Source organism: Mycobacterium sp. NTMscope_Eco_3 (assembly GCF_976985685.1).
Map to the genome: position 1 here is coordinate 5535027 of NZ_CDRJYZ010000001.1, position 57671 is coordinate 5592697.

A 57671-nucleotide genomic window follows, 5' to 3' on the forward strand; every position below is an offset into this window, starting at 1 on the left:
AGTCGGGGTCGCGGGCGCCGTGGCGGCTCAAGCAGAACTACTTCGTCGACATGCGCACGATCCGGCGCGGCAAGGTCGACGACGAGGGTCTGGAGTTCGCGAAAAAGCGTGCGCCGGTAGCGGTTTAGCGGTCCGCGGCGACGACGACGATCCCGTCGTCGTCGCTGTAGGCGATCTCGCCCGGCACGAACGTCACACCGCCCAGGGCGACTTCGACGTCGCGTTCCCCGGCGCCGGTCTTGGTGCTCTTGCGGGGATTGGTGCCCAACGCCTTGATGCCGATGTCCATCCCCCGCAGCGCGGCGGAGTCCCGCACCGCGCCGTTGACGATGAGCCCGGCCCAGCCGTTGGAGCGGGCGAGCTCGGCGATGACGTCGCCGACCAGCGCGGTGTGCAGCGAGCCGCCGCCGTCGATCACCAAGATGCCGCCGTCACCCGGCTCCGAGAGCACCGACTTGAGCAGCGCGTTGTCTTGAAAGCAGCGCACGGTGCTGATCGGCCCCGCGAAGTCGGCCCGCCCGCCGAGCTGGCGGAACTGGGTATCGCAGCTGCGCACGTCGGGACCGATGCTGTCGACGAGGTCGGCGGTCGGTTGGAACGACACCGTCACTTCTGACACGTTAGCCGCCCGCGCACTCAGCGCCGGCGCAGCTGGCGGATGAGCAGGATGGCCAGCAGGCTGACGGCCAGCGCCACGATCAGCGGCACCGGGGATTGCGCCACCGCGGGGCCCGCGGCGGCGGGCGAGACCGGGTTGTTGGCGGCTTCCACGGTGGACTTCGCCTGTGCCGCAGCGTCTTTGGCGGCGGCCGTGAGGTCGCCGTTGGTTTCCGCTCGCTGCTGCACGCCGGATGGCGACTCGGGCGGTTTCGGGGGTGTGGGTTCGGCTTTCTGAACCGGCGCCTTCTTCGCGGGCGCTTTCTTGGCGGGCGCCTTTTTCGCAGGTGCCTTCTTGGCCGGCGCCTTCGCGGTCTTTTTCGCCGCCTTGGCGGGCGGTTTCTTTTCCGGCGGATTGCCGGCGCCGTCGGGCGCGCTGTCGGTGGGGTCCTGCGGGTCTGCCATGCGGCCGCTCCTTGAGCTTCCTCTGTCGTCGCTTCCCTAGCTCAGGGATCTCGACCCCATCATGCCAGCACCCGTCCCGGCGGCTCGATCACCGCCTGTGCCGCACCGCCCACCACGCGCCGCCCGCAACGAGCGCCACCGCGGCCGCCACGAACGGCCAGACGGGGACGACACCGCCGTCACCGCCGCCGGCGGCGGGCGGCCCGGGCGTACCGGTTCCGGACACCGTGAGCTGAAACGACCAGGACCCCGACACCACGTGGCCGTCCGCGGAGGTCACCCGGTAGTTCACCGTGTACGTCCCGGACGGTCCCAGCGGCCGCAGGGCGACGCTGACCACCGCACCCGCCACGGTGGGCTCTCCGGAGGACCACACATTGCCGTCCGGCCCGACCACCGTCATCGCGGCGAACGTGGGCTGCAACTGCTCGTTGAAGGTCGCGCTGACCCGCTGCGGGCCGGACGCCAGCACCGCATTGGCCGCGGGGTCGGTGGCCACCCGCGTGGCGTGCGCCGACGCCACCGGGGCGGTGAGCAGGGCAACCGCCAACAGGGCGCTGACGCTCGCGCCGACCGCCAGCCGTTTCATGGGCGTCGGCGGATCACGGCGATCGCGACACCCAGCGCCGCGACCACCAGCGCGGCGCCACCCAGCCACCGCGCGGTGTTGTCGGCCGCGTGGGGCCGCGCGGGTTCGGTCACCGGGTTGGGCGTCGCGTGATGGTGGTGGGGTGCCGCCGCGGCCAGGGTGAGCATGGGCGCCGGGTGTTCCGGCTCGCCGCCGTCGGGCACCGGCGCCTGATCCCATTTCACGACGGTCCCGTCGGCGTAGGACTGGGTGGCCGGGAAGCTGACGGTGTCGGTGTCCGGCAGCTTCACCGACAACCGGAACAGCGCGAATTGGTCGGGGGCGATTCCCCCGCCGGGCGCGGCCGTCCAGGTCACCGAGCGGACGGCACCGGATGCCGCGTCACGGTCGAGCCTGGCGGTCCAGCCCGGCATGCTTTCGGTGCGCGCCGATGCGACGTCGGGGAGGGCGACGCTCAGGGCGGTGGTGGCGGCCCCGGTGTTCGACTCGTTGGGCACCTGGAAGGTCACGAGGGCCATGGCACCGCGCACCGCGTTGTCGCTGCTGGCGTGGACGTGCGCCCACGCGGTCGGGGTCTGCAGGGCCGACCCGAAAGCCAGGACGACGACGGCGCCGACCGCGATCAGGATGCGCGAGATCCACCTGCCGTGGATGGACATGGGAGGAGGTTGCCTTTCGTGCGGTCGGTCAGCTCAACCCGAGGCGGGCCATCAGGTCGGCCTCGATGCCTTCGAGCTGCGACGAGATCGCGGCGTGGGCCGCCCGACGACGGGCGGCGGGCAGATTCTCCGCGGCGGTGATCGCCGCCGGCAGATCGGCGAGCCGCTCGGAGATGGCCGCCACGAACGCCTTGGTCTCGGCGTCCTTGGGTTTCTTGTCCTGCACCGTCCGCAGCGACTTTTCCGCCCCGGCGATTCGAGCCGACAGCTGGGCTCCGGGTCCGGAGAACTGGCCGATCTGTGCCAGCGGGATCCCGAGCTGGTCCGCGCGGCGCTGATCGATCAGCGCGCGCGCCGAGACGGCCAACCGGTAGATCACCGGGGTGAGGATCGGCGCGAGCAGCCGCGCCACCGTGAGCACACGGCGGATCCGTGCCGGAGAGAAGATCTTGCCCTCCCGGGCCGCCTTGAGTTGGGCCTCAGCGACTTTCAGCGCATTGCGGTCGCTGTCGCGTTGCGCCTTGATCTGAGCCCGCAGCGCCTTGTTCTCGGCCCGCTGCGCGGATTTGGCGCGCCGCACCTCGTTCTTGGCGGCCAGCTTGGCCTCGAGCTTCGCGCGGGCCTTGATCGCGCGGGCTTCGGCGCGACGCGTCGCGCGGCTCTTTCGCTTGCCGAACAGGCCCATTCCCGGCCGCCTCCCGGTATCTCGCTGGCAATCGTCGTCTCACGCTGTCGCGTTCGCGATCCGTTTGCCAACCCTAATCGGAACGGGCGGGCGTCAGCTCCCCAGGGCTGGCCGCCGGGCCCCGGCCGGTCGATGTGAGGCCCGGGCGGCGGCTAGGCGTCCAGGTGCTCCGCGCGGCGCAGCTCGTTGACCCGCTCCATGACCTCGCGCTGCGCCTCCGGGGACAACTCCGCCGTGCGCATCGCGATGCGACGCACATTGTCGTCGCGCGCCGTGGCCAGCCACGACAATTCCTTGTCGAGCTTCTCGTAGTACTCGTCGTCGGTAAAGTAGGCCGGCTTGATGCGGAAGAAGTTGGCCAGGGCGGCCATCGTCGCCGAGGACGGGTTGGTGCGGTTGCCGGAACGCAGCTGGGACAGGTACGGAGCCGACATCGTTATGCCCTCCGCCTTGAGCGCCGCGATCACTTCCGCGGAGGTGTGCGCACCGCGTCCAGGCGGATACACCGTGTCGAACAGGCGGTTCAGGCGAGCAGCGAACGTCGTGCTCATTGATATGACCTCCACTGGGCTGTAGAAGCTAACGATTACCTAGGTGTATTTGCTGATCATGGTAGCGAGGCTTGGTAAGGCTAACCAGGTGCAAACCCCGAAGGATTCCCGAACGGCACAGCTGACGCTCACCAACTCCCCACTTGACGAGCGTCTAACTGATTCGCTGGGGTGTCCACAAAATCTACGGAACTCACAGGTTATCCGCAGAATCGGACACCCGTCCCGAAGTGGCGGGCGGGCCGCCTCGCGGGAGTCACGGTGAACACCCGAGCTGTGCTGGGCGATCGCACCGCAACGGGCCCACGCGCCGGCCCGATCTGGCACGTCATTTGCTGCCGGGCGCGAAACGAGACCGTCGAGGACGCGCCGAAACCCGTCGGTCGCCTGGCGGACACCGATGGTCGAGGGGTCGTTAACTTAGCCGGCGCCGCCAAGGTGGCGGTCATCCGGGGCCCGTCCACCGGTGACCGCGGCCCGACGTGACGGTCGAGAGGCCGGGGTGGTCGCGCATCGCCGCGAGCGCGAAGGACGACGCCCCCACCGGAAGGGTGAATCGCGATTCGCGCCGCCGCGGTGTGCCCGGCGTTGGCGCTATGCGGCGAGAAGCATCGCCAGGATTGCCGTGTCGGGATGGCTGATCGGGTCGATGCCGACCCGGCTCACCATCGAGGTGATGGTGCCGTCGGCTTCTGCTTCCACCCAAGCCGCCCGGTGTTCCAGGCCGAGGTAGGGCAATCCGGGCAGCAATACGCATCCCGATGCCGCGCCCGTGCATTCGGGCAGCGACGGCGTGGTTTCCGACGGCGGGTGCAGCATGAGCAGCGCGGGGGGTTGATGGTCGGCGAAATAGCCCGGCTGGATAGCTGATTCACCAAAAACCGTGCCCTCGGCCAGCACCAGGCCGACCGTGTCCGGCTCGGGTTCGTCGGGCAATTCCTCGCGGGCGCCGAACACCGTTGTGGTGGACAGCAATCCGGGCAAGGACGCGATCCTGACTGCGACCATGAGGAGTTGGGCCCACTCTTTCGTCGAGTCCGGCCAACGTCCGGAGATCAGGAACCCCTTCAGGGCGCCGCGGGAATGGAACGGGGAAACCCCGATAGGTCGGTCCGACCCAGTTTCCATCTCGACCTCCGCGCGACGCCTCCGTTGGGAATAACCACACTGGTAGTCCGAATAATTAAGAATGCCTGCGGATTAGGCGCCGTGCAACACGACACGGTCTCTTCACACCCGGCCGATTCGGGCCGGACAAACGACTGGGGCGCCGCGCAATCCGCGCGACGCCCCCGCCGATCGAAATGAAAGTCAGCCGAAGATCAGGCCCTGGGTTTTCGAGGTCGCGGCGGCGTACCGCTTCTGCACGTCGGCCCAGTTGACCACGTTCCAGAACGCCTTGACGTAGTCCGCCTTGACGTTCTTGTACTGCAGGTAGAAGGCGTGCTCCCACATGTCGACCTGCAGCAGCGGAATGATGCCCAGCGGAACGTTGGCCTGCTGGTCGTAGAGCTGGAAGGTCAGCAGCCGGCTGCCGAGGGTGTCGTAGCCCAGCACCGCCCAGCCCGACCCCTGCAGGCCGTTGGCCGCCGCGCTGAACTGCGCGCGGAACCGGTCGAAGGATCCGAAGGCGTCGTCGATCGCGGCGGCCAATTCGCCGGTCGGCTTGTCCCCACCGTCCGGCGACAGGTTCTTCCACCAGATGGAGTGGTTGACGTGGCCGCCCAGGTGAAAGGCCAGGTTCTTTTCGTTCAGGAAGATCGCAGCGTGATCCTCGTTGGCACGGGCCTCTTCGAGCTTGGACAGAGCGTCGTTCACGCCTTTGACGTAGGTGGCGTGGTGCTTACTGTGGTGGATCTCGTTGATCTGACCTGAGATGTGCGGTTCCAACGCTGCATAGTCCCAGTCCAAGTCGGGCAGGGTGTATTCAGCCACGGCGTTCCTTTCTTCGATTATCGTCTTGACGCTCAGTCGCGCGGGCCGCCTCACGGCGGCCGGCCGTTATCAACCCTGCTCCATGAGCGCGCGCACCGCAAGAATGACCCTTGTTGAGCCGCAAGGCGAATACCCGCTCGGATCAGTTCAGAACAAGACGATGACCGCGAGCACCGCCAGTAGCGCCAACGCGATCAATCCGGCGCGCAGCGCCGCGATGGTGTAGCTGTGATTCCACGCGGGCGAGCCGCAATACGACTTCGACGCGGCCGGTGAGCCCGGACCGAACGAATGCGTGGCCATCAATCGCCTTCCACCCCCCGGTTCACCTCGCTGTGAGTGAGGTGAGTCACAAACACTTTCGCGAACGCGATCATAGCGCTTTGTGACGGTGTTGCGAAAATAAGGCTCTGAGCTGCGGGTTATCGATAGTCGGGAGGTCTGTGGCCGCAATAGGCGGGGCTGCGCGCCGATGCTTAGCGAGGCAATCCATTTCGCTCGGCGGCGGATTTGAGCCGTCTGTGACATGCGTAGAACACCGCGACGTTATCCACAGTGGCTGCGCGGCTCGGCGCCAGAGGCAGTAGCGATGGTTTCCTGTACCCCCTGGGTGTATGTGGATAAACCTGTGGAAACTGTGGATAGCCAGCGGCGGCCGATGACGTTGCCCACGCGGCGGCGGGGCTGGATTGCGCCGCTCCTCAACGGCCCGCGTTCCGCGGCCCGCATCGTCGCGGCGCTAGTCTGGTCCGGTGATCCAGGTGTGCTCCCAGTGCGGCACCCGCTGGAACGTGCGCGACCGGCAACGCGAGTGGTGCCCCCGCTGCCACGGCGCCCTCATGGCGCCCCTGCCGCAGTCCGCGCCCACCGACCCGCGATGGGGCTCGGCGGGCGCCCCGCCCCCGGCCGGACAACCGCAACGGTCTCCCGGGTGGCAGCGCACCCCGCCGCGGCTGCCGCCCGGCTATCGCTGGATAGCGGTGCGTCCCGGCGCCGCGCCACCGGCCAGACACGGCCGGCGCCCCCCCGGGCCCACGCCGCGCTATGCGGTGATACCGCGTTGGGGCTTGGCGGACCGCGTGGAACAGGCGCCCGCCGTCGCCGAAGCCGGCGCGCCGCCGGGCCCGTCGGGGCAGATCATCCGCACCACCTCATTCGTGAGCGTGCTGGTCCTCAGCATCGCCGCCCTGGTTTACGTCGTCCGCTACGTGCTGCTGGTCATCAACCGGAACACCTTGCTGAACTCGTGGGTGGCCCTCGCCGCCGACTGGCTCGGCGTGCTCGCCAGCGTGGGCGCGGGCGCGGCGGTGATCGCGTCGGGCGTGCTGTTGATCCGTTGGATGATCGCGCGGCGTGCCGCCGTGTTCGCCCATCACGGGCTGCCCGAACCGCGCTCCACGCGGGCACTGTGGGCCGGCTGCGTCGTGCCGCTGGCCAATCTGCTGTGGGCCCCGGTGTACGTGATCGAGCTGGCCCTGCTCGAGGACCACTGGGCCCGGCTACGCCGGCCCGTCCTGCAGTGGTGGCTCGCGTGGATCTGCAGCTACGCCGTCTCGATCGCCGCCATCGTGACCAGCTTCGCCACCGACGCCCAGGGCATCGCCAACAACACCGTCCTGATGGTCGTCGCCTACCTGCTCGCGGCCGCCACCCTGGCCGCCGCCGCCCGCATTTTCGAAGGCTTCCATCGCAAACCCGTGGCGCGGCCCGCGCATCGCTGGGTCATGGTTCCCGACGACGGTGCCGCCGCACCGGCTTCGGCCGACCCAGTTGAGTTCAAGGGGCAGGAACCGGCAGCATAGGGATATGACGTGGGCCGACGAGGTGCTCGCCGGGCATCCGTATGTCGTCGCCCACCGCGGCGCTTCGGCCGCGCTCCCCGAACACACGCTGGCCGCCTACGACCTCGCGCTCAAAGAGGGCGCCGACGGCGTCGAATGTGACGTGCGGTTGACCCGCGACGGGCATCTGGTGTGTGTGCACGACCGCCGGCTGGATCGCACCTCGACCGGAGCCGGCCTGGTCAGCACGATGACACTGGCTCAGTTGCGCGAGCTCGAGTACGGGGCGTGGCACGACAGCTGGCGCGAGGACGGCGCCCACGGCGACACCAGTTTGCTGACGCTCGACGCGCTGGTCTCGCTGGTGCTGGATTGGCATCGGCCGGTGAAGCTCTTCATCGAAACCAAGCACCCCGTCCGGTACGGCTCGCTGGTGGAGACCAAGCTGCTGGCCCTGCTGCACCGTTTCGGCATCGCCGCGCCCGCCTCCGCCGATCGGTCCCGCGCCGTGGTGATGTCGTTCTCGGCGTCCGCGATCTGGCGGATCCGGCGGGCCGCGCCGCTACTGCCCACCGTGCTGCTGGGCAAAACCGCGCGCTACCTGACCAGCGGCGCGCCCACCGCCGTCGGCGCCACCGCCGTCGGGCCGTCGCTGCCGACGTTGAAGGAATATCCGCAACTGGCCGACCGCGCCATCGCCCAGGGCAGGGCCGTCTACTGCTGGAACGTCGACGACTACGACGACATCGATTTCTGCCGCGACGTCGGCGTGGCCTGGCTGGCCACCCACCACCCGGGCCGCACCAAGGCGTGGCTGCGGGGCGATTCGGCGGGGCAGGTCAGCATCTAGTTCGACCGCTGCTACTGGCCATCCGCCGTGGGGGGCGGCAACGGCGCGTCGGCGGCCAACGCGTCGAACAACCGGCCGGCCTCCCCGTGATTCCACACCACCACCGCGCCGGCGTCACCGGTGGTGAACTCCCCGATCGGGACGGTCATGGTGGCGGTGGGCCCGTGCAACGCCCACCCCAGCCGGGCCAGATCCCACGCGTGGTCGTCCTGGTCGACGGTCAGGGCGCCGGCGGCCGCGCGCGGCACCGAATACCAACGCCAAGGGTTGAGCCACACCGCCGGGCTGGCGGCGCGATGCAGCAGTTCGGCCATGAACTGGCGCTGATTGACCATCCGGTCCAGATCCGCCCTCGGGGTGTCGCGCGTCCTGACGTATCCGAGGGCGTGCCGGCCGTCGAGCGTCTGGCAGCCGGCCGGCAGGTCGATGCCGGCCAACGGGTCATCGATCGGGGTCGTCGGGCACACCGTCACCCCGCCGAGCGCGTCCACCAGCGCGGCGAACCCGCCGAATCCGATCTCGGCGTAGTGATCGAGGCGCAACCCGGTCGCCTGTTCCACGGTGCGCACCAGCAACCGCGCGCCACCCATCGAGAACGCCGCGTTGATCTTGTCCTTGCCGTGGTCCGGGATCGGCACCAAGGAATCGCGGGGTATCGACACCATCGTCGTCGGCACCCCGGACCCGACGCCCGGCACGTGAACCAGCAGGATCGTGTCGGTGCGGCCGTCACCGATGTCGCCGCCCGTGGCCAAATCCTGTTGTTGCGCGGCGCTCAGGCTCTGGCGGCTGTCCGAGCCGACGATGAGCCAGTTGGTGCCGCGGCCGGGCCCGGGACGTTCGGCATAGTCGGCGAGCACCCGCTCGCGGTGCAGCTTGGTGTCGAACCAGACGGCGCCGGCGACGACGCCCGCGCCGATCAGCAGCACGCCCACCAGCAGCGCCGACAGCACCGTCCGGATCCAGCGGCGCCGCTTCCGGGGCGCGCTCGGCGCGCGTGGTCGTGGCGGGGGTGGGGGCACCGCCCGGCGCAGCGGCTGGGTCTGCGTGGTCGGCGACGGCGGCGGGGCACCGTCGCGGCGCATCACCTGCGGCGGCTCGGGGCGCGGTGGGACCGGCGGCCCCGGCCGTGCGGGCCACCGACGCTGCGGTGAGCGGTCGCCGTTCACCCGGTTAACGTACGTGGCCGGCGACCCGCCGCGCCGCTACGCCGCGGTCGGGCTAGGTCAGGACGGCTAGCCGCGCGCCCGCAGCCCGTTGATGAACGGGCACCCCATCAGCACCCGAATCGCCTGGCGCAGGCCGATCATGTCGTCCACCGGTTTGTGGAACGGCAGCCGGACGTCGTGGTCTCGGTCGTTGCCCTCGACGCGGAACCGCACGCCGTAGCGGTCGAGCCCCAGCGGTCGCACGTGCCCGCGGCGCAGGGGCGCCGGCAGCCGGGACACCAGCCGCGCCATGACGTCGCTGTGGGCGGCGTCGAGGTGCCGCAGCAGGCCCGACTCGAGCTCGCAGAACGGGTCGGGCCGGGCCGCAAGGAGGTCGTCCACGGCCACCGGCTCCGCGCCGGTCGCGTCGGTGACCACGACCGAGGCGATCTCGAGCCGCAGCAGCGTGTACCGCTGCTCTTGCCCGCCGGCGGGCGCACACCTCGGGGTGTCGACGCCCAGCAACGCCGGATTCGGGCATTCGGCGGCGATCGCGTCGAGCGTGGTGAGGATCTCCCCCGGGGGCACCTCCTGCAGGCGCCCGCGCACCCACACCAGCGAACGGACCGGTTCGCGCAGCGGAAGCGGCGCGTAATCGGTCAGCTCCAGCAGAGCCTGCGATCCCGCGGCGGGCCGCCCGCGCTCCCGGTCGACGGGCAGCGCCAGCGCGAAGAAGCCATCGTCCATCAGGTGATGCACGGGCGTGGGGACCGGGTCGTCGTGCTCGATCGCCAGGAGCGCGCCGCCGGCGCGCACGCACGCGCTGCGAATCCGTTCGGCGGTGGTCGGGGCGTGGCAGCTCTGCGGTAACACCATTCTCATCCTTATGCTTAGGTAAGCCTAAGTTAACTTACGTCGGTTGGCGTCGCAAGGGTTTTCTGTCGGGCGCGCCGCTAGGGTTGGGACGTGGCCCGCATCGCTTACCTCGGTCCGGAAGGGACCTTCACCGAGGCGGCGCTGCGACAGATCACCGCCGCCGGGCTGGTTCCCGCGCCGGGGTCCGGCGGGGTGCAGCCGTTGCCGGTCGACAGCACCTCCGCGGCCCTGGACGCGGTGCGCGGCGGCGCCGCGGACTACGCGTGCGTCCCGATCGAGAACTCGATCGACGGATCGGTGACGCCGACGCTGGACAGCCTGGCCATGGGCTCGCGGCTGCAGGTTTTCGCCGAGACGACGCTGGACGTCGCGTTCAGCATCGTCGTCAAACGGGGATGCCGCGCCGCCGACGTGCGCACCTTGGCCGCCTTCGGAGTCGCGGCCGCCCAGGTGCGGCAGTGGCTGGCCGCCCACCTGGCCGATGCCGAACTGCGGCCGGCCTACTCCAACGCCGACGCCGCCCAGCAGGTGGCCGAGGGTCGGGTCGACGCCGCGGTGACCTCGCCGCTGGCCGCCGCCCACTGGGGGCTGGACACCCTGGCCGACGGCGTGATCGACGAACCCAACGCCCGCACCCGCTTCGTGCTGGTCGGGCTGCCGGGGCCCCCGCCGGCCCGCACTGGAGCCGATCGGACGTCGGTGGTCTTGCGCATCGACAACGCGCCGGGCGCATTGCTGGCCGCGCTCGCCGAGTTCGCCGTCCGTGGCATCGACCTGACCCGAATCGAATCCCGGCCGACCAGAACCGGACTCGGCACCTACCGGTTTTTCGCCGATTGCGTGGGGCACATCGACGACGACGCCGTCGCCGAGGCACTCAAGGCGCTGCACCGTCGTTGTGCCGATGTGCGATACCTGGGATCTTGGCCGACCGGTTCACCCGCCGGGGCGCTGCCGCCATCCGCCGACGAGGCGTTGCGCTGGCTGGAGCGGGTCCGGGACGGAAAGCCCGAACAGCCCGCCGGGGGGTCGCAACGGTGAGCGGTCGCCTGATCTTGGTGCGTCACGGCCAGTCCTACGGAAACGTCGAGCGCCGGCTCGACACACGCCCGCCCGGGGCGGAGCTGACTCCGTTGGGCCGCGACCAGGCCCGGGCGTTCGCCCGCGGGTCGGCCCGGCCGGCGATGCTCGCGCACTCGGTGGCCACCCGGGCCTCGCAGACCGCGGCGGTGATCGCGGGCCAGCTCGCGATGTCCGCCGTCGAAGTCCCCGGCATCCACGAGGTGCAGGTCGGCCGGCTGGAAGACCGCAACGACGACGAGGCGGTCGCGGAGTTCAACGCGATCTACGACCGCTGGCATCGCGGCGAGCTTGACGTGCCGCTACCCGGCGGCGAGACCGGCAACGACGTGTTGGACCGCTACGTGCCGGTGCTCACCGACCTGCGCCTGCGCTACCTCGACGACCACGACTTCCACGGCGACATCGTCGTCGTCAGCCACGGCGCGGCGATCCGGCTGGCCGCCGCGGTGCTGGCGGGCGTGGAGGCCGACTTCGCGCTCGACAATCACCTCGACAACGCCCAGTCGGTGGCCTTGACCCCGATCACCGACGGCCGGTGGAGTTGCGTGCGCTGGGGAACGTTGACTCCGCCCTTTTATCCGGAGGCCGAGGCGACCCCGGTCGCGGACGCGGTGCGGTCAAGCACCGACCCGATGGGCTGAGGCGTCGATCAGACGGCCAGCGCGATCACTTCGGTGCAGGCGCAGCCGACGGCGTCGCAGTCGATGACGAAGGCGTGCGGCAACAATTCGGGGCTGAAGCAGTCCGGCTCCGTGCACTCCGACCGGTGCAGCGCGTGGTGAATGATGGTGCCGTGACAGTGATCTAAGCCTGCCCGGCAGTCGCGGCAGTCAGTGCTCATACGCCGTTCATAGCACCCGGCGCCGACAAATCCGGGACGCCGCGCCCGTCAGGCCCAGCCCAGTTCGTGCAGCCGGTCGTCGTCGATGCCGAAGTGGTGGGCGATTTCGTGGATCACCGTGATCGCCACCTCCTCGACCACCTCGGCCTCGGACTCGCACGCGTCCAGCAGCGCCCCGCGGTAGATGGTGATGGTGTCCGGAAGCGCGCCGGCGTAGTCGGAGTCGCGCTCGGTCAGCGCCACCCCCTCGTAGAGCCCGAGCAGTTCGGCGTCCTCGGGATGGCGGTCTTCGACCAGCACCACGACGTTGTCCATCGCCGCGGCCAGCCCGGGCGGTATCAGGTCGAGGGCATCGGAGACCAGTTCGTCGAAGCGCCGCGGGTCCATCCGCACGGGCACCGGCTAGCCCCCCGGCGGGGGCTCGGCAGGCGCGGCGGGCGGGGGCGGCGGTGGTGGCGCCTCGGGCGCCGGGTTGGCGGGCGGTGCCCCGTTGTCCGCCGGCGGCGGCGGGGCTTGCTGCGCGGGAGGCTGCTGCTGGGGTTGCGGCGCTTGCTGGGGTTGCGTCACCACGGGTTGCTGCCCGGGCAGGTGCTGATTGTTCGGCGGGATCTCCGGCGCGGTCGTGGACTGGTTGGACGGCGCCTGCGCCGGGACCTGCAGCGGAATCGGCGGCATCGTGAGCCGCTCTTCGGGGATGTCGGGGGGCGGCACCGGCGGCTGACCGTTGATCAGCAGCTGACCCTTGGCGCTGTTCAGCAGCGTCGCCCAGCCCCCGTTGCCCAGCGTCGCACCGATGCTGCAGGCCACCTCGCGGCTGCCGGCCGTCCAGCTGGACAGCGGCACCGTGGGGTAGATCAGCGTCAGCGTGGTGGTGCGCAGCTTCACCGGCGCCAGGTACGCGTCGGTCATCTTGGTGCACGAATCCTTGATGAAGCCGTCCTGATCCGGCTCGGCGGGCAGGGCGTCGGGGAACTTCTCGGCGAGGTTGACCGTGCCGGTGACCTCCATCGCATGCGGGGCCGCGCAGTCGACCGGCACATCGGTCGGCTGATTGGTCGCCGGATCGATACCCAGACAGGTGCCGGCCGGCCAGACCTTGGACTGGTCGACGTCGGCGACCTTGCCCTTGAACGCCTGCTGCTGGTTGTTCGTGGCGGGCAGTTGCAGGCCGCACAGCATGCGGCGATCGCCGGACTGGCGCCACGCCCGGTCGCCGGGCCACAGCAGGCTGACGGTGAACTTGCTGTTCGGATCGAACTTGAGCCCGAGGTAGTTACGGACGGAAGCCTCGCACTGCTCCTGGGTGATCTGCTGGATGCGGGCCGGCGTCGGAGGTGCGGCGTTGGGCCCGTACTCGGAGCCCGGGAACGTCCGCATATCGATGGAATCGGCCACCTCGAACTTGTGGTCGTCGCCGCAGTTGACGATCTTCGCCGACTCCGGCGTGGCGTCGGGCCACATCAGGCATTCCCCGCGGGAGGCGCGGTTGAGGGCCGCGTCGCTCTTGGCCCCGGTGCTGCGCACGGGGCTGCTGTCGAGGAGCCGTCCCGATTCGGTGCTCACCGGGATCGCGGTGACCAGCCCGGCGATCAACAGGCCGCCGAGCGCGGTCAGCAGCAGCGCCCGCCTGGTCGCCCGGGCCTGCAGGCTGCGCGGCCACAAGAAGGCGGACGCCTGGTCGGACGGCTCACCGGTCGAGGCGGCGGGCGTCTCGACTGCGGGGGCTTCCGAAAGGTCCTTCTCGGGCGCTTGCGACATCGGGTCCATTCTGACAGGACCACCTGTGGTGCGTGACAAAAGTTACGGATGTGAGTCCTGAGCCGACCGGTGCGGATGCTGCGCCCGTCGACCGGTGCCGGTGAAAGTAGTCTCAGGGCCGTGATCGACCTGAAGCTGCTCCGGGAAGACCCCGACGCCGTGCGCCGCTCCCAGCTCAGCCGCGGTGAAGACCCGGCGCTGGTGGACGCGCTGCTGTCGGCCGACGCCGCGCGCCGGGCCGCCATCTCCTCCGCCGACGCGCTGCGGGCCGACCAGAAGTCCGCCAGCAAGAGCGTGGGCGCCGCGTCGCCCGACGAGCGGCCCGCGCTGCTGGCGCGCGCGAAGGAGCTGGCCGAGCAGGTGAAGGCCGCCGAGACCGCCCAGACCGAGGCCGAGACGGCGTTCACCGCGGCGCACATGGCCATCTCGAACGTCGTCATCGACGGGGTCCCGGCCGGCGGGGAGGACGACTTCGCCGTCCTCGACATCGTCGGCGAGCCCCCGGCGCTCGAAAACCCCAGGGACCACCTCGAACTGGGCGAGTCGCTGGGTCTGATCGACATGCAGCGCGGCGCCAAGGTGTCCGGCTCCCGGTTCTACTTCCTGACCGGTCAGGGCGCGCTGCTGCAGCTCGGCCTGCTGCAGCTGGCGCTGCGGGTGGCCGTCGAGAACGGCTTCACCCCGATGATCCCGCCGGTGCTGGTGCGCCCCGAGGTGATGGCCGGCACCGGCTTCCTGGGCGCCCACGCCGACGAGATCTACCGCATCGAGGCTGACGACCTCTACCTGGTGGGCACCTCGGAGGTGCCGTTGGCCGGCTACCACTGGAACGAGATCCTGGACCTGTCCGCCGGCCCGTTGCGGTACGCGGGCTGGTCATCGTGTTTCCGCCGCGAGGCCGGCAGCTATGGGAAGGACACCCGCGGCATCATCCGGGTGCATCAGTTCGACAAGGTCGAGGGCTTCGTCTACTGCACGCCCGCCGACGCCGAGGCCGAGCACCAGCGGCTGCTGGGCTGGCAACGCGAGATGCTGGCCCGCATCGAGGTGCCGTATCGGGTGATCGACGTGGCCGCAGGCGATCTCGGCTCGTCGGCCGCCCGCAAGTTCGACTGCGAGGCGTGGGTTCCCACGCAGGGCACCTATCGCGAGCTGACGTCGACGTCGAACTGCACCACGTTCCAGGCGCGCCGGCTGTCCACCCGCTACCGCGACGAGAACGGCAAGCCACAGACCGCGGCCACGCTCAACGGCACGCTGGGGACCACCCGCTGGCTGGTGGCGATCCTGGAGAACCACCAGCGGCCCGACGGCAGCGTGCGGGTGCCCGACGCGCTGGTGCCGTTCGTCGGCGCCGAGGTGCTCGAGCCCGCCAAGTAGCTAGCGGGTCGCCATCAGCTAGAGCGCCTTGCCGGCCAGCTGGCCCGGGGTGTGCCCGAAGGCCCGCCGGAAGGTGTCGATGAAGGAACTGGTTGTGGCCCAACCGCATTCGGATGCCACGGACGTGACATCGCGCCGATCGGCGAGCAACACGAGGGCGTGTTGCAGCCGGATTTGGGTGCGCCATTGAGGGAACGTCATCGCCAGCTCGTCGCTGAACAATCGGCTCAGCGTGCGCTGGCCGACGCCGACGCGGCGGCCGATCTGTTGCAGCGTCAACGGCTCGCGCAGGTTGTCGGCGATCAAGGCGCACGCTTTCCGCAGCCGGGGGTCGACGGGGGTGGGAATCCACAGCGGCTCCGCGACGCTGGTCGCTTGCAACTGGTCGTGCAGGACCGCCAGCATCCGGTGATGCTCGGCGCTTTCGGTGCCGTCGGCCCGCGAACACGCGATGATCAGTTCGCGCATCAACGGACTGACCGCCAGCACGGCCGGCGCCGCCGGCCCGCGGCGGTAACGGCCGGGATCCAGTGCGACGCCGTGAAATTGCGTGGTGCCGTGGAACTTGTGTTCGTGCCAGCACCCGGCCGGTATCCAGATGGCGCGATTCGCCGGCGTGATCCAGGTTCCCGCCGGGGTGGTCACCGACACCGCGCCCGAGGACGGGTAGACGATCTGATGTTGCGGATGGCGGTGTCGCTCGATCCGCGCTCCCGGCGGCAGTGTCTGCGCCGACGTGACCAGTCCGTCGTGGCTGATTTCCGACATATCTCGGCAGGATATCGGAAGCCCGCAGCCGGCGTGCCCGCCTAGCGTGGGCGGTATGGCGATGAATCTCCTCCACCGACGATGCTGCAGCTCCCCATCATGGGAAAGGGAGGTGGCCGATCAGCTGCTGCCGTGGGCCTTGCAAGACGTCGAATTGGGCACGCGCACCGTGGAAATCGGTCCCGGGTACGGCGCGACCCTGCGCGCCCTGCTGGATCGCACGGACTCGCTCACGGCCGTTGAACTCGACGGCGCGATGGCCGATCGTCTGCAGCACCGCTATGGCGAGCGGGCCCGCATCATCCAGGCAAGCGGTACCGAAACCGGGCTGCCCGCCGAGGATTTCACGTCGGTCGTGTGCTTCACGATGCTGCACCACGTTCCCACCGCCGCGTTGCAGGACCAGCTCTTCGCCGAGGCGTTCAGGCTGCTGCGGCCCGGCGGGGTTTTCGCCGGTAGCGACGGCGTCCCGTCGCTGGCGTTCCGCCTGCTCCACGTCGCCGACACCTACAACCCGATCGCGCCGCAGGACCTCCCCGGCCGGCTGCGCGCCGCGGGATTCGCCGACATCCACACCGACGGCAGGCGGGGCCGGCAGCGGTGGCGGGCCACCAAACCGGGCTAGGCGGTGATCTTCGGCGCCGGCTCGCCGGCCACCTGCGCGTGCCGGCGCTGGCGTTCCATCGTCGCGAAGTAGAACGCGAACGCGAACGCGAAGCTGGTGAACAGGCTGGACACGAAGTACAGCCAGGGGTGGCGCAGTCCGCGCCGGTAGCCGTCGACGATCGTAAATATCGGCAGCAGAATCACATTCGCGATCGTGTAGTCCTGGCTGGCCGAGCTGGCGGCCGGGTTGGTGAACATCAGCCTGATGTATTCGGCCCAGCTCCCGTGCTCGCCCCACAGCGGATTGGTGGAGCCGTGCGAGTACTCCTGCACGAAGGTGATGTTGAAGTACCAGCCGAGCGCGACGGACACGATGCCGACGACGTAGTAGACGATTTCCATCGGCGAAAACAGGGGGCCGTTGGCCGGCCGGGCGAAGACCTTCGAGTTCGACGTGACGATCCAACTGATGACCGCCAGTCCGAGCACCGCGTGAGTGAGTAGCGAGACCATGGCCGCAGTCTCACCCGCGCCGCAAAGTTTTGTCAATATTGACACAACAAGCGAATGGCAAATCCGACCTCTTGGTATCTTGCTGCAATGGTCAGGCCCGCTCAGACGGCGCGCAGCGAACGCACCCGCGAAGCGTTGCGCCAGGCCGCCCTGGTGCGATTCCTGGCCCAAGGCGTCGAGGACACGTCGGCCGAACAGATCGCCGCCGATGCCGGGGTGTCGCTGCGGACGTTCTATCGCCACTTCAGCTCGAAGCACGATCTGTTGTTCGCCGATTACACCGGGCTGCACTGGTTTCGCGCGGCCCTGGACGCCAGGCCTGCCGACGAGCCGATCATCGACTCGGTGCAGTCGGCGATCTTCTCGTTCCCGTACGACGTCGACGCGGTCACCAAGATCGCCGCGCTGCGCCAGGACGAGCTCGACCCCGGCCGCATCGTCCGCCACATCCGCGACGTCCAGGCCGATTTCGCCGACGCCATTGCGGCACAGTTGCAACGGCGTGGTCGTGGGACCACGGGTGCCGCGGAGCCGACGGCCGATCAGCGGGTGCGCACCGCGGTGACCGCGCGGTGCATCGCGGCCGCCGTCTTCGGCGCGATGGAGGTCTGGATGGTCGGCGACGACCGGTCTCTCGGCGAGCTCGCGCGGCTGTGCCACGCGGCGCTGGAGTCGCTGCGAGCGGGAATCACCGACTCCTGGATCACCGCTACCGCCCGCAAAGTTTCGTCATAATTGACAAAACTTTGGGGTCGTGCGAGCCTCCTTTGCGGAGGGCAACGACATGACTGGTTATGACGCGATCGTTATCGGCGCGGGGCACAACGGGCTGACCGCCGCGGTGCTGCTACAGAAGGCCGGGCTGCGGACGGTGTGCCTGGATCCCAAGCTCTACGCGGGCGGGATGGCTTCCACCGTGGAGCTTTTCGACGGGTATCAGTTCGAGATCGCCGGCTCGGTGCAGTTCCCGACGTCACAGGTGGTGGTCGACGAGCTGGGCCTGGACACCATGCCGACGATCGACCTGGACGTGATGTCGGTGGCGGTGCGCGGCGTCGGGGACGATCCGCTGGTTCAGTACAGCGACCCGGTCAAGCTGTTCACCCACCTCAACGAGGTGCACGGCGCCGACGCCGTCAACGGAATGGCGGGGCTGATGGCGTGGAGCCAGGGCCCCACCCGCGCGCTGGGCCGGTTCGAAGCCGGAACACCACCCAAAAGCATCGACGAGATGTACGCCTGCGCCACAAACGAATTCGAGCGCTCGGCGATCGACGACATGCTGTTCGGCTCGGTCACCGACGTGTTGGACCGGTACCTCCCGGACCGCGAGAAGCACGGCGCGCTGCGCGGCTCGATGACCGTGCTGGCGGTCAACACGCTCTACCGGGGTCCGTCCACGCCGGGCAGCGCCGCCGCGCTCGCCTTCGGCCTCGGCGTTCCCGACGGCGACACGATGCAGATGAAGAAGCTGCGCGGCGGCATCGGCGCGCTCACCTCGCACCTGTGCGACGTGCTGCAAAGCCACGGCGGCGAACTTCGGTTGCGCACCAAGGTGACCGAGATCCTCGTCGCGGACGGCCGGGTGAGCGGGGTGCGCACCGAGGCGGGGGAGATCCTGCACGCCCCGATCGTCGTCTCGGGCATCGCCCCGGACACCACGCTCAACGACATGATCGATCCCGCCGCGCTGCCCGCCGACATCCGGGCGCGCTATGCGCGCATCGACCACCGGGGCAGCTACTTGCAGATGCACTTCGCGCTGGACGAGGCGCCCGCCTTCGCCCCGCCGTACGAGGCCCTCAATGAGCCGGCCATGCAGGCCTCGATCGGCCTGTTCTGCACGCCGGAGGAAGTCCAGCAGCAGTGGGAGGACGCGCGGCGCGGGATCGTTCCGGCCGACCCCACCGTGGTCTTGCAGATCCCCTCGCAGAACGACCCGGACCTCGCGCCGGCGGGCAAGCACGCCGCGTCGGCGTTCGCGTTGTTCTTCCCGATCGAGGGCGATGTCGATTACGGGCAGGCCAAGGTCGAAATGGGTCAGCGGGTGATCGACAAGATCACCCGGCTCGCACCGAATTTCGAGCGCAGCATCATCCGCCACACCACCTTCACGCCCAAGCACATGGGGGTGATGTTCGGCGCGCCGGGCGGCGACTACTGCCACGGTCTGCTGAACGCGAATCAGATCGGCCCCAACCGGCCGGGCCCGAGGGGCTTTTTGGGCCAGCCGATCCCGATCGAGGGACTGTATCTGGGCAGCGCGGGCTGCCACGGCGGACCGGGGATCACGTTCATCCCCGGCTACAACGCGGCGCGACAGGCGCTCGCCGACCGGGGCCGCTAGCCGCGCCCGCTGAGCAATTCGTCGAGCAGGGCGGTGAACTCGTCGGCGCGCGCCGGCGTGAACGCGGGGCTGGGCCAGGTGCCGGGCACGTCCAGGGTGATCAACGTCGACCGGAACGGCCGCTGCACGTCCAGCGGCAGCCAGCGGCGGAAGTCCGAGCTGCCCCAGATCCGGAACCGCTGCGTGAAAAGCCCCAGCTTTTCGGCTTTGTACCCGCGGATCGCCCCGAGTGCGATGACCTTCGATGTGCCCGATGGAAAGTGGTAGCGGCGCAGCGTGATCGCCGCGCGATCGAGCTGAACCAGCCCGTCGTCGTAGGAGTCGTAGGGATTGTTCACGCCCGGCGGCTCCGCAGCTGGTGGCCCCGCGCGGTCAGGCAGCGCCCGTCGTCCAATCGCCACTGCCAGCCGTGCAGGTTGCAGGTCAACGTGTTTCCTTCGACCACACCGAATTTCGACAGGTCGGCCTTGAGGTGGGGACAGCGGCGCTGGATCTCCCAGCCGTCCAGCGTGACCGACGCCGAGTCGTCGTGGGTTTCGGCGAACCAGCCGTCGGCGTAGGCGATGCGTTCGTCGGTCAGGCACTTGAAGAAGGTGTAGAGGTACTCGTTGTAGCCGCCGACCCGCCACGCCCGAAAGCGGGTGGACAAGAAGATGGTGTTGACCCAGTCGGGTTCGCGGTCGCGCAGCACGGTGCGCACCAGCTCCGGTGCGATCTCGAATCCGTAGCGGACCTTCTCGTCCGGAATCCGTTCCCGCACGGCGCGTTTCGGGAAGTCCAGGATCACCGTCTCGGGACCGAGCACCAGTTCGACGGGGTAGCCGATCCCGTCGCAGATCTCGTCGCTTTGGGACATGATCGGCTCGAACAACGCGCGCAGCGGTTCCAGGAGGGGCTCCCCGGCCGCGGGGGCCCAGCTCGCCCGCTCGGCGGCGACGACGGGCGCCATCCGCTCGGCGTACGCGGCGATGTAGTCGGCCTTGCCCGTGGTGAAGATGGCCTCGACCTCGTCGGTGGGCAGCGGGTGGCGCAACGAATTCAGGGTGGAGCCGGTGAAGTCGGCGGTCGACCCGGGGATCATCAGCAAGCCGCCGTCGTGGCCGTGCGTGCGCATCTGGTCCAGGAACACCATTTGATCCGGGAAGATGTTCGCCGGATCCGCGTGGTCGTCGTTGAGGTGGCGTAGCTCGGGATCCAGGAAGCAGGGCGGGCCCGCCGACGGGACCACCCACGTCGCCCCTACCTGGGCGAGGTATTGGCGGGCGCGGTCCATCTGCCGTTGCCGCTTCTGGACGCCGAAGGACTCCTTGGCGCGGGCCGGCATGTCGTAGACCATCGGGTACCAGATCGCTCCGGAGTACTGCAGCAGGTGCACGTCGATGTGCCCGAACTCGCAGGCCACCACGTCCAGGTCGACCGGCCGCGCGTCGTTCATGTTGAAAACCGTTGTGGCGCCGTCGCAGACCAGTAGCGCCGAGTCGCCGATCGGGCCGTCGGCGGGCGCCCGCAGGGCGATGATCATGACGTCGAGGCCGCCCCGGGGGCCCTCGATCCGATGCTTGACCGAATCGCTGGTCTCGAAGAATCGGTGAAAGCCCAATTCCTGCAACGCGTTTCGCAGGTCGGGCACGGGGAAGTCCGGCAGCAGCACCGTCGCGTCCTTGTTGACGTGCTCGGCCAGGTTCTTCGCGTCGAAATGGTCCTTGTGCAGGTGCGACACGTACAGGTAGTCGCAGGCACCCAATTTGTCCCAGTCCAGCGCGCTGTTGTCCGGGAACGGGAACCAGGATGCGAAGTAGGCGGGATTGACCCAGGGGTCGCAGAGGATGCTGCCCGCTTGGGTCTCGATCAGAAATCCGGCGTGGCCTACGCTGGTGACCTGCACTAATACCTTTCCGGGGGACGCTGGGGGACCGATTCGGTGCCGGCCGGCGACGGCGGCTTTTGCGCCCCCGAGCTTAGCGCGAGGCGACATCCGGGGGCGCCGCACAGCCCGGAGCACTAGGCTGATGAGCTGTGGAACCGGTTTACGGGACGGTCATTGCGCTAGCCCGCTTGGTCTGGCGCGCACAGGGCCTGAAGATCACGGTCACGGGCGTGGAGAACCTACCCAAAAGCGGCGGTGCGGTCATCGCGATCAACCACACCGGCTACCTGGACTTCACGTTCGCGGGGTTGCCCGCCTACAAGCAGGGCCTGGGTCGCAAGGTGCGGTTCATGGCCAAGCAGGAGGTCTTCGACCACAAGGTCACCGGGCCCATCATGCGCAGCCTGCGCCACATCTCCGTGAACCGGCAGGACGGCGCCGCCTCCTACGAGGCCGCCGTGCGGCACCTGAAAGACGGTGAGCTGGTCGGGGTTTATCCCGAAGCCACCATCAGCCGCAGCTTCGAGATCAAGGAGTTCAAATCGGGCGCGGCCCGCATGGCGGTCGAGGCCGGGGTGCCGATCGTTCCGCACATCGTCTGGGGCGCCCAGCGCATCTGGACCAAGGACCACCCCAAGAAGCTCTGGCGGCCGAAGGTACCGATCGTCGTCGTCGTGGGGGAGCCGATCGAGCCGACGCTGGGCATCGAGGAACTGAAGGACCTCCTGCATTCCCGGATGCAGCACCTGCTGGAACGCGCGCAGGAACTCTACGGCGCCCATCCCGCCGGGGAGTTCTGGGTGCCGCACCGATTGGGTGGGGGCGCCCCATCGCTCGCCGAAGCGGCCCGGTTGGAAGCCGAGGAGGCGGCCGCTCGGGCGGCACGCCGGGCGCGCCCCGCAGGGGCGCCGGAGCAGTGATCGATGGTGGAGCCGACCTTCCGCGCGCTGGAGCTTCTGGCCCAACTGGCGGTGACGGCCACCGGCACCAACATCACGTATCGCGGCGAGCAGTACATCCCTGAGCGGGGCGGCGCCGTGGTGGCGATCAACCACACCAGCTATGTCGACTTCTTGCCCGCCGGCCTGGTCGTGCACCGCCGGGGGCGACGCCTGCGGTTCATGATCAAAGCCGAGATGCAGCAGGTGCGGGTGGTCAATTTCCTGATCAAGCACACCCGCACCATCCCGGTGGACCGCGGGGCCGGGGCGGGCGCCTACGCCGTGGCCGTGCAGCGTCTGCGCGAAGGTGAGCTGGTGGGCGTCTATCCCGAAGCCACGATCAGCCGCAGCTTCGAGCTCAAGGAGTTCAAGACCGGCGCCGCCCGGATGGCCCTCGAGGCCGGCGTCCCGATCGTCCCGGTGATCGTCTGGGGGGCGCAGCGCATCTGGACCAAGGACCACCCGCGTAAACTGGGCCGGGCCAAAATTCCTGTCACCGTGCAGGTGGGCGCGCCGTTGCAGGTGCGCGACGACATTGCGCAGACCGACGCTGCCCTGCGCGACTCGATGACGACGTTGCTGCATCAGGCGCAACGGGACTATCCGCACGAGCCCGGGGCGTACTGGGTGCCGCACCGGCTGGGCGGCACGGCCCCGACCCGCGCGGAGGCCGCGCGCATCGAGGCCGACGAGGCGGCGGCCCGATCGGCCGGTCGAGCGGCCAAGAAGGCCGCCAACCGGGCCGAACGCCCGTCGCAGTAGGCAAGGAGACGACATGCCCGAGGGGTTCTACCGGCTGGCGGAGTGGATCGTGCCGCCGATGGTCGCCATGCAGGGGACAACGTTCACCTATCAGGGTCTCGAGAACATCCCCGAGCGGGGTGGCGCGCTGCTGGCCCAAAACCACACCAGCTACCTGGACTGGCTTCCCACGCTGATGGCCGTCCGGGAGCGCCGGCGGCGCGCGTATTTCATGATCAAGGCGGAGATGGCCGACGTGAAGGCCGTCAACTACGTCATCAAGCACGCCCGGTTGATCCCGGTGGATCGCAGGTCGGGACACGACGCTTTCGACGCCGCGGTGCAGCGCATGCGCGAGGGCGAGCTGATCGGGACGCATCCCGAGGCCACCATCAGCCGCAGTTTCGAACTGCGGGAGTTCAAGACCGGGGCCGCGCGCATGGCGCTGGAGGCCCAGGTGCCGATCGTGCCGATCATCGTGTGGGGCGCCCACCGGATCTGGCCCAAGGACCATCCGAAGAAGGTGCTGCGCAACAAGGTCCCGATCACCGTGGTCGCCGGGCGCCCGCTGCCGCCGCGGGGCACGCCCGAGCAACTCAATGCGGTGTTGCGTGGGGCGATGAATACCCTGCTGTATCGGGTGCAGGAGGAATATCCGCACCCGAAGGACGAATTCTGGGTGCCGCGCCGACTGGGGGGTGGCGCACCCACCCAGGAGGATTCCCGCGCCATCCGGTTGTCGGAGCTGCAGGACCGGATGCGGAAATACGGAACGGACGGCATCACGCGACCGGGGCAGACCCAAAGCGGACTGCATTGAGCGGTCGGACCCGATGACGATGAAGCCGACGCTCATCGCCTGCGACGTCGACGGCACCCTGTTCGACGACGACGAGAAGATCACCCCACGCACCCGCGACGCCATTCGCGCCGCGGTGGACTCCGGTGCGCAGTTCGTCGTGGCGACCGGTCGCCCGCCCCGGTGGATACGGCCCGTCGTCGACGCGCTTGGCTTCGCGCCAATTGCGGTGTGCGCCAACGGCGCCGTGATCTATGACTCCGCGACCGACCGGGTGCTGTCGACGCGCACGCTGTCCGTCGACACCCTGGCCCAGTTGGCGGAGCTGGCGACTCGCGTCATCCCCGGCGCGGGGCTGGCCGTCGAGCGGATCGGCGAACGCGCCCACGACACCGCGACCCCGCAGTTCGTCAGCTCGCCGGGCTACGAGCATGCCTGGCTGAACCCGGACAACACCGAGGTGTCGATCGAGGACCTGCTCAGCGCCCCGGCCATCAAGCTGCTCATTCGCCGGGCCGGGGCCCGCAGCTCGGACATGGCCGCCGAACTGTCCAAGCACGTCGGCATCGAGGGCGACATCACCTACTCCACCAACAACGGCCTGATCGAGATCGTGCCGCTGGGGATCAGCAAGGCCACCGGTGTCGACGAGATCGCCGGGCCGCGTGAGATCGCCCGCGAGGAGGTGGTGGCGTTCGGTGACATGCCCAACGACCTGCCGATCCTGCGCTGGGCGGGTCACGGCGTCGCCATGGGCAACGCCCATCCCGACGTGCAGGCCGCCGCCGACGAGGTCACCGCCGCCAACAACGACGACGGCGTGGGACGGGTGCTGGAACGCTGGTGGGCCTAGCGGCGCGTTGGCCCGGCCCTAAGGGGCCGGGTGCGCCGGTAGCGAGAAGTGTTCGGCCGGAACCGTTGGGCCGCTTGGCAATTGGGTGGCCAGCGGCGTCGTGATGCCGTCCACGACCTCGGCGACGTTGCCGGTCAGCCGCTCGAAGTTCAGCGTCCCGTGCTGGAAATTCTGCGTAATCTGCAGCGGCTCTTGTATTTCCGCGCTGGTCGGCAATCCGAGCGGGCCGCGTTCGTAGCTCTGAGAACCCCAGGCGTCGTAGATGGCGCCCGTGACCGGCTGGGGGCCGGTCTCGGGTGACCAATACATCGCGCCCCGGGCGAAGGTGACGAAGCGGGCGTCGCCGGCCGCGCTGTCTTCCGGCGAGGTCGGCGCGCCCAACACGCTGCTCATCCCGCCGATCGCCTGCCAGTGATCGTAGATCGCCCCGCCCTGCAGCGCCTTGATCAGCTCCTCCGGCGGGTCATTGAAATGTGCCGCGATATCCCGTATTTCGTCCATCAGCGCGTAGGCGGCGTTGCCCGGGCAATCGGTGTTGCCGACGTCGCGGTGGGTGAAGATGGTCGGCAGCGTCGCGATGGAGCCGGCCGGAAAGGTGGTGTAGTGACTGCCGGCGGACTCCAGCTGCACCGTGCCCTTGGGGTCGACGCCGTCCAGGCCGAGCCGCCAGCCGAGCAGGCGGCCGACGGTGCGCAGCTGGATCGGCGTGGGGGGCACGTCGTCGAAGTTGCCGATCATCGACACACCCCAGGTGTTGCGGTTGAATCCACCCGTGTGGAAGGCCTCGACCGCTTTGGTGAGCCCGCCGGCGCTGCCCTCGAACACCTGGCCGTACTTGTCGACCAGCGCGTTGTAGGCGATGTCGCACCAGCCCAGCGTCTTGCTGTGGTAGGTGTAGATGGCCTTGACGATCCCGGCCGATTCCAGCGGCGAGTAGTCGTTGCTGCCCGCGGTGTGATGGACCACCGCGGCGCGAATCCCGTTGTCGTACTGCGGACTACCGCAGCGCAGCGATTCGTCGGCACCCCATTCCGCCCGGCTGATGATGGGGGGCGCCTGCCCGGGCATCACCACCCCGGACGGTGGTGTCCACTGGTTTTGCGACGGCGCCAGCGGCGGGGAGATGAGGACGGCGGAGATGTTCTGCCCGAAGGGCTGTTCCCTCGACGCCGGCTTGTATCCCAGATCCGTCGGGCCACCCGGGGGTGCGGGCGGCGGCTGGGTCGCCTTCGCGTCGAGCGGTCGGGTCACCGCGATCTGGACGGTCGTCGTGGTGCCGACGAACACCGGATCCGTGCCGCGCGGCCCCTCGGCAACTCCGGCCGGATGGCCGGCCCCGGCCGGGTCGGGCGCCGCGGTTTCGTACTCGGTCTGATACCAGGGACCCCACGAACCGTCGGGACGCCTGGCGCGCACGCGGGTCGACGTGCCGGCCAGGTCGCCGGTCAGCGCCACCAACGAGAACGGAGTGTCCTGGCCGATTTCGCGAACCGTGACCCCGGCGCCCAGCCCGATCAGCGGCTGCTCGACGAGTTGGGTGCCGCGCGCCGGCGCCGGCCCGGAGGCGCCGCGGCCCCGTGTCGCGTCCCCCACCCACGAGACGATGACGACGGTCGCCGCGATGGCGGTGAGCATCATCGTCGGTGCACGACTGCGGGACACCAGGCGATGTTACGTGTGTTTCTAATGTTATCTATGAGACGACACGAGGTTGAGCGCGGCTGAATCCGCACCAAAATCGACGGCACCGCAGAAGATTCTGCGGTGCCGTCTGGTGGAGGGTTTGGATAAAGGTCAGACCGGGGGCAGTGCCGGTACCGCGCCCGCGGCCGCCGGCAGCGCACCGGCAGCACCCGCGGCCGCCGGAAGAGCTCCCGCCGCGGCGCCGGGCAGGGCACCCGCGGCGCCCGGCAGAGCGCCCGCGGCGGCACCCGGGAGGGCGCCCGCGGCGGCACCCGGGAGGGCGCCCGCGGCCCCGCCGCCCTGCATGCCCTGCGTGATGGCCGGCATCACCAGGCCCTTGAGCAGGTCAATCGCCTGGCCGGCGCCCAACTGGTTGGCCGCTTGCATGACGTCGTTGACCAGGCCGCCGCTGGCGCCGGACCCGGAGCCACCGCCCAGTCCGGTGCCGCCGCCGATGGGCGAGGCGTTACCGAAGGTCGACAGGGTGGGGCTGCCCAGCCCCGGTGCCACCCCGGCCGGGCTGGTCAGCCCGGGGTTGGACAGCGCCGGGTTGAGCCCGGCGCCCGGGGTCGCGATGCCCGCGCCCGGGGTGGCCGGCAGCGCACCCGGCGCGGTGAGCCCGGGCGTCGTGGGTGCCGCGCCGGGGCTCGTGAGGCCCGGGCTCGCCAGCCCGCCCGGGCTCGCCAGCCCGGGGCTGGTCAAACCGGGGTTCGTGAGGCCGGGGCTGGTCAAGCCGGGGCTCGTCAAGCCCGGATTGGTCAGGCCCGTCGTCCCCAGTCCGGGGGATCCCAGGCCGGGAGTGCCCAGGCCCGGGCTGGCGAGACCCGGTGTGGTCGCGCCCCCGCTCAAGGCGGGCACCGGAGGCATGTTGATCCCGAATTGCGACAGCCCCTGTGACAGCGCGCCCATCAGCTCGCCGGGCAGGTCGCTCATCACCGCGGCCTGCTTGAAGTCGTGATGCTCGGGCGCCTTGTTGTCGGCCGTCGATTCGTAGACAAGGAAGTAAGCGCACGGACTCGCCACTGCCAGGGCGGCAACCGCGCTCATGGCTGTCGAGAGCTTGCGTCGGCGTCGGTTCGGCACGGAAGTCTCCTCAATCTGACTATGTGTTGTGTTTGCGGTCCCGCCGGTCCTATCTGGCTGGAATCACACAAAGTCGATGGTACGAGTGGGGACCCTGTTACTAGAGTGGTGATATTGAATCGTGAGGCAATTGCGACCAGGACTGTGATCGCGGATTCCGGCCGTCCCGACGGCCGTGGTTGAACGGCCGGCCTTCTCCGTGGCCTCGCCAAATGGGTTAGGGCCCCGCGGTCGGATACCCTAAGCAACCGATGACAGCTCGTTTCGATCTTTTCGTCGTCGGCTCTGGATTCTTCGGACTGACCATTGCCGAGCGCGTGGCTACCCAGCTCGGGAAGCGTGTAGTCGTGGTGGACCGCCGTCCGCACATCGGTGGCAACGCCTATTCGGAAGCCGAGCCGCACACCGGCATCGAGGTGCACAAGTACGGCGCCCACCTGTTCCACACCTCTAACAAGAGGGTCTGGGACTACGTGCGGCAGTTCACCGAGTTCACCGACTACCGGCACCGGGTCTTCGCCATGCACAACGGGCAGGCCTACCAGTTCCCGATGGGGCTGGGCCTGGTGTCGCAGTTCTTCGGCAAGTACTTCACCCCCGACGAGGCGCGCAAGCTCATCGCCGAGCAGGCCGCCGAGATCAAAACCGAGGACGCGCAGAACTTCGAGGAGAAGGCCATCTCCCTGGTCGGCCGGCCGCTCTACGAGGCCTTCCTCAAGAACTACACCGCCAAGCAGTGGCAGACCGACCCCAAGGAGCTGCCCGCGTCGAACATCACCCGGCTGCCGGTGCGCTACACCTTCGACAACCGCTACTTCAGCGACACCTACGAGGGCCTGCCCGTCGACGGGTACACGGCGTGGCTGCAGAACATGGCCGCCGACGACCGCATCGAGGTCCGGCTGGACACCGACTGGTTCGACGTGCGCGACCAGCTGCGGGCGGACAGCCCCGACGCGCCGGTCGTCTACACCGGCCCGCTGGACCGCTACTTCGACTACGCCGAGGGACGGCTGGGCTGGCGCACGCTGGACTTCGAGCTGAAAGTGCTTCCGATCGGGGATTTCCAGGGCACACCGGTGATGAACTACAACGACGCCGACGTGCCCTACACCCGCATCCACGAGTTCCGCCACTTCCACACCGAGCGCGACTATCCGGCCGACAAGACCGTGATCATGCGCGAATACTCGCGGTTCGCCGAGGACGACGACGAGCCCTACTACCCGATCAACACCGAGGCCGACCGCGCCGTGCTGGCCGCCTACCGGGCCAGGGCGAAGTCCGAAACCGCTTCGGCGAAGGTGCTTTTCGGCGGCCGGCTGGGCACCTATCAGTATCTGGACATGCACATGGCCATCGCCAGCGCACTAAGCATGTACGACAACGTCCTCGCGCCGCACCTGCGCGACGGCGCATCCCTGAGCGAAGCCCAGAACAAAGAGGAAGGCGCGCGATGATGCGTGCTACGACGATGCAGAGCGAAGCGATGAGGAGGAGTGGCGCCTGATGTCCGCCGTGAGCCTGCTGTCCCGAATCATCCTGCCGCGCCCCGGCGAGCCGCTGGACGTGCGCAAGCTGTATCTGGAGGAGTCGACGACCAACGCCCGGCGGGCGCACGCGACGAGCCGCACCTCGCTGGAGATCGGCAAAGAGTCCGAGGTGTCGTTCGCCACCTACTTCAACGCGTTCCCGGCCAGCTACTGGCGGCGCTGGTCCATCTGCTCTTCGGTGGTGCTGCGGGTGGAGCTGACCGGAACCGGGCGGGTCGACGTGTACCGGACGAAGGCCACCGGGGTGCGAATCTCGGTGGAGGGCCGTCAATTTGTCGGCACCGACGAACAGCCGGCGGTCGTCGAGATCGAGGTGCCGCTCAAGCCGTTCGAGGACGGCGGCTGGATCTGGTTCGACATCACCACCGACAGCTCGGTCAACTTGATCAGCGGCGGCTGGTATGCGACCGAGCCCGCCCCGGTGCCGGCCAACATCGCCGTCGGCATCCCCACCTTCAATCGCCCCGCCGACTGCGTCAACGCCCTGGCCGACCTCACCGCGGATCCCTTGGTGGACGAGGTGATCGGCGCGGTGATCGTCCCGGACCAGGGCGTCCGCAAGGTGCGCGATCACCCGGACTTCCCGGCGGCGGCCGCGGGCCTGGGCGATCGGCTGTCGATTCACGACCAGCCCAACCTCGGCGGTTCCGGCGGCTACAGCCGGGTGATGTACGAGGCGCTGAAAAACACCGACTGCCAACAGATCCTGTTCATGGACGACGACATCCGCATCGAGCCGGACTCGATCCTGCGGGTGCTGGCGATGCACCGCTTCGCCAAGACGCCGATGCTCGTCGGCGGGCAGATGCTCAACCTGCAGGAGCCGTCACACCTGCACATCATGGGCGAGGTCGTCAACCAGGCCAACTTCATGTGGACCGCCGCCCCGCACGCCGAGTACGACCACGATTTCGCCGAATTCCCGTTGAGCGACAAGAACTCTCGGAGCGCCCTGCTGCACCGTCGCATCGACGTCGACTTCAACGGCTGGTGGACGTGCATGATCCCGCGGCAGGTCGCCGAGGAGCTGGGCCAGCCGCTGCCGCTGTTCATCAAATGGGACGACGCCGAATACGGTCTGCGCGCCGGCGACCACGGGTATCCGACGGTCACGCTGCCCGGCGCCGCGATCTGGCACATGGCGTGGAGCGACAAGGACGACGCCATCGACTGGCAGGCCTACTTCCACCTGCGCAACCGGCTGGTGGTCGCCGCGCTGCACTGGGACGGCGACATCACCGGGCTGGTGCGTAGCCACCTCATGGCGACGCTGAAACACCTTGCCTGCCTTGAGTATTCGACGGTTGCCATCCAGAACAAGGCCATCGACGACTTTCTCGCCGGACCCGAGCACATCTTCTCGATCCTGGAATCCGCGTTGCCGGAGGTGCATCGCCTGCGCAAGGAATACCCGGACGCGGTGGTGCTGCCGGCGGCCAGCGAACTGCCGCAGCCGCGCTACCAGAGCAAGGCGATGAACCCGCCGGTGAACCCGGCGTCGATCGGCTACCGGCTGGCCCGCGGGATCCTGCACAACGCGACCAAGGCGGACCCCGACGCCCACCGGTGTCCGGAGTACAACGTGGCGACCCAGGATGCGCGCTGGTTCCGGTTGTGCACGGTGGACGGCGTGACGGTCACGACGGCCGACGGGTGTGGCGTGGTCTACCGGCAGCGGGACCGGCGAAAGATGTTCTCGCTGTTGTTCAAATCGCTGCGCCGCCAGCGTCAGCTGCTCAGCCGCTTCGACGAGATGCGCAGGGTGTACCGCGACGCGCTGCCGGTGTTGTCCAGCAAGCAGAAGTGGGAGACGGCGTTGCTGCCAGCTGCTGAACATGCCTGACGCCTCTGCTGCGCAGGCTCCGCGCGGTGAGGTGGCCGCCCTGGTCGCCGTCCAGGCGGCACTGGCCGATCGCCCCGGGGCATTGACGGTGGCGCGCGCGCTGTCCCACTTCGGCGAGCACAGCATCGGCTGGGTGGCCGTCGCCCTGCTCGGCGCGGTCCTGTCGCCGAGGCGGCGCGCGGACTGGCTGGTCGCCGGGGCGGGAGCCTTCGTTGCCCACGCCGCCGCCGTGATCGTCAAGCGGATCGTGCGCCGCAAACGGCCCCACGATCCCGCCGTCGTGGTCAACGTCGGCACGCCCAGCAAGTTGAGTTTTCCGTCCGCACATGCCACTTCCACCACCGCCGCCGCGATCCTGATGGGCCGGACCACCGGTCTGCCGCTACCGGCGGTCCTGGTGCCGCCGATGGCGTTGTCGCGAATGTTGCTGGGCGTGCACTACCCCAGCGACGTAGCCTGCGGCATCGCCCTGGGTGGCGTCATCGCGGCGATCGCGCGCCGCGCAGGACAGGTGCAAGAGGTTGTAAGAGGTGACGAATGACCGAGGAAACCAAGGAAGCGGTGGCCGGACCGCCCAGCAACCTGGTCGCCGGGGTGATCAAGGCGCTGCGCCCCCGCCAATGGGTCAAGAACGTCTTGGTGCTGGCCGCGCCGGTGGCGGGGCTGGGCAGCGGGATTCGATACGACTACGGGCAGATGCTCACCCAGGTCGGGTTGGCGTTCGTGGTGTTCAGCCTGGCGGCGTCGTCGATCTATTTGGTCAACGATGTGCGCGACGTCGAGGCCGACCGCGAACACCCCACCAAGAGGTTCCGCCCGATCGCGGCGGGCGTGGTGCCCGAGTGGCTCGCCTACGCCCTGGCGGTGCTGCTGGGTGCGGCCTCGCTGGGCATCGCCTGGGTGGTGACCCCGAACCTGGCGCTGGTGATGGCCGTCTACCTCGGCATGCAACTGGCGTATTGCTTCGGTCTCAAACACCAAGCGGTGCTTGACATTTGCATCGTGTCTTCGGCCTATCTGCTCCGTGCCATCGCCGGCGGTGTGGCCACCGAAATCCCACTGTCCCAATGGTTTTTGCTCTCGGCGGCGTTCGCGTCGCTGTTCATGGTGGCCGGCAAGCGTTACGCCGAACTGCAATTGGCCGAACGCACCGGCGCCAAGATCCGCAAGTCGCTCGAGAGCTACACCAGTACCTACCTGAGGTTCGTCTGGACCTTGTCGGCCACCGCGGTGGTGGTCTGTTACGGCTTGTGGGCGTTCGAGCGCGACCGCCACTCGGGGTCCTGGTTCGCGGTCTCCATGGTCCCGTTCACCATCGCGATCCTGCGCTACGCGGTCGACGTGGACGGCGGTCTGGCCGGGGAACCCGAAGACATCGCGTTGCGGGACCGTGTGTTGCAGCTGCTGGCGGTGGCGTGGATCGCGACCATTGGAGCCGCCGTTGCCTTCGGTTAGCCCCGAGCTGCAGGCGCTCAAGGCGCGCATGATGCGCAGCCGGCCGGTGATCAGGCGGCCCGGCTGGCCGGTGTTCCCGTACACGACCATGGTGCGGACCAGCCTCTGGATCGGCGTTGCGGTGGTCGCCGCCCTGTTCGCGTGGGGCGCCTGGCAGCGGCGGTGGATCGCCGACGACGGGCTCATCGTGTTGCGCACCGTGCGCAACCTGCTCGCCGGCAACGGACCGGTTTTCAACCAGGGCGAGCGGGTGGAGGCCAACACCTCCACCGCCTGGACGTACCTGATGTACGCGGGCAGCTGGGTCGGCGGCCCACTGCGCATGGAGTACGTGGCTTTGGCTCTGGCGCTGGTGCTTTCGGTGCTCGGGGTGGCGCTGCTGATGCTGGGCGCCGCGCGGCTGTACGCGCCCAGCCTGCGCGGTCGCAAAGCGATCATGTTGCCCGCCGGGGCGTTGGTGTACATCGCGCTGCCGCCGGCGCGTGACTTCGCGACCTCCGGCCTGGAAAGCGGTTTGGCCCTGGCCTACCTCGGGCTGCTGTGGTGGATGATGGTCTGCTGGGCCCAGCCGGTGCGCAACCGCCCGGACAAGCAGGTGTTCGTCGGGGCGCTGGCGTTCGTCGCCGGGTTCAGCGTCCTGGTCCGGCCCGAGCTGGCCCTCATGGGTGGGCTGGCGCTGATCATGATGCTGATCGCGGCCCGGACGTGGCGGCGCCGCGCGCTGATCGTGGCGGCCGGCGGTTTCCTGCCGGTCGCCTACGAGATCTTCCGGATGGGCTATTACGGCCTGCTGGTGCCGGGGACCGCCCTGGCCAAGGACGCGGCCGGCGACAAGTGGTCCCAGGGCATGATCTACCTCTCGAACTTCGACGGCCCCTACGCGGTGTGGATCCCTGTGGTGCTGCTCGTGCCGCTGGGCGCGCTGCTGTTCGCCGCCCGGCGGCGCCCGTCGTTCCTGCGGCCCGCGCTGGCGCCCGACTACGGGCGCCTGGCCCGCGCGGTGCACAGCCCGCCGGCGGTGGTGGCGTGGGTCCTGATCAGCGGCCTGCTGCAGGCCCTGTACTGGATCCGCCAAGGCGGCGACTTCATGCACGCGCGGGTGCTGCTGGCGCCGCTGTTCTGTCTGCTGGCCCCGGTGGCCGTCGTCCCCGTCGCCATCCCCGACGGGCAGGACTATTCGCGCGAGACCGGCAACTGGGTGGCGGGCGCGGCCGCCGCGCTGTGGCTCGGGGTGGCCGGATGGGCGCTGTGGGCGGCGAATTCATCCGGCATGGGCGATGACGCCACCCACGTCACCTACTCCGGCATCGTCGACGAACGGCGCTTCTACGCCCAGGCCACCGGTCACGCGCATCCGCTGACCGCCGCGGACTACCTGGGCTATCCGCGGATGGCCGCCATCCTGACGGCCCTGAACGACACCCCCGACGGCGCGTTGCTGCTGCCGTCGGGCAACTACATCCAATGGGACCTGGTGCCGATGGCGCAGCCGCCACCCGGCGGCCCCACCGACAAGTCGCCGCAAAAGCCCCAGCACGCGGTGTTTTTCACCAACCTCGGCATGGTCGGCATGAACGTCGGGCTCGACGTGCGGGTCATCGATCAGATCGGTTTGGCCAACCCCCTGGCGCAGCACACCGAGCGGCTGAAACACGGCCGCATCGGGCACGACAAGAATCTCTTCCCGGACTGGGTGATCGCCGACGGCCCCTGGGTGAAGGTGTATCCGGGGATTCCGGGCTACCTGGACGCGCAGTGGGTCGCCGACGCCGTCGCGGCGCTGAAATGCCCCGACACCCAGGCGGTGCTCGGCTCGGTGCGCGCTCCGATGAACCCGCATCGGTTCCTGTCCAACGTGTTGCACTCCTTCCAATTCACCAAGTACCGGATCGACCGGGTCCCGCTTTACGAACTGGCACGGTGCGGGCTACCGATACCCGAACAAGCCCCGCCCCCGCCTCGCGAGTAAGCGCTGCGCAGAAGAAATTTCGGCAAAATCCGCCCCCATTACCACCGGTCCGCCGCGAAAAAATGGCAGCAACATCACATTTGGCCCCTCACCAGCTGGCATCGGCGGGCAAGCACATGTGCGGATATCGCCTCTTTGACACATGTTTGACATGAAAACCGCTGGGTAGGTGGGCCGCTCGACGTTCGGCGGCTCGCCTCGATGCGAACGAATGGGGCAAGGTGTGGTTGACTACACGGGCACTCCTGCGCTTCGCGCGGCGACGATGCGGGCCGACGATGGCCTGAGGAGGAGCCGTGCAGGTGGGTACGCGCAGGCAGTTTGACCCAATCAGGAAAGCGCCCAATCGGACGAATGCGCCGGGAGGCCGCAAGAAGGATGAGGAAGCAAGGATGACGCTTGTCGACAGATTGCGCGGCGCCGCGGCGGGTATGCCGCGCCGGCTCGTGGTGGGGGCCGCCAGCGCGGCGCTGCTGACGGGTCTGATTGGCGCCGTCGGAGGCTCGGCGACCGCCGGTGCCTTCTCGCGCCCGGGTCTGCCCGTGGAGTACCTGCAGGTTCCGTCCGCCGGAATGGGCCGCGACATCAAGGTTCAGTTCCAAAGCGGTGGCGCGAACTCGCCGGCGCTGTACCTGCTCGACGGTATGCGTGCGCAAGACGACTTCAACGGCTGGGACATCAACACCCCGGCGTTCGAGTGGTACAACCAGTCGGGCATCTCGGTCGCCATGCCGGTGGGTGGCCAGTCCAGCTTCTACTCCGACTGGTACAAGCCCGCCTGCGGTAAGGCCGGCTGCACCACTTACAAGTGGGAGACCTTCCTGACCAGCGAGCTCCCGGCCTACCTGCAGAGCCAGAAGCAGGTCAAGCCGACCGGCAGCGCCGTCGTCGGCCTGTCGATGGCGGGATCGTCGGCGCTGATCCTCGCCGCCTACCACCCGGAGCAGTTCGTGTACGCCGGCTCGCTGTCGGCGCTGCTGGACCCGTCCCAGGGCATGGGCCCGTCGCTGATCGGTCTGGCCATGGGTGACGCCGGTGGCTACAAGGCCGCCGACATGTGGGGGCCGAAGGAAGACCCGGCCTGGGCGCGCAACGACCCGTCGCTTCAGGTCGGCAAGCTGGTCGCCAACAACACCCGCATCTGGGTGTACTGCGGTAACGGCAAGCCGTCCGACCTCGGTGGCGACAACCTGCCCGCGAAGTTCCTCGAGGGCTTCGTGCGGACCAGCAACCTGAAGTTCCAAGAGGCCTACAACGGCGCCGGCGGTCACAACGCCTTCTGGAACTTCGACGCCAACGGCACCCACGACTGGCCCTACTGGGGCGCGCAGCTGCAGGCGATGAAGCCTGACATGCAGTCGGTGCTGGGGGCCACCCCGGGTGCGGGCCCGGCCACGGCCGCGGCTGCCGGTAACGCAACCGGCCAGGGCACCTAAAGCACGCCAAGCATCACGACTGACGGCGGGGACCCTTCGGGGTTTCCGCCGTTAGTCTTTCGCGCCCACGTGTGACCTGTTTCACTACCCGGCGAGCGCGGGTACTGAGCCGCTGGCTACTGTGCATTCAGCGACTACACGATGGAGGGTGGACATGACGGTCGTGCGGGGTGTGCCAGCGCTTCTTCGGGCGTTCTGTTTTGCCGCGCTAGCGGTCGGGTTGGTCTTCGTTTCGCCGGCGGCCGGGACCGTCGGCAAAGCCAGGGCCGCGGGCTACGAAAGCCTGATGGTTCCGTCGGCGGCCATGGGCCGCGACATCCCGGTGGCCTTCCTCGCCGGTGGTCCGCACGCGGTGTACCTGCTGGACGCGTTCAACGCGGCGCCCGACGTGAGCAACTGGGTCACCGCCGGCAACGCGATGAACACGCTGGGCGGCAAGGGCATCTCGGTGGTGGCCCCGGCCGGCGGCGCCTGGAGCATGTACACCAACTGGGAGCAGGACGGCAGCAAGCAGTGGGACACCTTCCTGTCCAGCGAGCTGCCGGACTGGCTGGCCGCCAACAAGGGCCTCGCGCCCGGTGGCCACGGCGCCGTCGGCGCCTCGCAGGGCGGCTACGGCGCGATGGCGCTGGCCGCCTTCCACCCCGACCGCTTCGGCTTCGCCGGCTCGCTCTCGGGCTTCCTGTACCCGTCGAGCACCAACTACAACGGCGCCATCCTGGCCGGGCTGCAGCAGTTCGGCGGCGTGGACGGCAACGGCATGTGGGGGGCGCCGCAGCTGGGCCGGTGGAAGTGGCACGACCCGTACGTGCACGCGGCGCTGCTGGCGCAGAACAACACCCGGGTGTGGGTCTACAGCCCGACCAACATGGGCGGCGACGACGCCGCCATGATCGGCCAGGCGTCCGCGGCGATGGGCAGTTCGCGGGAGTTCTATCAGCAGTACCGCAGCAACGGCGGGCACAACGGGCACTTCGACTTCCCGGGCGGCGGCGACAACGGCTGGGGCTCGTGGTCGGGGCAGTTGGGGGCCATGTCGGGCGACATCGTCGGCGCCATCCGCTAGCTCTGCGAGCCGGTACCGTGTAGGAGTGCAGCCGGGGTTCCAGGGCCGCTTGCCCGGATCCGAGCTGCGATCCACCGACTCTGCTGGCAGGAGAACATGGCTAACAGCGCCCGGCGCAAGCGCCGCCGCACCCTCGCCTGGATTGCGGCCCTTTCGGTCGCCGGCGTCGTCTTGTTGGTCATCGTGGGCGTCGTCACCGTGCTGCGCGGGCGCGAGTCGCAGCCCAGCGCGGTGCCGCCCGGGGTGTTGCCCCCGTCTTCGACGACGTCGCACCCGCACAAGCCGCGACCCGCATCCCAGGACTCCTCGTGTCCCGACGTGCTGCTGGTCAACGTCCCCGGCACGTGGGAGTCCGCCCCGCAGGACGACCCCGCCAACCCGATGCAATTCCCGAACGCGTTGCTGCACAAGGTGACCGCGAGCATCACCCAGGATTTCCCGGCGTCGCGGGTGCAGGCCTACACCACCCCGTACACCGCACAGTTCCACAATCCGTTGAGCGGCGACACGCAGATGTCCTACAACGCCAGCCGGGCCGAAGGCACCCGCGCCACCGTCGCGGCGATGACCGACATGAACACCAAGTGCCCGCTCACCAGCTACGTGCTGATGGGCTTTTCGCAGGGCGCGGTGATCATGGGCGACATCGCCAGCGATATCGGCAATGGCCGCGGGCCCGTCGACGACGACCTGGTGTTGGGTGTGACGTTGATCGCTGACGGGCGTCGCCAGCTCGGGGTCGGCAACGACATCGGCCCCAACCCGCCGGGCCAGGGCGCCGAGGTCACGTTGCACGAGGTGCCCATCCTGTCCGGGATGGGTCTGACCATGACCGGTGCGCGCCCCGGTGGCTTCGGTGACCTCAACGGCAAGACCAACGAGATCTGCGCGCCGGGCGACCTCATCTGTGCCGCACCGGAAGAGGCCTTCAGCATCGCCAACCTGCCGAGCACACTGAACACGTTGGCCGGCGGCGCCGCGCAACCGGTCCACGCGCTCTATGCGACGACGCAGTGCTGGAGCGTCGACGGCGCCCCGGCGACCGACTGGACGTTGAACTGGGCTCACGGGCTGATTGCGAATGCGCCACAACCGAAACACGGATGACCGGGGTGGTGGGACACAGGCTTTAGGTGGCGGTTGCCGGTGGCGATCAGCGGTACCTTGTGATTTGGTCTGCCGTGGGCAGGCCCGTAACATTAAGAGGAATTTAAGAGCTACCAGGCTTTGTCGCGGACCCGGGTCGTGGTCGTTGCCGGCTGGGACTGGCACGTGACCGGCGTTCTGGCCCGCGCGTAGACATGTAACGGTTGGCGGGAGCCGGCCTAGAGAACGAAATGTCGGCGGAGCCGACCTAGACAACAAACGTCGGCGTAGCCGACCAGATAACAGGTGTGACAGGAGAGCGGCATGGCGTACCACAACCCGTTCATCGTGAATGGAAAGATCAAGTTCCCCGAGAACACGAACTTGGTCAAACACGTTGAGAAGTGGGCGCGGGTGCGTGGCGACAAGCTCGCCTACCGGTTCCTGGACTTTTCCACCGAGCGCGACGGCGTCGCCTGCGACATCTCCTGGTCGGAGTTCAGCGCCCGCAACCGCGCCGTGGGCGCCCGGCTGCAGCAAGTCACCCAGCCCGGTGACCGCATCGCCGTGCTGTGCCCGCAGAACCTGGATTACCTCATCGCGCTCTTCGGCGCGCTGTACGCCGGGCGGATCGCGGTGCCGCTGTTCGACCCGAGCGAGCCGGGCCACGTCGGCCGCCTGCACGCCGTGCTCGACGACTGCACCCCCTCGACCATCCTGACCACCACCGAGGCCGCCGAGGGTGTCCGCAAGTTCATCCGCGCCCGCGCGGCCAAGGAGCGGCCCCGCGTCATCGCCGTCGACGCGGTGCCCAGCGAGGTCGCGTCCACCTGGGAGGCGCCCGAGGCCGACGAGAACACCATCGCCTACCTGCAGTACACCTCCGGCTCCACCCGCACCCCGACCGGTGTGGAGATCACCCACCTGAACCTGCCCACCAACGTGCTGCAGGTGCTCAACGGCCTGGAGGGCAAGGAGGGCGACCGCGGCCTGTCCTGGCTGCCGTTCTTCCACGACATGGGTCTGATCACGGCGCTGCTGTCGCCGGTGCTCGGGCACAACTTCACCTTCATGACGCCGGCCGCCTTCGTGCGCCGGCCCGGCCGGTGGATCCGGGAGATGGCGCGCAAGCCCGACGACGCCCCGGACTGCGAGGTCTTCACCGTCGCGCCGAACTTCGCGTTCGAGCACGCCGCGGTGCGCGGTGTGCCCAAGGAAGGCGAGCCGCCGCTGGACCTGAGCAACGTCAAGGGGATCCTCAACGGCAGCGAGCCGGTGTCCCCGGCGTCGATGCGCAAGTTCTACGAGGCGTTCTCCCCGTACGGCCTGCGCGAGACCGCGATCAAGCCCTCCTACGGGCTGGCCGAGGCGACGCTGTTCGTCTCCACCACGCCGATGGACGAGCCGCCCACGGTCATCCACGTCGACCGCGACGAGCTGAACAAGCAGCGTTTCGTCGAGGTCGCCGCCGACGCCCCCAACGCGGTGGCGCAGGTTTCGGCCGGCGTCATCGGCGTCGACGAATGGGCCGTCATCGTCGACCCCGAGACCGCCAGTGAGCTGCCGGACGGTCAGATCGGCGAGATCTGGTTGCACGGGAACAACCTGGGCATCGGCTACTGGGGCAAGGAAGAAGAGACCAACGACGTCTTCCGGAACATCCTCAAGTCGCGGATCAGCCAGTCGCACGCCGAGGGCGCCCCGGACGACGGGATGTGGGTCAAGACCGGCGACTACGGCACCTACCACAAGGGCCACCTCTATATCGCGGGTCGCATCAAGGACCTGGTCATCATCGACGGCCGCAACCACTACCCGCAGGACCTCGAGTACTCGGCGCAGGAAGCCAGCAAGGCGCTGCGCACCGGCTACGTGGCCGCGTTCTCGGTGCCGGCCAACCAACTGCCGCAGGAAGTTTTCGACAACCCGCACACCGGCCTCAAGTACGACCCGGATGACAGCTCCGAGCAGCTGGTGATCGTCGCCGAGCGCGCCGCCGGCTCGCACAAGCTGGACTACCAGCCCATCGCCGACGACATCCGGGCGGCCATCGCCGTGCGCCACGGCGTCACGGTCCGCGACCTGCTGCTGGTCCAGGCGGGGACCATCCCGCGGACCTCCAGCGGCAAGATCGGGCACCGCGCCTGCCGCGCCGCCTACCTCGACGGCAGTCTGCGGAGCGGAGTCGGATCCCCGACGGCCTTCGCCAACTCGACGGACTGAATTTCTGAGGACCATGGCTGACACTGAGCACCCCGAACACGAAACCCCGGGCCCTGACGGGGAGGTGCCCGCGCCCGCCACTGAGGCCGCCAACAAGGCCGAGATGACCGTCCCCGAGATGCGCCAGTGGCTGCGCAACTGGGTGGGCAGGGCGGTCGGACGGTCACCGGACGACATCGACGAGTCGGTGCCGATGGTCGAGCTGGGCCTGTCCTCGCGCGACGCGGTGGCGATGGCCGCCGACATCGAGGACATGACCGGAGTCACGCTGTCGGTCGCGGTGGCCTTCCAGCACCCGACGATCGAGTCGCTGGCCACCCGCATCATCGAGGGCGAGCCCGAGATGCCCGATGACGACCTGGCCGGCGCGGACTGGACCCGCACCGGTCCGGCCGAGCGCGTCGACATCGCGATCGTGGGACTGTCCACCCGGCTGCCCGGCGACATGAACAGCCCCGACGAAACCTGGCAAGCGCTGATGGAGGGCCGCGACGCCATCACCGACCTGCCCGAGGGCCGCTGGTCGGAATTCCTCGAGGAGCCGCGCATCGCCGCGCGGGTTGCGACGGCTCGCACCCGCGGCGGCTACCTGAAGGACGTCAAGGGCTTCGACTCCGAGTTCTTCGCGGTCGCCAAGACCGAGGCCGACAACATCGACCCGCAGCAGCGGATGGCGCTGGAGCTGACCTGGGAGGCGCTCGAGCACGCCCGCATCCCCGCGTCGTCCCTGCGCGGCGAGGCCGTCGGCGTGTACGTGGGCTTCTCCAACAACGACTACCAATTCCTGGCGGTCTCCGACCCGACCGTCGCGCACCCGTACGCGATCACCGGAACGGCCAGTTCGATCATCGCCAACCGGGTGTCCTACTTCTACGACTTCCGCGGCCCGTCGGTGGCGCTGGACACCGCCTGCTCGAGCTCGCTGGTGGCGACGCACCAGGCGGTGCAGGCGCTGCGCAACGGCGAGTGCGACGTCGCGGTCGCCGGTGGCGTCAACGCGCTGCTGACGCCGTTGGTGACGCTCGGTTTCGACGAGATCGGTCAGGTGCTTTCGCCCGACGGCCGGATCAAGTCCTTCTCGTCGGACGCCGACGGCTACACCCGCTCCGAGGGCGGCGGCATGTTCGTGCTCAAGCGGGTCGACGACGCCCGCCGCGACGGCGACCAGATCCTGGCCGTGATCGCCGGCAGCGCGGTCAACCACGACGGCCGGTCCAACGGCCTGATCGCGCCCAACCAGGACGCCCAGGCCGAGGTGCTGCGCCGGGCCTACAAGGACGCCGGCATCGATCCGCGCACCGTCGACTACATCGAGGCGCACGGCACCGGCACCGTCCTGGGTGACCCGATCGAGGCCGAGGCGCTGGGCCGCATCGTCGGGCGCGGCCGTCCCGCCGACCGTCCGGCGCTGCTGGGCGCGGTGAAAACCAATGTGGGACACCTGGAGTCGGCCGCCGGCGCGGCCAGCCTGGCCAAGGTGGTGCTGGCGCTGCAGCACGACAAGCTGCCGCCGTCGATCAACTTCGCCGGGCCCAGCCCCTACATCGACTTCGACGGCATGCGCTTGAAATTCGTTGACAGCGCGACGGATTGGCCGCGCTACGGCGGTTACGCGCTGGCCGGGGTGTCCAGCTTCGGCTTCGGTGGGGCCAACGCGCACCTGGTCGTGCGCGAGGTCCTGCCGCGCGACGTGGTGGAGCGCGAGCCCGAGCCAGCCCCGCAGGCCGAAGCCGCCAAAGCCGCCGAAGCGGCCGAGGCCCCCACGCTCGAAGCCCACTCGCTGCGGTTCGACGACTTCGGCAACATCATCCCCGACGCCGATGCGCCCGACGAAGACGAAGAATACGAGCTGCCCGGCGTGACCGAAGAGGCCCTGCGCCTCAAGGCGATCGCGCTGGAAGAGCTTGCCGCGCAAGAGGAGTCGGAGCCGACCAAGCCGCTGATCCCGCTCGCGGTCTCGGGCTTTTTGACCTCGCGCAAGAAGGCCGCGGCCGCCGAGCTCGCGGACTGGATGGAAAGCCCGGAGGGGCAGGCGTCGTCGCTGGAATCGATCGGCCGGGCGCTGTCGCGGCGCAACCACGGCCGCTCGCGCGCGGTGGTGCTGGCCCACGATCACGAAGAGGCCGTCAAGGGCCTTCGGGCGGTCGCCGAGGGCAAGCAGCGGCCGAACGTGTTCAGCGTCGACGGCCCGGTGACCAGCGGCCCGGTCTGGGCGATGGCCGGTTTCGGTGCGCAGCACCGCAAGATGGGCAAGAACCTCTACTTGCGCAACGAGGTCTTCGCCGAGTGGATCGAGAAGGTCGACGCGCTGATCCAGGACGAGCGCGGCTACTCGGTGCTCGAGCTGATCCTCGACGACTCGCACGAATACGGCATCGAGACTTCCAACGTCGTCATCTTCGCCATCCAGATCGCGCTGGGCGAGCTGCTCAAGCATCACGGCGCGAAACCCGCTGCGGTGGTGGGTCAGTCGCTGGGTGAGCCCGCGTCGGCCTACTTCTCCGGCGGCCTGTCGCTGCGGGACGCCGCCCGGGTGATCGCCTCGCGCTCGCACCTGATGGGCGAGGGCGAGGCCATGCTGTTCGGCGAATACATCCGCCTGATGGCGTTGGTGGAGTACTCCGCCGACGAGCTGAAGACGGTCTTCGGCGACTTCCCCGGCCTGGAGGTGTGCGTCTACGCCGCACCCAGTCAGACCGTGATCGGTGGTCCGCCCGAGCAGATCGACGCGATCGTCGCCCGCTGCGAGGCCGAGGGCCGCTTCGCCCGCAAGCTGCAGACCAAGGGCGCCGGCCACACCTCGCAGATGGATCCGCTGCTCGGCGAGTTCTCCGCGGAACTGCAGGGCATCAAGCCGATGAGCCCCACCGTCGGGATCTTCTCGACGGTGCACGAGGGCAGCTACATCAAGCCCGGCGGCGAGCCGATCCACGACGTCGCGTACTGGGTCAAGGGAATGCGGCATTCGGTCTACTTCACGCACGGCGTCCGCAACGCCGTCGACAGCGGCCACACCACGTTCCTCGAACTGGCGCCCAACCCGGTGGCGCTGATGCAGATCGGCTTGACCACCGCGGCCGCGGGTTTGCATGACGCCCAATTGATTCCGACGCTGGCCAAGAAGCAGGACGACGTCGAGTCGATGACCTCGGCCATGGCCCAGCTCTACGTCCACGGCCACGACCTGGACATCCGGACGCTGTTCACGAGGGCGCAAGGGCCCGAGGATTACGCGAACATCCCGCCGACGCGGTTCAAGCGCAAAGAGCACTGGCTGGACGTGCACTTCTCCGGCGACGGCTCGGTGATCATGCCGGGGACCCATGTCGCGCTGCCGGACGGCCGGCACGTCTGGGAGTACGCGCCGCGCAACGGTGAGACGGACCTGGCCGCGTTGGTGAGATCGGCTGCGACACAAGTCCTTTCGGATGCCCAGTTGGTGGCCTCCGAGCAGCGCGCGGTGCCCGGCGCGGGCGCCCGGCTGGTGACGACGATGACCCGGCATCCGGGTGGCGCCTCGGTTCAGGTGCACGCCCGCATCGACGAGTCCTTCACCCTGGTCTACGACGCGCTGGTGTCGCGGGCCGGGCAGAGCGTGGCCGCGTTGCCGACCGCGGTGGGCGCGGGTGCGGCAATTGCGGCCGCCCCCAGCACGATTGGCGCGCCCGAGCCGGCGGCTCCCGAGGCCGAGGAGACCGACGCCGAGACGCTGTCGGACAGCCTGACCAACCGCTACCTGCCGTCCACCGTGGGCCGGTGGTCGCCGGACTCCGGTGAGACCATCGGCGAGCGGCTGGGCCTGATCGTCTCGGCGGCCATGGGCTACGAGCCCGAGGACCTGCCGTGGGAGGTGCCGCTGATCGAGCTCGGCCTCGACTCGCTGATGGCGGTGCGGATCAAGAACCGCGTCGAATACGACTTCGACATGCCGCCAATCCAATTGACGGCGGTGCGCGACGCCAACCTGTATGCCGTCGAGAAGCTGATCGAGTACGCGGTCGAGCACCGTGACGAGGTCCAGCAGCTGCACGAGCACCAGAAGACGCTGACGCCCGAGGAGATCGCCAAAGAGCAGGCCCAGCTGCTCAGCGGGGCGACCCCGGCGTCGGTCGCCGCCCCAGCACCGGACCCGCAGGCCGAGCCCGAGACTCAGCCGGCGCCAGCGTCGTCCCCGGATGCGCCGATCCCGCCGCCGCCGACGGATCCGTCCGGCCCGGCCGCGGCGACCAACGGTGGCCAGCCGAACCTGGCGGGAGCGCTCAGCCAGGAGGCGGTGGCCAAGGCGCTGAATTCCGATGTGCCGCCGCGCGATGCCGCCGAGCGGGTCACCTTCGCCACCTGGGCGATCGTGACGGGCAAGTCGCCGGGCGGCATCTTCAACCCGCTGCCCAAGCTCGACGAGGACACCGCGGCCAAGATGGCGCAACGACTCTCGGAGCGCGCCGAGGGCACCATCACCGCCGAGGACGTGCTGACGTCGGAGACCATCGAGGCGCTGGCCGAGAAGGTGCGCGACTATCTGGAGGCCGGCACCATCGACGGCTTCGTCCGCACCATCCGGGCGCCCGAGAACGACTCGCAGGTACCGGTGTTCGTGTTCCACCCGGCCGGCGGGTCGACCGTGGTCTACGAGCCGCTGCTCAACCGGCTGCCCGCGAACACCCCGATGTACGGGTTGGAGCGGGTGGAGGGCACCATCCAGGAGCGGGCCGCGCAGTACGTGCCGAAGCTGCTGGAAATGAACGACGGCAAGCCGTTCATCCTGGCCGGGTGGTCGCTCGGCGGTGCCCTGGCGTATGCGTGCGCGATCGGGTTGAAGCGGGCGGGCGCCGACGTGCGGTTCGTCGGGATGATCGACACCGTGCGCCCCGGCGAGGAGATCCCGCAGACCAAGGAGGAAACCCGCAAGCGCTGGGACCGTTACGCGAAGTTCGCCGAGCGCACCTTCAACGTCGAGATCCCCGCGATTCCCTACGAGCAGCTCGAAGAGCTCGACGACGAGGGGCAGGTCAAGTTCGTCTTGGACATCGTGCAGCAGAGCGGCGTGCAGATCCCGGGCGGCATCGTCGAGCACCAGCGGACGTCGTACCTGGACAACCGGGCGCTCGAGACCGTCGTGATCGAGCCGTACGACGGCCACGTGACCCTCTACATGGCCGACCGCTACCACGATGACGTCATCGAGTTCGAGCCGCGCTATGCGATCCGTCAGCCCGACGGCGGCTGGGGCGAGTTCGTCGCGGACCTGGAGGTGGTTCCGATCGGCGGCGAGCACATCCAGGCCATCGACGAGCCGATCATCGGCAAGGTGGGCGCGCACCTGGCCGAGGTGCTGAATAAGGTGGACGCGGAAACCACCCAGACAAGTGAGGTAGGCAAGTAGTGACGGAGATGGCGCCGGCTCCCATCCAGCACACCACAGCCGAGAAGCTGGCCGAGCTCCATCGCCGCCTGGAACTGGCGCAAGAGCCCGGCGGCGAGAAGGCCGTCGCCAAGCGCGACAAGAAGGGCATCCCCAGCGCCCGCGCCCGCGTGCACGCGCTGGTCGACCCGGGCACCTTCCTGGAGACCGGTGCGCTGGCCAAGACGCCGAACGACCCGAACGCGCTCTACGGCGACGGGTGCGTCACCGGGCACGCCATGATCGACGGCCGGCCGGTCGGGGTGTTCTCCCATGACCAGACGGTCTTCCAGGGCACCGTCGGCGAGATGTTCGGCCGCAAGGTCGCCCGGCTGATGGAGTGGTGCGCGATGATCGGGTGCCCGATCATCGGCATCCAGGACTCCGGTGGCGCCCGGATCCAGGACGCGGTCACTTCGCTGGCGTGGTACGCCGAGCTGGGCCGCCGTCACGAGGCGCTGTCCGGCCTGGTGCCGCAGATCTCCCTGATCTTCGGCAAATGCGCTGGGGGAGCGGTGTATTCGCCGATCCAGGACGATCTGCTGGTCTCGGTGCGCGACCAGGGCTACTTCTTCGTCACCGGCCCCGACGTGATCCGCGAGGTCACCGGCGAGGAGGTCACCCTCGACGAGCTCGGTGGCTCCGACGCGCAGGCCCGCTACGGCAACATCCACCAGGTGGTGAACTCCGAGGCCGAGGCGTTCGCATACGTGCGCGACTTCCTGTCGTTCCTGCCGTCGAGCACCTTCGGCAAGCCGCCGGTGGTCAACCCCGGCCTGGAGCCGGAGATCACCCCGACCGACCTGGAGCTCGACTCGATCGTGCCCGACTCGGACAACATGGCCTACGACATGCACGAGATCCTGCTGCGGATCTTCGATGACGGCGACTTCCTCGACGTCGCCGCGCAGCACGGGCCCGCCATCATCACCGGCTACGCCCGGGTCGACGGCCACCCCGTGGGCGTGATCGCCAACCAGCCCATGTACATGTCCGGGTCGATCGACAACGAGGCCTCCGACAAGGCCGCGCGGTTCATCCGGTTCTGCGACGCGTTCAACATCCCGCTGGTTTTCGTGGTGGACACGCCCGGATTCCTGCCGGGTGCCGAGGAGGAGAAGCGGGGCATCATCAAGCGCGGCGGGCGGTTCCTCTACTCCGTGGTGGAGGCCGACGTGCCCAAGGTGACGATCACCGTCCGCAAGTCCTACGGCGGCGCCTACGCCGTGATGGGCTCGAGACAGCTGACCGCCGACTTCAACTTCGCCTGGCCCACCGCGCGCATCGCGGTGATCGGCGCCGAGGGCGCCGCGCAGCTGCTGATGAAGCGCTTCCCCGACCCGACAACCCCCGAGGCGCAGCAGATCAAGAAGGACTTCATCGAGGGCTACAACCTCAACATGGCGATCCCGTGGACCGCCGCCGAACGCGGCTTCATCGACGCGGTCATCGACCCGCACCAGACCCGGCTGCTGCTGCGCAAGTCGATGAAGCTGCTACGGGACAAGCAACTGTGGTTCCGCACCGCGCGCAAGCACGGGCTCATCCCGATCTAGTCCTCGAGCCGCAGCGCCCCGTCGACAAGTTCGTCGAAGCGCTCCAGCGCCTCGTCGGAGTCGGCGTCGATCCCGCGCAGCGCCCCGCGATCGGCGAGATACCGCTGCGCGTAGAGCCGAGCCACCAGCCCCTTGCGCCCGCCGCCGCGGGTGGCGCGCTCCCAGGCGGCCTGCTCGACGAGCAGCGCGCCGCCGTAGACGTCGCCCATGAACTGGGCCAGCCCGAACAGCCGCGCCTCGGCCAGCTCGCTGTCGAGTTTGGACCACGCGGTGATCGCCGCGTCGAGGTCCTCGATCCGGCCGGCGACCAACCGGGTGGCTTCGTCGTCGTCGGCGACGGACACGGCATCGCGTAGCCGCGCCAGCAGCGTCTCGTGCGCGCGGGTTTGCTCGATCCCGCGGCGCACGTCCAGGCACAGGATGTTGTCCGGGCCCTCCCAGATGGTGTTGACCTGCGCGTCGCGCAAAAGCCTTGCCACCGGCCAACTCTCGATATAGCCGTTGCCACCGTGGATCTCGATGGCGTCCGACGCCGCGGTGATCCCCAGCCGGCACACCTTCAGCTTGGTGACCGGCACCGCGATGCGCTGCCGCAGGCTGCGCGGCTGGCGATGGTTGGTGGCGCCGGTGCCGTCGAACACCAGCGCCTGGGCGGCCTCGACATCGACGATCAGCTCCGCGAGCTTGCGCCGCATCAACGGCTTGTCGATCAGCGCCCCGCCGAAGGCCCGCCGCTGCCGCGCGTAGCACAGCGACTCGACCAGGGCCCGGCGGGCGTTGCCGAGCCCGAACAACGCGATGCCCAGCCGCGCGGCGTTGGTCAGCTCCATCATGCGGCCCAGCCCCTTGCCGTCGGAGGGGCCGGATTCGGGGTTGGGTTCGCCGGACAGCAGGAACGCCTCGGCGTCGACGAACTCGACCTCGCCCGAGGCCACCGAACGGGTGCCGAGTTTGTCCTTCAGGCGCCGGACCCGCACGCCGTTGCGGGAGCCGTCGCGGCGGGTGCGCAGCACCAGGAAATTGGCGACGCCCCGCGAAGAGTCCGGCGCGCCTTCGGGTTTGGCCAGGACGACGAACGCCTCCCCGGCGCAGTTGGACGCAAACCACTTGAACCCGTTGAGCAGCCACGAGTCGCCGTGGCGTGTGGCGGTGGTCTCGAGCGCGCCCAGGTCGGAGCCGCCGGTGCGCTCGGTGAGCAGCTGCGCCGTCTCCCCGGCCCACTCGCCGGAGGCGAATTTGGCCAGCACGTGTTCGGCCACGTCGGGCGGCGCGTAGGCCGCCACCAGCGACTGCACCATGCCGCCGCCGGTGCCCAACGCGCACCCCATGCCGATATCGGCTTGATTGAGCAGATAATTCGACGCGAACAGCGTCAGGGACGAGCTCATCTTCGCCTCGCGCGCCTCGGTCCGCAGCGCCCGCTGGGCGTCCAGGACGGCCCGCTTGGACTGCGTGAACGACGTCGGCATGACCACCTGGCTGACGTCGTGACCCCATCGGTCGTAGCGCTCCAGCCGCGGCGGGTTGCGGTCGGTCTCCTCGGCCCACCGCGCCACCGGGCCGCCCATCAGCTCGCCGATGCGCGTCAGATGGCGCTCGGCCAACTGCAGCTCGTCGGGCTGCAGGTAGTACGCCATGGTGAACTGCAGCGTGGGATCGGTGCTGTACCAATTGAGACCGACGGCGCCGCAGTAGTTCTCCGTCGCGTAGCGCTGCGATTTTTCCTCGGTGGAGAACGGCAGCCTGTCCACCGCCTCTACGGCGTAGTCGCTCATGGGGGAGACGCTACGCGCCGAGCCGATCGTCATGCGGTAGCGCGCAGTCGACGGCCCCGGCGCGGCGGGCCAGCGCGTCTGGGTTGAGGATCAGAACGGTTTTGCCTTTCAACGAGATCCAGCCGCGTGTCGTGAAACTGCGCAGCGCCTTGTTCACCGATACCCGGTCGGCGCCGACGAGCTGGGCCAGCTCGTCCTGGCTGAGTTCGTGGGCCAGGCGCAGCGCGACCCCCTCGCGGGCGCCGAACCGCCTGGCCAGCGTCAACAGCTGGCGGGCCACGCGGGCGGCGACATCGCTGGAAACCAGTTCGACGAGTTGCCGTTCGGCGGCCTGCAGCCGCTGGGTCAGCGCCCGCAACAGCTCTTCGGCCAGCGCCGGCCGCCGCGCCACCGTCGCGCGCAGGGCCGCGCGGTCCAGCCACTGCGCCCGCACGACCGTGAGCGCCGTGGCGGTGCACGCGCGCGGGGCGGGGTCGAATACGGCCAGCTCGCCGAAGATGTCTGTGGGCCCGAGGATCGCCTGCACGCTGGTGCGGCCCGCGGGGCCACGGAGGCTGATCTTCACCATGCCTTCGACGATCACATAGAGCCGGTCGCCCGGATCGCCCTGGGCGAAAATCGTTTGGCCGGGCCGGAATTCGGAGGTGTACATCGTCGGATCACGGCGTCGGGGCGGTGAGGAAAACGAGCCGGAAATTGCCGACCTGCAGCACGTCGCCGTCGGCCAGCACCGCAGAGTCGACGGGTTCACGGTTGCGATAGGTGCCGTTGAGGCTGCCGAGGTCGACGAGGAGGAATCCGCCGTTCTCGTTGCGGATTTCGGCATGCCGACGGCTGACCGTGATGTCGTCGAGATAGATGTCGCTGGCCGGGTGGCGTCCGGCGGTCATCAGGGGCCGGTTCAGGACGAACGTCGAACCGACGTTGGGACCCCGCTTCACCACGAGCATGGCCGAGCCGCGCTCCAGCGCCGCCTCGGCCACCGCCGCCCTCGTGTCGATTTCCTCGGGGACCGCTTCGGCAGGCAGCGCGGAGCCGCGGAGCGCGGACAGGTCGCCGGTGGCGTCATCTGCCGCGATTCGCTGCTGCCGCGTGTCCCGTTGTGATGCCGACACCGTCGCCCCTCATCCGACCTACGCCCTCACCGGCACGACGAACTCGGAGGTGTAGAACTCCGCCGGGCTCTGCGAGTGGGGGTTGGGTTGTTCGATGATCACCCAAACGCCGGTCGTGCCGGGCCGAACGCTGTCTTGTACAGTCGCGTTCGCACTGCCCGCGCCGTCGGTGTCCAGGCCGGTGAAGGCGGTCCCGGGATCGCCGGGCCCGCACGTGGCGGAGGCCGGGCGGGGCACCTGGATCAGCCCCACGTCGAAATGGGTACCGGGCTCCGGCGCGTCCACCAAATGGACGTCCGCGACCACCCTCGACCCGGCCGTGTGGACGACGGCGTAACCCGTCCCCAGCGACGGGTGGGGCTGCTGCACCGCGAAACTCACCAAACTGAAATCGCAACGCCGAAGTTTGGCGTCGAAAACCACGGTGGTGCCGGCGCCTTCGGCGTCCGCCGTGCCGATGGCGAACGTCGCGGCCGGCCAGACCAGCACCGTGGCCGCGGTGGCGCAGGTTTTCAGCCGTGTCAGCGTGTCCATGGGGGCCACCCTTTTCCGTAGTGTGAACTGGATCACATACGGAATGAGTATTGTCCCGCAATTGGCCGATTCAAACCCTCGGTCGACAATTACTCGGGCGTTAATTCGGTGGGCTATTCGACCAATGAAAAACTGCCGCGGCACGCCATTTAACGTCGCCGACAATAACCTTTTGCGCCGCGGTTAAGGCTTGATGCGGATCTGGCCCGGCGACCACCATCCGGTGCGGGTCGCGGTGCCCAGATCGAGCTGCGCGGGATGCGCGTCGGCGATGGTGTCGAACTTGCGCAGCGACCCCCAGTCGCGGCCCCAGTCGTGGGACAGGTACGTCGACATCACGTGGGCCCGCAGCAGCAGATCCGTGATACCCAGCAGCCCGCCGTTGGTGCCGTCTTCCCAGGTGTCGGTGTCCATCTTCTTGGCCGTGTAGTCCGGCGTGATGCGGAATTTGGGGATCTCGGTGACGCCGTTGACGTGCAGCATCGGCTGCTGGCAGGGGAAGGCCAATCCGACCGCCCAGTCCATCAGCACCGGCTGCGTCGAGCCGACGTACTCCTGCAGCGAGCGCATCTCCGGCACCCGCGGCGGGGTCACCGCGATCCAGTCCTCCGGCGTCAGGGACAGGTCCTCGGCCACCACCCGCACGGCGATCGCGTCCGCGGGCATGTCGGAGCGGGCGAACCGCAGGTTGCGCCAGGCCTTCGGCTGCTCGCCGTTCAGGTCGTAGGGCACCAGCCGCCCGGCGGGCACGATGCCGGCTCCGGCGTCACCCGCGGGCCCGGGCCGGCCGTACTCGAGGACCACGGTCTGCCCGTCGGTGTGGTGGTGCAGCACGCTGTTGCCGGCGATCTTTCCGGCGGCGGACACCACCACGAGCGGATGGCCGGCATCGGGTTTGGGCAACCGGTACCACGCCGAGGTGAGCCTGCTCTCCTGTTGCGCCGCGGTGGTGTAGCTGCCGGCCAGCGGAACCCGATCGGGATCGAGGCCGTAGGGCAGCGGCACCTTCGAACCGTTGACGCCCGGCGCGCTCAGCCTGGTCGGTGCGTCCCAGTCGTAGTCGGTCCCGGGTTGGTTCGGGGTGATCCGAACCGCCTCCGCGACAATGTGTTCGGGCACCCCGTTCGGGCTGAATCCCACCGGGTGCTCACCGCCCAGCGGCCCCAACGGTCCGTAGTTGCCGGGTAGCGGCGCCATATAGCCGACGTTGCTGTCCGGCTCGACGAGGACGTCGTCGGCCAGCCCGCAGCCCCCGCTGAACTCGCGCAAGTTGTCCCAGGCGTTTGAGTAGGTCGGGTACTGGCGCACGATGCCGGCCACCATCGACGCGATGAACACCAGCGCCATGAATCCCGCCGCGATGGGCACCGGCGCGGCCGTCAGCGCCCGGGCCAGCCGGCCCTCCCCGTGGCTGCGCGCCGCGAAATGCAACCAGATCGCGTACAGCACGGCGAGCACGAACAATGCGAAAAACATTGTGCTGACCGAGATTCCGCCGATCTTCGGCATGGTGCTGTTGAACGGGACGCCGTAGCTGGAGACGTACCACCAGCCGTTGGTGGTGGCGAAGCACAGCGCCATCAGGAACAGCACCGCCGCCAGGAACGCCATCCGGTTCCGCGACCACCGCAGCACCGCCGGCGACACCAGCACGGTGGTCAGCGCGGCCATCGCCGCCCCCACCGCGGCGAACAGGCCGAAGTGGTGCACCCACTTGGTGGGCGTGAACATCAGGAAGAACATGGTGCCGAAGATGACGCCCATCAGCCGCCACGCCGGGCCGCGGGCCACACCGGGAACGCGCTTGCGCCGCAACATGATGAACACGGCCGTGAACAGGCACAGCGCGGTGATGAAAAAGCCGAACCGGCGCGACAGCGAGCCGTCGACGGTGGGCAGGATCAGATAGTAGTAGCGCAGGTTCTCCGTGTACCACGCCTGGCTGGGCCCGATCGCGGTCCGAATCCTGGTGGCTTCCAACACCGCCCGCAGCGTTTGGTCGGCGAACACGACGGTCAGGATGACCGTGCCGGCGGCCAGCATGGGCGCCACCAGAGGCCACGTGCCCACCAGGCGATGACGGCGGACCAAGATGCGCAGGATCGGACGGCCACCGGCGACCAACGCGGCCACCGCGATCAGGCCGGTGGGCTGCACACCGAGCGTGAAGGCGGCGGTGATGACCGCCAGCGCCGCGGGAGTCAGCCGGCTGTACCGCATGGAGCGTTCGATCAGGACGTAGGTGACCAGCGAGCCGAGCGCGATGATCGGTTCGGGACGCAGGCCGTTGTCGAACGGCATCCACGCCGTCAGCAACACCATGCCCGCCGCCCAGTTCGCCGGCTTGCTGGCGGCCACCGCGGGCCCCAGTCGCGGCAGCACCTCACGGGAAAGCAACAGCCAGCACACAATTCCGGCGACCAGGTCCGGCAACCGCATCCACAGGCTGGCGTCGCTGACGTGGGTCATCAGCGCCAGGAGGTTGTAGTACCAGCCGAACGGGTCCTCGGGGCTGCCGAACCAGCGGAAGTAGTTCGACATGTAGCCGGCGCGGTCGGCCACCCGGGCCATGCCGAGGATGTAGCCGTCGTCGGACGAGTTCGCCCCGATCACGTGCCAGAGCACGAACCCGAAGATCACCGCGACATCGGCGAGCGTGAACGTGCGCCAGTTCGCCGGAATGAGCCGGCGCATCCGACGTCCATCCAGCTGGTCGAGTCGCCACAACGCGACCAGCGCAACGATGGTCGCCACGATCGCCGCCACCATCGCGACCAGCTTCAAAGTGGTTGGGGTGGTGGAGAACCGGGTGTCGATGGTCGCCGACAGCTTCAACCCGGCCGGCGCCGGGCCGCTCAGGTCGGTGAACACCCCGACGATCTGTGGGCGCAGGTTCGGGTCGGGAAATCCGCCGCCGATCGGTCTGCCCGCCGAATCATTGAGTCCGACAAAGGCGGCGAAGGTGCCGGCTTTTGTCGAAGTGATCTCGATGCGCTGGCATTGGTCAGAGCTTGCCTGCTCCCGAGACACGCTGGCGATCACCACATTGCGGTCGGTGACGTCGACGCGCTTGCCGTTGACGACGACGAACAGCGCGTTGAGCGCGGCGTCCTTGCCCTTCTTGGGCCCGGTGCCCAGGATCACCCCGCCTTCGGGCGGCAGGTCGCGCACCAGCGCGCAGGGCACGGTGGCGGTCATGTCGACCGGGGTCAGCGAAATCAGCGGGGCCGTAACGCTGTTCAGCTGTCCGTTCTGGGGCCAGTTCAGCGCCGCGGTGGTCTGCACGACGGGCAGCAGCGGGGTGGCGACGGACAGCACGAACCCGATCAGGCCGGCAATCGTCGCCACCCAGCGCGTCATTCGCACGTCGTCGCGCATCCTCGGCGCGCTCATGGCAGTGCCCGAATCGGTCCCTGCCGGCTCCAGCCGTGCACTGTCATCACACCCTGTTCGATCACGGCGTCCGGCGCTTGATCAGCCGGCACCAACCGGAAGTACTGCTCCACGGATCCCCAGTCGCGATACCAGTCGCCGCGCAGGTACGTCGAGATCGTCGAGGTGCGCAGCAACGCCTGGGCGAACAGGAACGGCCCGCCCGCCTCGCTGGACTGCCACAGGTTCGACGACGCCGCCGTCTGCTTGCGGTCGGGAAGGATGCGGTACCCCGGAAGTTCGGCAACGCCAAGGTGTTCGGCGAACGGCCGCTGGCACGGGAAGTTGGCCGCGGTCGCGATGTCCATCAACACCGGCGTCTGCGACCCGACCAGCTGCTGCAGGGTTTCCAGCACCGGCACCCGCGGCGGTGTGAACGCGAACCATTGGTCGGAGCTCAGGTTCGGGTCGTAGGCGACGATGCGCGCCACGTTCGCCTCCGGCGGCGCCCAGGTCAGTGGGAAGCGCAGGTTGCGCCATGCCGGCTGGGGGCCGATGTCGATCGGTTGCACCTCGGCCAGCGGCTGGGTGGTGCCGTCCGGGCGGGTGACGCCCCATTGCAGCTTCAGGGATTGGCCGTAGGTGAAGGTGCCGTCCTCTTTGTAGGACCAGATCGCGCCGGCGGCGGAGACCACCACCAACGGCCGGTCGGCGGTACGGGCGGGCAGCTGGTACCAGGCCGAGGTGGCCGTGGCGGCCAGCGAGTTTTCGCCGTAGCTGCCCATCACCGGGGTGCGGGCCGGGTCCAGCCCGAACGGCAGCGCCGCGTGGGAGCCGTTGACCCCGACCGGGCCCTTGCCGCCGGCGGTGCCCGCGGAATCGCTGTAGGCGACGTTGGGCTTGTTCGGGGAGGCGTCGGAGTTGACCAGCCCCGGCTTGGTCACTACCGGGTCGGATTGCAGATCCTCGCCCACGCCTTCGGGTTTGAAGCCCACCGGATTCACGCCGCCGAGCGGACCGTCGGGGCCGAAGGTCTGGCCCGGAGCCGGCGGCAACATGCCGGCGTTGGGGTCGGGTTCGGCCAGCACGTCGTCGGCCATCGCGCAGCTGCTGGGGGACAGCCCCGAGCTGATCGCGGCGAGGTTGGCCTTGCCGGTGGTGTAGAGCGGGTAGCGGAACACCGCGCCCTTGGTCAGCGAGGCGACCTCGCCGACGACCATGATGGTCGCGACCACCAGCAGCGGGGTCGACGCCAGGACGCGGTTGCGCCGGTTGTCCTTGACCTCGGTGTGCCCGGCGTAGTCCATCCGGAAGTGCTGCCAGGCGGCCAGCAGCCCGGTGATGATCGACAGCGTCAGGAACATCGAGGTCACCGGGTGGCTGGCGATGACCGGTTGGATGTCGTACCACGGCACCCCGTAGTTGCCGACGTAGAACCAGCCGTTGATGCCCGAGGTGGCCCAGGCCAGCACGAACAGCAGCGCCGTCACGTACAGCGTCAGGTTGCGGCGGTTGTGCAGGCCGATCCGCGAGCAGGCGAACGCGGTGACCGCGCCCAGCGCCCCGGCCAGTCCCGCGAAGGCGCCGAACTGAATCGCCCACTTCGTCGGGGTGAACGTCACGAGCAGCAGGCCGATCGCCGTGGTGCCGATCAGCCGCCAGGCCGGGCCGCTGGCCACGCCGGGCACGTGGCCGCGGCGCAGCAGGATGACGAGCATCCCGAACAGGCACAGCAGCAGGATCAGCACCGCGAACCGCCGCGCCATCGACCCGTCGGGGTTGGACTCGACGGTGAGGAAGTAATAGCGCAGCCAGTCCTGGTACCAGGCGATCGTCGGCCCGACCTTGTATTTGATGCGGGCCGACTCCAGCACCGTGGCCAGCGTCTGGCTGCGGAACACCACCACGAGGATCACCGAGAGCGACGCCCCGAGTACCGCCAGCGGAGCCAGCAGTCCGTCGGTTGCCCGGCGGCGCCGGATCGTCTGGGCGACGGCCCGGGCCCCGGTCAGCAGGGCGGCGACGGCGATCAATCCCTGCGGCGCCAGCGTCGCGCTCAGCAGCGCCACGACGATGGCCACCGCCGCCGGGGCGAGCCGGCGCAGCGCGATCGCGCGTTCCACCAGCATCCAAGTGATCAGGACCCCGAGGGCGATCAGCGGTTCGGGCCGCAGCCCGTTGTTGAACGGCAGCCAGGCCGCGACGAACACCGCGCCCGCGGTGAAGACGGCGACGCGGTTGGCCGCGAGGCCGCCCCGGCCGGGGCCCAGCCGGCGCAGCATCCAATGGCTGATGATCATCCAGCAGCCGATCCCGGCCAGGGTGGCGGGTAGCCGCATCCAGACGCCGGCCGTGCTCACCGAGGCGAGCTTGGACAGCACCCCGAGATACCAGTCGAAGGGGGCGTCGGTGGTGCCGAAGTAGCGGTAGTAGTTGGCGACGTAACCGGCGCGGGGGGCGACGCGGGCGATGGTCAGGTTGTAGCCGTCGTCCGAGGTGGTGGCGCCGATGACGTGCCACAGCAACAGGGTCGCGATCACCCCGGCGTCGGCGATCCAGGTCGCCAGCCCGACGCGCCGCCAGTTGCCCAGGTGGGTGCCGGGCCGGTACCTGGAGAGCCAGGCGATGGGGGAGCGCCAGTTGAGCAGCGTGCCGCCGCCGCGGCTGCGGCGGTCCAGCACCGCGAGCGCGATGACGGCCGTCAGCACGGAGAGCAGGCCCAGCACCATCACGATCTTCTTGACGGCGGTGGGCGCGGTGATGAATCGGGTGTCGATGTCGACCCGGGCCGACAGCCCGGGCCCGGCCGGCACCTTCAGGTCGGTGAAGATTCCGCCGACCTGTGGCTTCTTCTCGGCCGGCAGGACCCCGGAGGCGCCGGGTATGCCGACGAATTCGGCGCCGGCCGCCCCGACGCCGGCCCAGGCGTGCAGCACGGTGCAGGCCCCGGCGGCGATGGCCGAGCGCTGCGCCACCGCCGCGACGGTGTCGCGGAACGCCACGACGACCACGTCCTTGTTGGCCCGCACGAACAGCCCGTTCTTGCCGGCGTCCATCCCGCCGGGCGGCAGGGTCGAGACCACCAAACCCCCGTTGGCGGGCAGGGTGGCGATGTCCGGGCAGGGAATGGAGATGTCCAGCGCGCGCGGGGCCCCCGACACCAGGGGCGCGGTGATCTGGCTGACGTGCCCGTCCACGGTGCCCTGCGGCCACAGCACCGTCGCCGTGGTCTGCGTCGCCGGGAGCACCGGGACGAGAAGACACAGGAACAGACCCACGACTCCCGCGACCGCGGCCACCGATCGTGGGATCCGCTGCGATCGCTCATTACGGTCGTGGGGCACGAGGCTCGATCGTAAGCGACGCGGCTTTGCGCCATCGGGACGCGGGGCCGCGAATCGTTATCCGCCGAGCCGGTCCGCCAGCGTCGCGTGCCCGGGTCCGCCGAGGTCGGCGAGTGCGGCCGGGCGCCCGGACATCGCCATGAGTAGCGCCTCGCCGGGGCCGGTCACTTCGGGCCCGTCGCCGTGCGTCCACTCGAGGTCGGTGGCGCGCAGGCGCAGACCCCTGATCCGTCGTCCCGCGCCGAGCCTGGGGTTGCCCGGCACCAGGGGAAGGATCCGCGCGAGCCGCTCGGGCGGCACCTCGCGCGGCCGGTCCAGCGCGCGGCGGATGTCCTGGTGATGGATGGTGCCGTCGACGAGCGCGATCATCCCCCCGAAACCCGCTGTCAGGCCGCGTGGTTGGAGGTGGCCGCGCAGGAATTCCAGCAATTGTTGCGGGGTCAGTTTCGCGAATTCGTCGACGCCCACCTGGTTGGCCCGCACCACCCGGCCCTTCGCAAAGCGTTTCAGCAGCCCCAGGGGGCCGAGCTCCTCGTAGCTGATC

At 69.1% G+C, this 57671-nt stretch carries 50 protein-coding genes and 1 pseudogene (2 of these 51 cut by a window edge); 24 read left to right on the forward strand and 27 right to left on the reverse strand.

Features of this window, described 5'->3' with window-relative positions:
- Nucleotides 1-128, forward strand: partial view of a flavin-containing monooxygenase gene (locus tag AC0KTM_RS25790; protein ID WP_472417040.1) — the 3' end only. 1342 nt of this gene lie to the left of the window's left edge; 128 of the gene's 1470 nt are visible here — the last part of the coding sequence; its start codon lies off the left edge, out of view; the stop codon is at nt 126-128.
- Here the strand turns inward: AC0KTM_RS25790 and rraA are convergent.
- The 9 genes from rraA to AC0KTM_RS25835 all read right to left on the reverse strand — a co-directional run bounded on the left by rraA (nt 125) and on the right by AC0KTM_RS25835 (nt 5784).
- The gene (rraA, locus tag AC0KTM_RS25795) at nt 125-610 is read right to left on the reverse strand and encodes a ribonuclease E activity regulator RraA (RefSeq protein WP_472417042.1); all 486 of its coding nucleotides are present in this window, start codon (nt 608-610) and stop codon (nt 125-127) included. The two genes, AC0KTM_RS25790 and rraA, sit on opposite strands and share 4 nt — an antisense overlap.
- A gap of 26 nt (nt 611-636) precedes the next feature.
- Nucleotides 637-1062: an Rv3852 family protein gene (locus tag AC0KTM_RS25800; protein WP_472417044.1), complete on the reverse strand. Its 426-nt coding sequence runs from the start codon at nt 1060-1062 to the stop codon at nt 637-639.
- An 88-nt stretch (nt 1063-1150) separates the two neighbouring features.
- Nucleotides 1151-1651 (reverse strand): copper resistance CopC family protein, encoded by a 501-nt coding sequence (locus AC0KTM_RS25805; protein WP_472417046.1) that lies wholly within the window; start codon nt 1649-1651, stop codon nt 1151-1153.
- Nucleotides 1648-2310, reverse strand: coding sequence for a YcnI family copper-binding membrane protein (locus AC0KTM_RS25810; protein WP_472417047.1), 663 nt, complete (start codon nt 2308-2310; stop codon nt 1648-1650). The genes AC0KTM_RS25805 and AC0KTM_RS25810 overlap by 4 nt, the downstream gene beginning before the upstream one ends.
- A 28-nt stretch (nt 2311-2338) precedes the next feature.
- Nucleotides 2339-2995, reverse strand: a complete 657-nt coding sequence (locus AC0KTM_RS25815; protein ID WP_225329642.1) for a DUF6474 family protein — start codon at nt 2993-2995, stop codon at nt 2339-2341.
- A 152-nt stretch (nt 2996-3147) separates the two neighbouring features.
- Nucleotides 3148-3546: a secretion protein EspR gene (locus AC0KTM_RS25820; protein WP_008262950.1), complete on the reverse strand. Its 399-nt coding sequence runs from the start codon at nt 3544-3546 to the stop codon at nt 3148-3150.
- Between the two features lie 594 nt (nt 3547-4140).
- A complete protein-coding gene (locus AC0KTM_RS25825) occupies nt 4141-4674 on the reverse strand; it encodes a peptidase (protein WP_225329641.1) in 534 nt (177 codons plus the stop codon).
- Nucleotides 4675-4857: 183 nt separating this feature from the next.
- Nucleotides 4858-5481: a superoxide dismutase gene (locus AC0KTM_RS25830; protein WP_008262954.1), complete on the reverse strand. Its 624-nt coding sequence runs from the start codon at nt 5479-5481 to the stop codon at nt 4858-4860.
- A 147-nt stretch (nt 5482-5628) separates the two neighbouring features.
- Nucleotides 5629-5784 (reverse strand): hypothetical protein, encoded by a 156-nt coding sequence (locus AC0KTM_RS25835; RefSeq protein ID WP_008262955.1) that lies wholly within the window; start codon nt 5782-5784, stop codon nt 5629-5631.
- A 449-nt stretch (nt 5785-6233) separates the two neighbouring features.
- Here AC0KTM_RS25835 and AC0KTM_RS25840 point away from each other — a divergent pair, with 449 nt between their 5' ends.
- Nucleotides 6234-7283 carry a DUF4328 domain-containing protein gene (locus AC0KTM_RS25840; protein WP_238955519.1) on the forward strand — a complete coding sequence of 350 codons (1050 nt, stop codon included), beginning with the start codon at nt 6234-6236 and terminating at the stop codon, nt 7281-7283.
- Between the two features lie 4 nt (nt 7284-7287).
- Nucleotides 7288-8112, forward strand: a complete 825-nt coding sequence (locus tag AC0KTM_RS25845; protein WP_225329639.1) for a glycerophosphodiester phosphodiesterase — start codon at nt 7288-7290, stop codon at nt 8110-8112.
- Between the two features lie 11 nt (nt 8113-8123).
- Here the strand turns inward: AC0KTM_RS25845 and AC0KTM_RS25850 are convergent, their stop codons facing one another.
- Together AC0KTM_RS25850 and AC0KTM_RS25855 are read right to left on the reverse strand one after the other, a co-directional pair.
- A complete protein-coding gene (locus AC0KTM_RS25850) occupies nt 8124-9065 on the reverse strand; it encodes an LCP family protein (protein WP_308011590.1) in 942 nt (313 codons plus the stop codon).
- 282 nt (nt 9066-9347) lie between these two features.
- Nucleotides 9348-10136: a DUF2470 domain-containing protein gene (locus AC0KTM_RS25855; protein ID WP_225329637.1), complete on the reverse strand. Its 789-nt coding sequence runs from the start codon at nt 10134-10136 to the stop codon at nt 9348-9350.
- A 90-nt stretch (nt 10137-10226) separates the two neighbouring features.
- On the opposite strand from AC0KTM_RS25855, the gene pheA reads away from it, so the two are divergent.
- Nucleotides 10227-11177 (forward strand): prephenate dehydratase, encoded by a 951-nt coding sequence (pheA, locus tag AC0KTM_RS25860; RefSeq protein ID WP_225329636.1) that lies wholly within the window; start codon nt 10227-10229, stop codon nt 11175-11177.
- On the forward strand, nt 11174-11860 hold the full coding sequence (locus tag AC0KTM_RS25865; RefSeq protein WP_225329635.1) for a histidine phosphatase family protein: 687 nt from the start codon (nt 11174-11176) through the stop codon (nt 11858-11860). Before pheA ends, AC0KTM_RS25865 begins: the two co-directional genes overlap by 4 nt.
- Nucleotides 11861-11868: 8 nt before the next feature.
- Here the strand turns inward: AC0KTM_RS25865 and AC0KTM_RS25870 are convergent, their stop codons facing one another.
- From AC0KTM_RS25870 to AC0KTM_RS25880, 3 genes and pseudogenes are all read right to left on the reverse strand, one after another.
- Nucleotides 11869-12060 carry a hypothetical protein gene (locus AC0KTM_RS25870; RefSeq protein ID WP_008262971.1) on the reverse strand — a complete coding sequence of 64 codons (192 nt, stop codon included), beginning with the start codon at nt 12058-12060 and terminating at the stop codon, nt 11869-11871.
- Nucleotides 12057-12459: pseudogene (locus AC0KTM_RS25875) on the reverse strand (metallopeptidase family protein). Before AC0KTM_RS25875 ends, AC0KTM_RS25870 begins: the two are co-directional and overlap by 4 nt.
- Before the next feature lie 3 nt (nt 12460-12462).
- Nucleotides 12463-13827 carry a septum formation family protein gene (locus tag AC0KTM_RS25880; RefSeq protein WP_238955521.1) on the reverse strand — a complete coding sequence of 455 codons (1365 nt, stop codon included), beginning with the start codon at nt 13825-13827 and terminating at the stop codon, nt 12463-12465.
- Nucleotides 13828-13938: 111 nt separating this feature from the next.
- Here AC0KTM_RS25880 and serS point away from each other — a divergent pair, with 111 nt between their 5' ends.
- A complete protein-coding gene (gene serS / locus AC0KTM_RS25885) occupies nt 13939-15198 on the forward strand; it encodes a serine--tRNA ligase (RefSeq protein WP_472417049.1) in 1260 nt (419 codons plus the stop codon).
- A gap of 18 nt (nt 15199-15216) precedes the next feature.
- On the opposite strand, the gene AC0KTM_RS25890 is transcribed toward serS, so the two are convergent.
- On the reverse strand, nt 15217-15966 hold the full coding sequence (locus AC0KTM_RS25890) for an AraC family transcriptional regulator (RefSeq protein WP_472417051.1): 750 nt from the start codon (nt 15964-15966) through the stop codon (nt 15217-15219).
- Between the two features lie 55 nt (nt 15967-16021).
- Between AC0KTM_RS25890 and AC0KTM_RS25895 the strand changes: the two genes are divergently transcribed.
- On the forward strand, nt 16022-16591 hold the full coding sequence (locus AC0KTM_RS25895; protein WP_472417053.1) for a class I SAM-dependent methyltransferase: 570 nt from the start codon (nt 16022-16024) through the stop codon (nt 16589-16591).
- On the opposite strand, the gene AC0KTM_RS25900 is transcribed toward AC0KTM_RS25895, so the two are convergent.
- Nucleotides 16588-17085: a DUF2834 domain-containing protein gene (locus AC0KTM_RS25900; protein WP_225329630.1), complete on the reverse strand. Its 498-nt coding sequence runs from the start codon at nt 17083-17085 to the stop codon at nt 16588-16590. The genes AC0KTM_RS25895 and AC0KTM_RS25900 overlap by 4 nt on opposite strands.
- Nucleotides 17086-17172: 87 nt before the next feature.
- Between AC0KTM_RS25900 and AC0KTM_RS25905 the strand changes: the two genes are divergently transcribed.
- Together AC0KTM_RS25905 and AC0KTM_RS25910 are read left to right on the forward strand one after the other, a co-directional pair.
- Complete coding sequence (locus AC0KTM_RS25905; protein ID WP_225329629.1) at nt 17173-17820, forward strand: TetR/AcrR family transcriptional regulator; 648 nt, start codon at nt 17173-17175, stop codon at nt 17818-17820.
- 49 nt (nt 17821-17869) lie between these two features.
- Nucleotides 17870-19432, forward strand: a complete 1563-nt coding sequence (locus AC0KTM_RS25910) for a phytoene desaturase family protein (RefSeq protein ID WP_238955533.1) — start codon at nt 17870-17872, stop codon at nt 19430-19432.
- On the opposite strand, the gene AC0KTM_RS25915 is transcribed toward AC0KTM_RS25910, so the two are convergent.
- Nucleotides 19429-19770 (reverse strand): hypothetical protein, encoded by a 342-nt coding sequence (locus AC0KTM_RS25915; protein ID WP_238955535.1) that lies wholly within the window; start codon nt 19768-19770, stop codon nt 19429-19431. The genes AC0KTM_RS25910 and AC0KTM_RS25915 overlap by 4 nt on opposite strands.
- Nucleotides 19767-21317 (reverse strand): MBL fold metallo-hydrolase, encoded by a 1551-nt coding sequence (locus AC0KTM_RS25920; RefSeq protein ID WP_238955537.1) that lies wholly within the window; start codon nt 21315-21317, stop codon nt 19767-19769. The genes AC0KTM_RS25915 and AC0KTM_RS25920 overlap by 4 nt, the downstream gene beginning before the upstream one ends.
- 131 nt (nt 21318-21448) lie before the next feature.
- On the opposite strand from AC0KTM_RS25920, the gene AC0KTM_RS25925 reads away from it, so the two are divergent.
- From AC0KTM_RS25925 to AC0KTM_RS25940, 4 genes are read left to right on the forward strand one after another with little or no spacing between them, the layout of a single operon-like run.
- Nucleotides 21449-22219 carry a lysophospholipid acyltransferase family protein gene (locus AC0KTM_RS25925; protein ID WP_238955539.1) on the forward strand — a complete coding sequence of 257 codons (771 nt, stop codon included), beginning with the start codon at nt 21449-21451 and terminating at the stop codon, nt 22217-22219.
- 3 nt (nt 22220-22222) lie between these two features.
- Nucleotides 22223-23002 carry a lysophospholipid acyltransferase family protein gene (locus AC0KTM_RS25930; protein ID WP_238955541.1) on the forward strand — a complete coding sequence of 260 codons (780 nt, stop codon included), beginning with the start codon at nt 22223-22225 and terminating at the stop codon, nt 23000-23002.
- A gap of 13 nt (nt 23003-23015) precedes the next feature.
- Nucleotides 23016-23801 (forward strand): lysophospholipid acyltransferase family protein, encoded by a 786-nt coding sequence (locus AC0KTM_RS25935; protein WP_238955542.1) that lies wholly within the window; start codon nt 23016-23018, stop codon nt 23799-23801.
- A gap of 19 nt (nt 23802-23820) precedes the next feature.
- The gene (locus AC0KTM_RS25940) at nt 23821-24633 is read left to right on the forward strand and encodes an HAD family hydrolase (protein WP_225329656.1); all 813 of its coding nucleotides are present in this window, start codon (nt 23821-23823) and stop codon (nt 24631-24633) included.
- Nucleotides 24634-24651: 18 nt separating this feature from the next.
- On the opposite strand, the gene AC0KTM_RS25945 is transcribed toward AC0KTM_RS25940, so the two are convergent.
- Nucleotides 24652-26298 (reverse strand): LGFP repeat-containing protein, encoded by a 1647-nt coding sequence (locus tag AC0KTM_RS25945; RefSeq protein WP_238957248.1) that lies wholly within the window; start codon nt 26296-26298, stop codon nt 24652-24654.
- A 129-nt stretch (nt 26299-26427) separates the two neighbouring features.
- The gene (locus tag AC0KTM_RS25950) at nt 26428-27399 is read right to left on the reverse strand and encodes a PirG (protein ID WP_472417055.1); all 972 of its coding nucleotides are present in this window, start codon (nt 27397-27399) and stop codon (nt 26428-26430) included.
- A gap of 251 nt (nt 27400-27650) precedes the next feature.
- Here AC0KTM_RS25950 and glf point away from each other — a divergent pair, with 251 nt between their 5' ends.
- From glf to AC0KTM_RS26005, 11 genes are all read left to right on the forward strand, one after another.
- Nucleotides 27651-28859, forward strand: a complete 1209-nt coding sequence (glf, locus tag AC0KTM_RS25955; protein WP_238955545.1) for a UDP-galactopyranose mutase — start codon at nt 27651-27653, stop codon at nt 28857-28859.
- Nucleotides 28860-28908: 49 nt separating this feature from the next.
- A complete protein-coding gene (locus tag AC0KTM_RS25960) occupies nt 28909-30795 on the forward strand; it encodes a glycosyltransferase (protein WP_472417057.1) in 1887 nt (628 codons plus the stop codon).
- On the forward strand, nt 30788-31336 hold the full coding sequence (locus AC0KTM_RS25965) for a phosphatase PAP2 family protein (RefSeq protein WP_472417059.1): 549 nt from the start codon (nt 30788-30790) through the stop codon (nt 31334-31336). Before AC0KTM_RS25960 ends, AC0KTM_RS25965 begins: the two co-directional genes overlap by 8 nt.
- Nucleotides 31333-32250 (forward strand): decaprenyl-phosphate phosphoribosyltransferase, encoded by a 918-nt coding sequence (locus AC0KTM_RS25970; RefSeq protein ID WP_472417061.1) that lies wholly within the window; start codon nt 31333-31335, stop codon nt 32248-32250. Before AC0KTM_RS25965 ends, AC0KTM_RS25970 begins: the two co-directional genes overlap by 4 nt.
- Nucleotides 32237-34219: a terminal beta-(1->2)-arabinofuranosyltransferase gene (gene aftB / locus AC0KTM_RS25975; protein ID WP_472417063.1), complete on the forward strand. Its 1983-nt coding sequence runs from the start codon at nt 32237-32239 to the stop codon at nt 34217-34219. The genes AC0KTM_RS25970 and aftB overlap by 14 nt, the downstream gene beginning before the upstream one ends.
- Before the next feature lie 392 nt (nt 34220-34611).
- The gene (gene ag85A, locus AC0KTM_RS25980) at nt 34612-35655 is read left to right on the forward strand and encodes a diacylglycerol acyltransferase/mycolyltransferase Ag85A (RefSeq protein WP_225329181.1); all 1044 of its coding nucleotides are present in this window, start codon (nt 34612-34614) and stop codon (nt 35653-35655) included.
- A 163-nt stretch (nt 35656-35818) separates the two neighbouring features.
- Nucleotides 35819-36721, forward strand: a complete 903-nt coding sequence (locus AC0KTM_RS25985; RefSeq protein ID WP_225329206.1) for an esterase family protein — start codon at nt 35819-35821, stop codon at nt 36719-36721.
- 96 nt (nt 36722-36817) lie between these two features.
- Nucleotides 36818-37828: a carboxylesterase Culp6 gene (gene culp6 / locus AC0KTM_RS25990; RefSeq protein WP_225329182.1), complete on the forward strand. Its 1011-nt coding sequence runs from the start codon at nt 36818-36820 to the stop codon at nt 37826-37828.
- Between the two features lie 303 nt (nt 37829-38131).
- The gene (gene fadD32, locus AC0KTM_RS25995) at nt 38132-40030 is read left to right on the forward strand and encodes a long-chain-fatty-acid--AMP ligase FadD32 (protein WP_225329183.1); all 1899 of its coding nucleotides are present in this window, start codon (nt 38132-38134) and stop codon (nt 40028-40030) included.
- A 103-nt stretch (nt 40031-40133) separates the two neighbouring features.
- On the forward strand, nt 40134-45413 hold the full coding sequence (pks13, locus tag AC0KTM_RS26000; protein WP_472417568.1) for a polyketide synthase Pks13: 5280 nt from the start codon (nt 40134-40136) through the stop codon (nt 45411-45413).
- 8 nt (nt 45414-45421) lie between these two features.
- Nucleotides 45422-46987 carry an acyl-CoA carboxylase subunit beta gene (locus AC0KTM_RS26005; RefSeq protein WP_225329208.1) on the forward strand — a complete coding sequence of 522 codons (1566 nt, stop codon included), beginning with the start codon at nt 45422-45424 and terminating at the stop codon, nt 46985-46987.
- Here AC0KTM_RS26005 and AC0KTM_RS26010 read toward each other — a convergent pair.
- The 7 genes from AC0KTM_RS26010 to AC0KTM_RS26040 all read right to left on the reverse strand — a co-directional run.
- The gene (locus tag AC0KTM_RS26010; protein ID WP_472417065.1) at nt 46984-48762 is read right to left on the reverse strand and encodes an acyl-CoA dehydrogenase family protein; all 1779 of its coding nucleotides are present in this window, start codon (nt 48760-48762) and stop codon (nt 46984-46986) included. The two genes, AC0KTM_RS26005 and AC0KTM_RS26010, sit on opposite strands and share 4 nt — an antisense overlap.
- 10 nt (nt 48763-48772) lie before the next feature.
- Nucleotides 48773-49414, reverse strand: coding sequence for a Crp/Fnr family transcriptional regulator (locus AC0KTM_RS26015; protein WP_472417067.1), 642 nt, complete (start codon nt 49412-49414; stop codon nt 48773-48775).
- A 7-nt stretch (nt 49415-49421) separates the two neighbouring features.
- The gene (locus AC0KTM_RS26020) at nt 49422-49877 is read right to left on the reverse strand and encodes an FHA domain-containing protein (RefSeq protein WP_472417069.1); all 456 of its coding nucleotides are present in this window, start codon (nt 49875-49877) and stop codon (nt 49422-49424) included.
- 18 nt (nt 49878-49895) lie between these two features.
- The gene (locus AC0KTM_RS26025; protein WP_472417071.1) at nt 49896-50411 is read right to left on the reverse strand and encodes a hypothetical protein; all 516 of its coding nucleotides are present in this window, start codon (nt 50409-50411) and stop codon (nt 49896-49898) included.
- Nucleotides 50412-50594: 183 nt separating this feature from the next.
- Nucleotides 50595-53804, reverse strand: a complete 3210-nt coding sequence (locus AC0KTM_RS26030) for an arabinosyltransferase domain-containing protein (RefSeq protein ID WP_472417073.1) — start codon at nt 53802-53804, stop codon at nt 50595-50597.
- Nucleotides 53801-57127: an arabinosyltransferase domain-containing protein gene (locus AC0KTM_RS26035; RefSeq protein WP_472417075.1), complete on the reverse strand. Its 3327-nt coding sequence runs from the start codon at nt 57125-57127 to the stop codon at nt 53801-53803. The genes AC0KTM_RS26030 and AC0KTM_RS26035 overlap by 4 nt, the downstream gene beginning before the upstream one ends.
- A 57-nt stretch (nt 57128-57184) precedes the next feature.
- Nucleotides 57185-57671: the 3' portion of a maleylpyruvate isomerase family mycothiol-dependent enzyme gene (locus AC0KTM_RS26040; RefSeq protein WP_472417077.1), read on the reverse strand. The gene runs 137 nt beyond the window's last position; the window shows 487 of its 624 coding nt (coding positions 138-624); its start codon lies beyond the right edge, outside the window; its stop codon occupies nt 57185-57187.

Excerpts from the sequence above, each read along its gene's own strand:
- AC0KTM_RS25800 (WP_472417044.1), bottom strand. The coding sequence starts at position 1,062 with ATGGCAGACCCGCAGGACCCCACCGACAGCGCGCCCGACGGCGCCGGC.
- AC0KTM_RS25805 (WP_472417046.1), bottom strand. The coding sequence starts at position 1,651 with ATGAAACGGCTGGCGGTCGGCGCGAGCGTCAGCGCCCTGTTGGCGGTT.
- AC0KTM_RS25810 (WP_472417047.1), bottom strand. The coding sequence starts at position 2,310 with ATGTCCATCCACGGCAGGTGGATCTCGCGCATCCTGATCGCGGTCGGC.
- AC0KTM_RS25815 (WP_225329642.1), bottom strand. The coding sequence starts at position 2,995 with ATGGGCCTGTTCGGCAAGCGAAAGAGCCGCGCGACGCGTCGCGCCGAA.
- AC0KTM_RS25820 (WP_008262950.1), bottom strand. The coding sequence starts at position 3,546 with ATGAGCACGACGTTCGCTGCTCGCCTGAACCGCCTGTTCGACACGGTG.
- AC0KTM_RS25825 (WP_225329641.1), bottom strand. The coding sequence starts at position 4,674 with ATGGAAACTGGGTCGGACCGACCTATCGGGGTTTCCCCGTTCCATTCC.
- AC0KTM_RS25835 (WP_008262955.1), bottom strand. The coding sequence starts at position 5,784 with ATGGCCACGCATTCGTTCGGTCCGGGCTCACCGGCCGCGTCGAAGTCG.
- AC0KTM_RS25845 (WP_225329639.1), top strand. The coding sequence starts at position 7,288 with ATGACGTGGGCCGACGAGGTGCTCGCCGGGCATCCGTATGTCGTCGCC.
- AC0KTM_RS25855 (WP_225329637.1), bottom strand. The coding sequence starts at position 10,136 with ATGGTGTTACCGCAGAGCTGCCACGCCCCGACCACCGCCGAACGGATT.
- AC0KTM_RS25870 (WP_008262971.1), bottom strand. The coding sequence starts at position 12,060 with ATGAGCACTGACTGCCGCGACTGCCGGGCAGGCTTAGATCACTGTCAC.
- AC0KTM_RS25880 (WP_238955521.1), bottom strand. The coding sequence starts at position 13,827 with ATGGACCCGATGTCGCAAGCGCCCGAGAAGGACCTTTCGGAAGCCCCC.
- AC0KTM_RS25890 (WP_472417051.1), bottom strand. The coding sequence starts at position 15,966 with ATGTCGGAAATCAGCCACGACGGACTGGTCACGTCGGCGCAGACACTG.
- AC0KTM_RS25895 (WP_472417053.1), top strand. The coding sequence starts at position 16,022 with ATGGCGATGAATCTCCTCCACCGACGATGCTGCAGCTCCCCATCATGG.
- AC0KTM_RS25900 (WP_225329630.1), bottom strand. The coding sequence starts at position 17,085 with ATGGTCTCGCTACTCACTCACGCGGTGCTCGGACTGGCGGTCATCAGT.
- AC0KTM_RS25905 (WP_225329629.1), top strand. The coding sequence starts at position 17,173 with ATGGTCAGGCCCGCTCAGACGGCGCGCAGCGAACGCACCCGCGAAGCG.
- AC0KTM_RS25910 (WP_238955533.1), top strand. The coding sequence starts at position 17,870 with ATGACTGGTTATGACGCGATCGTTATCGGCGCGGGGCACAACGGGCTG.
- AC0KTM_RS25930 (WP_238955541.1), top strand. The coding sequence starts at position 22,223 with ATGGTGGAGCCGACCTTCCGCGCGCTGGAGCTTCTGGCCCAACTGGCG.
- AC0KTM_RS25935 (WP_238955542.1), top strand. The coding sequence starts at position 23,016 with ATGCCCGAGGGGTTCTACCGGCTGGCGGAGTGGATCGTGCCGCCGATG.
- AC0KTM_RS25940 (WP_225329656.1), top strand. The coding sequence starts at position 23,821 with ATGAAGCCGACGCTCATCGCCTGCGACGTCGACGGCACCCTGTTCGAC.
- glf (WP_238955545.1), top strand. The coding sequence starts at position 27,651 with ATGACAGCTCGTTTCGATCTTTTCGTCGTCGGCTCTGGATTCTTCGGA.
- AC0KTM_RS25960 (WP_472417057.1), top strand. The coding sequence starts at position 28,909 with ATGTCCGCCGTGAGCCTGCTGTCCCGAATCATCCTGCCGCGCCCCGGC.
- AC0KTM_RS25965 (WP_472417059.1), top strand. The coding sequence starts at position 30,788 with ATGCCTGACGCCTCTGCTGCGCAGGCTCCGCGCGGTGAGGTGGCCGCC.
- AC0KTM_RS25970 (WP_472417061.1), top strand. The coding sequence starts at position 31,333 with ATGACCGAGGAAACCAAGGAAGCGGTGGCCGGACCGCCCAGCAACCTG.
- ag85A (WP_225329181.1), top strand. The coding sequence starts at position 34,612 with ATGACGCTTGTCGACAGATTGCGCGGCGCCGCGGCGGGTATGCCGCGC.
- culp6 (WP_225329182.1), top strand. The coding sequence starts at position 36,818 with ATGGCTAACAGCGCCCGGCGCAAGCGCCGCCGCACCCTCGCCTGGATT.
- fadD32 (WP_225329183.1), top strand. The coding sequence starts at position 38,132 with ATGGCGTACCACAACCCGTTCATCGTGAATGGAAAGATCAAGTTCCCC.
- pks13 (WP_472417568.1), top strand. The coding sequence starts at position 40,134 with ATGACCGTCCCCGAGATGCGCCAGTGGCTGCGCAACTGGGTGGGCAGG.
- AC0KTM_RS26005 (WP_225329208.1), top strand. The coding sequence starts at position 45,422 with ATGGCGCCGGCTCCCATCCAGCACACCACAGCCGAGAAGCTGGCCGAG.
- AC0KTM_RS26010 (WP_472417065.1), bottom strand. The coding sequence starts at position 48,762 with ATGAGCGACTACGCCGTAGAGGCGGTGGACAGGCTGCCGTTCTCCACC.
- AC0KTM_RS26015 (WP_472417067.1), bottom strand. The coding sequence starts at position 49,414 with ATGTACACCTCCGAATTCCGGCCCGGCCAAACGATTTTCGCCCAGGGC.
- AC0KTM_RS26025 (WP_472417071.1), bottom strand. The coding sequence starts at position 50,411 with ATGGACACGCTGACACGGCTGAAAACCTGCGCCACCGCGGCCACGGTG.
- AC0KTM_RS26030 (WP_472417073.1), bottom strand. The coding sequence starts at position 53,804 with ATGAGCGCGCCGAGGATGCGCGACGACGTGCGAATGACGCGCTGGGTG.